Source organism: Ruegeria sp. CE9 (assembly GCF_056537425.1).
This window is the reverse complement of the sequence record NZ_JBQFRO010000001.1, coordinates 337,588-395,258: the sequence shown is the minus strand read 5'-3', so window position 1 is coordinate 395,258 and position 57,671 is coordinate 337,588. Positions and strand designations below refer to the sequence as shown.

The 57,671-nt window shown below is 56.0% G+C and carries 53 protein-coding genes and 1 tRNA gene (2 of these 54 only partly in view); 20 read left to right on the top strand and 34 right to left on the bottom strand.

Features of this window, described 5'->3' with window-relative positions:
• Positions 1-684: the 3' portion of a DUF3179 domain-containing (seleno)protein gene (locus ACR0B3_RS01955; protein ID WP_480807626.1), read on the top strand. The gene continues 561 nt to the left of window position 1, outside the view; 684 of the gene's 1,245 nt are visible here — the last part of the coding sequence; the start codon falls outside the window, past its left edge; it ends in the stop codon at positions 682-684.
• Positions 685-759: 75 nt separating this feature from the next.
• On the top strand, positions 760-1,512 hold the full coding sequence (locus ACR0B3_RS01950; RefSeq protein WP_480807625.1) for an outer membrane protein: 753 nt from the start codon (positions 760-762) through the stop codon (positions 1,510-1,512).
• Between the two features lie 7 nt (positions 1,513-1,519).
• Here ACR0B3_RS01950 and ACR0B3_RS01945 read toward each other — a convergent pair whose 3' ends face one another.
• From ACR0B3_RS01945 to ACR0B3_RS01885, 13 genes are all read right to left on the bottom strand, one after another.
• A complete protein-coding gene (locus ACR0B3_RS01945) occupies positions 1,520-2,227 on the bottom strand; it encodes an ABC transporter ATP-binding protein (RefSeq protein ID WP_170684191.1) in 708 nt (235 codons plus the stop codon).
• Positions 2,227-2,958 (bottom strand): ABC transporter ATP-binding protein, encoded by a 732-nt coding sequence (locus ACR0B3_RS01940; protein ID WP_480807624.1) that lies wholly within the window; start codon positions 2,956-2,958, stop codon positions 2,227-2,229. The genes ACR0B3_RS01945 and ACR0B3_RS01940 overlap by 1 nt, the downstream gene beginning before the upstream one ends.
• Positions 2,955-3,902 carry a branched-chain amino acid ABC transporter permease gene (locus ACR0B3_RS01935; RefSeq protein WP_480807623.1) on the bottom strand — a complete coding sequence of 316 codons (948 nt, stop codon included), beginning with the start codon at positions 3,900-3,902 and terminating at the stop codon, positions 2,955-2,957. The genes ACR0B3_RS01940 and ACR0B3_RS01935 overlap by 4 nt, the downstream gene beginning before the upstream one ends.
• A 2-nt stretch (positions 3,903-3,904) precedes the next feature.
• On the bottom strand, positions 3,905-4,756 hold the full coding sequence (locus ACR0B3_RS01930) for a branched-chain amino acid ABC transporter permease (RefSeq protein ID WP_480807622.1): 852 nt from the start codon (positions 4,754-4,756) through the stop codon (positions 3,905-3,907).
• A gap of 65 nt (positions 4,757-4,821) precedes the next feature.
• On the bottom strand, positions 4,822-6,102 hold the full coding sequence (locus ACR0B3_RS01925) for an ABC transporter substrate-binding protein (RefSeq protein ID WP_480807621.1): 1,281 nt from the start codon (positions 6,100-6,102) through the stop codon (positions 4,822-4,824).
• Between the two features lie 96 nt (positions 6,103-6,198).
• Positions 6,199-6,609 carry a Rid family hydrolase gene (locus tag ACR0B3_RS01920; RefSeq protein WP_480807620.1) on the bottom strand — a complete coding sequence of 137 codons (411 nt, stop codon included), beginning with the start codon at positions 6,607-6,609 and terminating at the stop codon, positions 6,199-6,201.
• Entirely contained in the window at positions 6,606-7,787 is a 1,182-nt protein-coding gene (locus tag ACR0B3_RS01915) for a malate dehydrogenase (RefSeq protein WP_480807619.1), read from the bottom strand. The genes ACR0B3_RS01920 and ACR0B3_RS01915 overlap by 4 nt, the downstream gene beginning before the upstream one ends.
• Positions 7,787-8,410 carry a BMC domain-containing protein gene (locus ACR0B3_RS01910; RefSeq protein WP_170719397.1) on the bottom strand — a complete coding sequence of 208 codons (624 nt, stop codon included), beginning with the start codon at positions 8,408-8,410 and terminating at the stop codon, positions 7,787-7,789. The genes ACR0B3_RS01915 and ACR0B3_RS01910 overlap by 1 nt, the downstream gene beginning before the upstream one ends.
• Positions 8,407-9,786: an aldehyde dehydrogenase family protein gene (locus ACR0B3_RS01905; protein ID WP_170719399.1), complete on the bottom strand. Its 1,380-nt coding sequence runs from the start codon at positions 9,784-9,786 to the stop codon at positions 8,407-8,409. Before ACR0B3_RS01905 ends, ACR0B3_RS01910 begins: the two co-directional genes overlap by 4 nt.
• The gene (locus tag ACR0B3_RS01900) at positions 9,786-10,970 is read right to left on the bottom strand and encodes a hypothetical protein (RefSeq protein ID WP_480807618.1); all 1,185 of its coding nucleotides are present in this window, start codon (positions 10,968-10,970) and stop codon (positions 9,786-9,788) included. Before ACR0B3_RS01900 ends, ACR0B3_RS01905 begins: the two co-directional genes overlap by 1 nt.
• 24 nt (positions 10,971-10,994) lie before the next feature.
• Complete coding sequence (locus ACR0B3_RS01895; RefSeq protein ID WP_480807617.1) at positions 10,995-11,303, bottom strand: BMC domain-containing protein; 309 nt, start codon at positions 11,301-11,303, stop codon at positions 10,995-10,997.
• A gap of 44 nt (positions 11,304-11,347) precedes the next feature.
• Positions 11,348-11,614: a EutN/CcmL family microcompartment protein gene (locus tag ACR0B3_RS01890; RefSeq protein ID WP_480807616.1), complete on the bottom strand. Its 267-nt coding sequence runs from the start codon at positions 11,612-11,614 to the stop codon at positions 11,348-11,350.
• Positions 11,614-12,906: a glutamine synthetase family protein gene (locus tag ACR0B3_RS01885; protein WP_480807615.1), complete on the bottom strand. Its 1,293-nt coding sequence runs from the start codon at positions 12,904-12,906 to the stop codon at positions 11,614-11,616. Before ACR0B3_RS01885 ends, ACR0B3_RS01890 begins: the two co-directional genes overlap by 1 nt.
• A 91-nt stretch (positions 12,907-12,997) precedes the next feature.
• Between ACR0B3_RS01885 and ACR0B3_RS01880 the strand changes: the two genes are divergently transcribed.
• Positions 12,998-14,137 carry an FAD-dependent oxidoreductase gene (locus ACR0B3_RS01880; protein WP_480807614.1) on the top strand — a complete coding sequence of 380 codons (1,140 nt, stop codon included), beginning with the start codon at positions 12,998-13,000 and terminating at the stop codon, positions 14,135-14,137.
• Here the strand turns inward: ACR0B3_RS01880 and ACR0B3_RS01875 are convergent.
• The 5 genes from ACR0B3_RS01875 to ACR0B3_RS01855 form a co-directional block, all read right to left on the bottom strand.
• A complete protein-coding gene (locus tag ACR0B3_RS01875) occupies positions 14,134-14,484 on the bottom strand; it encodes a hypothetical protein (RefSeq protein ID WP_480807613.1) in 351 nt (116 codons plus the stop codon). The genes ACR0B3_RS01880 and ACR0B3_RS01875 overlap by 4 nt on opposite strands.
• Before the next feature lie 90 nt (positions 14,485-14,574).
• A complete protein-coding gene (locus tag ACR0B3_RS01870) occupies positions 14,575-15,273 on the bottom strand; it encodes a type 1 glutamine amidotransferase (protein WP_480807612.1) in 699 nt (232 codons plus the stop codon).
• Entirely contained in the window at positions 15,270-16,694 is a 1,425-nt protein-coding gene (locus ACR0B3_RS01865) for an FMN-binding glutamate synthase family protein (protein WP_480807611.1), read from the bottom strand. The genes ACR0B3_RS01870 and ACR0B3_RS01865 overlap by 4 nt, the downstream gene beginning before the upstream one ends.
• Positions 16,679-17,392, bottom strand: a complete 714-nt coding sequence (locus tag ACR0B3_RS01860) for a GltB/FmdC/FwdC-like GXGXG domain-containing protein (RefSeq protein WP_480807610.1) — start codon at positions 17,390-17,392, stop codon at positions 16,679-16,681. Before ACR0B3_RS01860 ends, ACR0B3_RS01865 begins: the two co-directional genes overlap by 16 nt.
• Positions 17,389-18,333, bottom strand: a complete 945-nt coding sequence (locus ACR0B3_RS01855; RefSeq protein WP_480807609.1) for a class II glutamine amidotransferase domain-containing protein — start codon at positions 18,331-18,333, stop codon at positions 17,389-17,391. The genes ACR0B3_RS01860 and ACR0B3_RS01855 overlap by 4 nt, the downstream gene beginning before the upstream one ends.
• Before the next feature lie 128 nt (positions 18,334-18,461).
• Here ACR0B3_RS01855 and ACR0B3_RS01850 point away from each other — a divergent pair, with 128 nt between their 5' ends.
• Entirely contained in the window at positions 18,462-19,133 is a 672-nt protein-coding gene (locus ACR0B3_RS01850) for a GntR family transcriptional regulator (protein WP_480807608.1), read from the top strand.
• Between the two features lie 113 nt (positions 19,134-19,246).
• Here the strand turns inward: ACR0B3_RS01850 and ACR0B3_RS01845 are convergent, their stop codons facing one another.
• Positions 19,247-20,554: an aminotransferase class I/II-fold pyridoxal phosphate-dependent enzyme gene (locus tag ACR0B3_RS01845; RefSeq protein ID WP_480807607.1), complete on the bottom strand. Its 1,308-nt coding sequence runs from the start codon at positions 20,552-20,554 to the stop codon at positions 19,247-19,249.
• A 97-nt stretch (positions 20,555-20,651) separates the two neighbouring features.
• On the opposite strand from ACR0B3_RS01845, the gene ACR0B3_RS01840 reads away from it, so the two are divergent.
• Positions 20,652-21,530, top strand: coding sequence for a LysR family transcriptional regulator (locus ACR0B3_RS01840; protein WP_480807606.1), 879 nt, complete (start codon positions 20,652-20,654; stop codon positions 21,528-21,530).
• A gap of 104 nt (positions 21,531-21,634) precedes the next feature.
• On the opposite strand, the gene ACR0B3_RS01835 is transcribed toward ACR0B3_RS01840, so the two are convergent.
• The 9 genes from ACR0B3_RS01835 to ACR0B3_RS01795 form a co-directional block, all read right to left on the bottom strand.
• Positions 21,635-21,724 (bottom strand) — tRNA-Ser (locus ACR0B3_RS01835).
• A 64-nt stretch (positions 21,725-21,788) separates the two neighbouring features.
• Positions 21,789-22,616 carry an endonuclease/exonuclease/phosphatase family protein gene (locus ACR0B3_RS01830; RefSeq protein WP_480807605.1) on the bottom strand — a complete coding sequence of 276 codons (828 nt, stop codon included), beginning with the start codon at positions 22,614-22,616 and terminating at the stop codon, positions 21,789-21,791.
• 84 nt (positions 22,617-22,700) lie between these two features.
• Positions 22,701-25,142 (bottom strand): DUF3772 domain-containing protein, encoded by a 2,442-nt coding sequence (locus ACR0B3_RS01825; protein ID WP_480807604.1) that lies wholly within the window; start codon positions 25,140-25,142, stop codon positions 22,701-22,703.
• Positions 25,142-26,176: a cysteine synthase A gene (locus ACR0B3_RS01820; RefSeq protein ID WP_480807603.1), complete on the bottom strand. Its 1,035-nt coding sequence runs from the start codon at positions 26,174-26,176 to the stop codon at positions 25,142-25,144. The genes ACR0B3_RS01825 and ACR0B3_RS01820 overlap by 1 nt, the downstream gene beginning before the upstream one ends.
• A 69-nt stretch (positions 26,177-26,245) precedes the next feature.
• On the bottom strand, positions 26,246-27,361 hold the full coding sequence (locus tag ACR0B3_RS01815) for an NUDIX domain-containing protein (protein WP_480807602.1): 1,116 nt from the start codon (positions 27,359-27,361) through the stop codon (positions 26,246-26,248).
• Positions 27,362-27,391: 30 nt separating this feature from the next.
• Entirely contained in the window at positions 27,392-27,832 is a 441-nt protein-coding gene (locus ACR0B3_RS01810; protein WP_170719472.1) for a TrgA family protein, read from the bottom strand.
• Positions 27,833-27,848: 16 nt separating this feature from the next.
• On the bottom strand, positions 27,849-29,057 hold the full coding sequence (locus tag ACR0B3_RS01805) for a class I SAM-dependent methyltransferase (protein WP_480807601.1): 1,209 nt from the start codon (positions 29,055-29,057) through the stop codon (positions 27,849-27,851).
• A 69-nt stretch (positions 29,058-29,126) separates the two neighbouring features.
• A complete protein-coding gene (locus ACR0B3_RS01800; protein ID WP_480807600.1) occupies positions 29,127-30,551 on the bottom strand; it encodes a cryptochrome/photolyase family protein in 1,425 nt (474 codons plus the stop codon).
• 46 nt (positions 30,552-30,597) lie between these two features.
• The gene (locus ACR0B3_RS01795) at positions 30,598-31,824 is read right to left on the bottom strand and encodes an aminotransferase class V-fold PLP-dependent enzyme (protein ID WP_480807599.1); all 1,227 of its coding nucleotides are present in this window, start codon (positions 31,822-31,824) and stop codon (positions 30,598-30,600) included.
• A gap of 266 nt (positions 31,825-32,090) precedes the next feature.
• Here ACR0B3_RS01795 and ACR0B3_RS01790 point away from each other — a divergent pair, with 266 nt between their 5' ends.
• Complete coding sequence (locus ACR0B3_RS01790; protein ID WP_480807598.1) at positions 32,091-32,471, top strand: VOC family protein; 381 nt, start codon at positions 32,091-32,093, stop codon at positions 32,469-32,471.
• A gap of 48 nt (positions 32,472-32,519) precedes the next feature.
• On the opposite strand, the gene pyrH is transcribed toward ACR0B3_RS01790, so the two are convergent.
• Positions 32,520-33,272 carry a UMP kinase gene (pyrH, locus tag ACR0B3_RS01785; protein WP_170719483.1) on the bottom strand — a complete coding sequence of 251 codons (753 nt, stop codon included), beginning with the start codon at positions 33,270-33,272 and terminating at the stop codon, positions 32,520-32,522.
• A gap of 97 nt (positions 33,273-33,369) precedes the next feature.
• Here pyrH and miaA point away from each other — a divergent pair, with 97 nt between their 5' ends.
• The 5 genes from miaA to ACR0B3_RS01760 all read left to right on the top strand — a co-directional run bounded on the left by miaA (position 33,370) and on the right by ACR0B3_RS01760 (position 41,126).
• Positions 33,370-34,263, top strand: a complete 894-nt coding sequence (gene miaA, locus ACR0B3_RS01780) for a tRNA (adenosine(37)-N6)-dimethylallyltransferase MiaA (protein ID WP_480807597.1) — start codon at positions 33,370-33,372, stop codon at positions 34,261-34,263.
• A 352-nt stretch (positions 34,264-34,615) separates the two neighbouring features.
• Complete coding sequence (locus ACR0B3_RS01775; RefSeq protein WP_480807596.1) at positions 34,616-36,286, top strand: ABC transporter substrate-binding protein; 1,671 nt, start codon at positions 34,616-34,618, stop codon at positions 36,284-36,286.
• Positions 36,287-36,421: 135 nt separating this feature from the next.
• On the top strand, positions 36,422-37,468 hold the full coding sequence (locus ACR0B3_RS01770; RefSeq protein WP_170682887.1) for an ABC transporter permease: 1,047 nt from the start codon (positions 36,422-36,424) through the stop codon (positions 37,466-37,468).
• A 13-nt stretch (positions 37,469-37,481) separates the two neighbouring features.
• Entirely contained in the window at positions 37,482-38,945 is a 1,464-nt protein-coding gene (locus tag ACR0B3_RS01765) for an ABC transporter permease (RefSeq protein ID WP_170682888.1), read from the top strand.
• Positions 38,946-39,038: 93 nt separating this feature from the next.
• The gene (locus ACR0B3_RS01760; protein WP_170719490.1) at positions 39,039-41,126 is read left to right on the top strand and encodes an ABC transporter ATP-binding protein; all 2,088 of its coding nucleotides are present in this window, start codon (positions 39,039-39,041) and stop codon (positions 41,124-41,126) included.
• 106 nt (positions 41,127-41,232) lie between these two features.
• Here ACR0B3_RS01760 and ACR0B3_RS01755 read toward each other — a convergent pair whose 3' ends face one another.
• The 3 genes from ACR0B3_RS01755 to ACR0B3_RS01745 form a co-directional block, all read right to left on the bottom strand.
• On the bottom strand, positions 41,233-42,219 hold the full coding sequence (locus ACR0B3_RS01755; protein ID WP_480807595.1) for an MBL fold metallo-hydrolase: 987 nt from the start codon (positions 42,217-42,219) through the stop codon (positions 41,233-41,235).
• 128 nt (positions 42,220-42,347) lie between these two features.
• Positions 42,348-43,310, bottom strand: coding sequence for a LuxR C-terminal-related transcriptional regulator (locus ACR0B3_RS01750; protein ID WP_480808011.1), 963 nt, complete (start codon positions 43,308-43,310; stop codon positions 42,348-42,350).
• Positions 43,311-43,398: 88 nt separating this feature from the next.
• Positions 43,399-43,977, bottom strand: coding sequence for a lytic transglycosylase domain-containing protein (locus ACR0B3_RS01745; protein WP_480807594.1), 579 nt, complete (start codon positions 43,975-43,977; stop codon positions 43,399-43,401).
• Positions 43,978-44,184: 207 nt separating this feature from the next.
• On the opposite strand from ACR0B3_RS01745, the gene ssb reads away from it, so the two are divergent.
• The gene (ssb, locus tag ACR0B3_RS01740) at positions 44,185-44,670 is read left to right on the top strand and encodes a single-stranded DNA-binding protein (RefSeq protein ID WP_170719499.1); all 486 of its coding nucleotides are present in this window, start codon (positions 44,185-44,187) and stop codon (positions 44,668-44,670) included.
• Positions 44,671-44,688: 18 nt separating this feature from the next.
• Positions 44,689-45,759, top strand: a complete 1,071-nt coding sequence (locus ACR0B3_RS01735) for a site-2 protease family protein (RefSeq protein WP_480807593.1) — start codon at positions 44,689-44,691, stop codon at positions 45,757-45,759.
• A 6-nt stretch (positions 45,760-45,765) separates the two neighbouring features.
• On the opposite strand, the gene aroB is transcribed toward ACR0B3_RS01735, so the two are convergent.
• On the bottom strand, positions 45,766-46,875 hold the full coding sequence (gene aroB / locus ACR0B3_RS01730) for a 3-dehydroquinate synthase (protein ID WP_480807592.1): 1,110 nt from the start codon (positions 46,873-46,875) through the stop codon (positions 45,766-45,768).
• Complete coding sequence (locus tag ACR0B3_RS01725) at positions 46,875-47,462, bottom strand: shikimate kinase (RefSeq protein WP_480807591.1); 588 nt, start codon at positions 47,460-47,462, stop codon at positions 46,875-46,877. Before ACR0B3_RS01725 ends, aroB begins: the two co-directional genes overlap by 1 nt.
• A gap of 218 nt (positions 47,463-47,680) precedes the next feature.
• On the opposite strand from ACR0B3_RS01725, the gene ACR0B3_RS01720 reads away from it, so the two are divergent.
• The 7 genes from ACR0B3_RS01720 to ACR0B3_RS01690 all read left to right on the top strand — a co-directional run.
• Positions 47,681-49,207 carry a hypothetical protein gene (locus tag ACR0B3_RS01720; RefSeq protein ID WP_480807590.1) on the top strand — a complete coding sequence of 509 codons (1,527 nt, stop codon included), beginning with the start codon at positions 47,681-47,683 and terminating at the stop codon, positions 49,205-49,207.
• Between the two features lie 2 nt (positions 49,208-49,209).
• Complete coding sequence (locus tag ACR0B3_RS01715) at positions 49,210-50,166, top strand: site-specific tyrosine recombinase XerD (protein WP_480807589.1); 957 nt, start codon at positions 49,210-49,212, stop codon at positions 50,164-50,166.
• Positions 50,167-50,229: 63 nt separating this feature from the next.
• Positions 50,230-51,537: an HlyC/CorC family transporter gene (locus tag ACR0B3_RS01710; RefSeq protein ID WP_480807588.1), complete on the top strand. Its 1,308-nt coding sequence runs from the start codon at positions 50,230-50,232 to the stop codon at positions 51,535-51,537.
• 87 nt (positions 51,538-51,624) lie between these two features.
• Positions 51,625-52,380 carry an HpcH/HpaI aldolase family protein gene (locus tag ACR0B3_RS01705; RefSeq protein ID WP_480807587.1) on the top strand — a complete coding sequence of 252 codons (756 nt, stop codon included), beginning with the start codon at positions 51,625-51,627 and terminating at the stop codon, positions 52,378-52,380.
• 82 nt (positions 52,381-52,462) lie between these two features.
• The gene (locus ACR0B3_RS01700; RefSeq protein ID WP_480807586.1) at positions 52,463-54,880 is read left to right on the top strand and encodes a GcvT family protein; all 2,418 of its coding nucleotides are present in this window, start codon (positions 52,463-52,465) and stop codon (positions 54,878-54,880) included.
• A gap of 31 nt (positions 54,881-54,911) precedes the next feature.
• The gene (locus tag ACR0B3_RS01695) at positions 54,912-55,508 is read left to right on the top strand and encodes a nucleotidyltransferase family protein (RefSeq protein ID WP_480807585.1); all 597 of its coding nucleotides are present in this window, start codon (positions 54,912-54,914) and stop codon (positions 55,506-55,508) included.
• Between the two features lie 765 nt (positions 55,509-56,273).
• Positions 56,274-57,671, top strand: partial view of a Do family serine endopeptidase gene (locus ACR0B3_RS01690; protein ID WP_480807584.1) — the 5' portion only. The gene runs 39 nt beyond the window's last position; only the first 1,398 of its 1,437 coding nucleotides appear in the window; the start codon lies at positions 56,274-56,276; its stop codon lies beyond the right edge, outside the window.

The following is a 57,671-nucleotide window of genomic DNA, read 5'->3' as shown; positions in this document are numbered from 1 at the left end:
CACGGAAACAATCTGATCCTGCGCGACAACGACACGGGCGAGCCTATCCAGCACATATATGGCTTTCGCGAGGCGGATCAGAACCCAAACACAGATGGCCTCGCCTGCCCGCTACGACCCGAGGCGCAGATGAAACCCTGGCCCACCTACAGGATGACCTTCCGAGGATTTCAGAAGGCCTTTCCAGATGGCGAAGTCTTTCTGAACAAACCCTCGCAAAACCCGTTGCTGCGGCTTCTGGACATGATGACCGAGATTACCTTTGGCTGGGGCATCGGCCGTCAGCATCAGGAAGAGGCTCCGGTGATGGATAACATGGACCGATCAGACGATCGGTTGCCCAATAAAGCCTATGTCTGGGGGATCACCATCGGACAGGATGCCACCTGCTGGACTGATGATTTCATCGTCGACAATGATTGGATCGTAAATGCGCGGGTCGGCGGTCGGGATGTCGTTGTCAGCATCAACCCAAAGTATGAAAGCTTGGGCGTTTGGTACAATGACAGCGGCCAACCCGTGACCAAATGCAACTTTTGGGGAAAATCCGATCAAGGTCAGCTACAACGGGTCGAGACCTTACGCGCCGGCGTGTTCTGGCATGTCTGGTCCGAGTTTTTTCCCAGCACAGATATCAACCGCGTCGGCGATGGCGTAGGTAAATCCGAAGACGCGGCGGCATGAAATTCACAAACGCCAGATTGGATGGGAGCGACCCCATGACCGGATTTCGAAGAAGTTTTTGACAGGAGGACAATGATGGGAATAACAGCGAAGTGGAAAGAACTGGCCATCGGAGTCTCTTTGGCAAGTTCAATGGCATCCGTCGTGGCGGCCCAGCAGTCCGATTGGTCATACGAGGCCTCGATCTATCTGTTTATGCCAGAAACAGAGACTTCGATCAGCACACCCCGAGGAACCTTGGATGGCACGTTGAGTTTTTCCGATGCACTGGAAAATCTCGATTTCGCGTTCATGGCAGCATTTGCAGCGACAAACGGGCGTTGGTCACTGCTTGCGGACTACAACTATACCAACCTCTCTTTCAGTAGCGATACGCCCGGCCCGGCAAGCTCGGGCCTCGATACATCCTTTACGACACAATTCCTCAGCGGCTATGTCGGTTATCGGGTCTATAACGATCAATCCGCCAATATCGATCTTGTCGGCGGGTTCAGGTGGTTCAGCACGGAAACCGATTTTGAACTGCAACCCGGCGCCGCACCTGGTCGTCGGACGACCGTTGATTCAAGCTGGACGGATCCCGTGATCGGGGCCCGCGCACGCGTCACGTTCTCGGACAAATGGTCAGGCACCGGATTTGTTGACTATGGTGGTTTCCGCAGTGGCAGTGAGACGTGGCAGGTCTTGCTAACCGCAGACTACGCGATCAATGATCGCTGGCTGATCCGCGGCGGATACCGCTATATCTCATTCGATCATGACATCGACGGGAATGATTTCAAATTCGATCAATCTGGTCCTCTGATCGGCGCAACCTACCGCTTTTGAACGTCACTTAGTGACCGCCAAAATAGGCTTCGAGCAATCGTTTATCATTCCGCAACTCGTCTGCGGTGCCTGACGTCTGCATCCGTCCGGATTCGAGCACATAAATACGGCTCGCCAACGACAGAGCGAAGTTGGCGTTCTGCTCGGTAATCACCACCGTCAGCCCGTATTCTTTGTTGAGCTTGCGTACCACCTCGGCGATTTCGTGGCAGATTTTCGGGGCCAGGCCAATTGTCGGCTCGTCGACCAGCAACAGCTCGGGGCTGGTCATCAGCGCGCGCCCGAACGAGACCATCTGACGTTCCCCGCCCGACTGGGTCGAGGTCTCTTGCCCTTCCCTCTCTTCCAGACGCGGGAACAGGCTGTGCACCATCGCCAGATTGCTCTGGATATCATCGCGGGCCGTGAAGGCACCGACCATAAGGTTGTCACGCACAGACATATAGGGAAACAGGTTGAAGCGCTCGGGCGCGTAACCCACTCCATGCCGCACAATTTCCGAAGGCGTTCGACCGGCCAGACTGTGCCCCCTCAGCCGAATGTCTCCTTCGGTTTTGACAAGCCCCATGATGCTGTCCAGCAAGGTCGATTTTCCGGCACCATTAGGCCCAACCACGGCGACGATCTCACCGGGTTGGACAGTGATTGAGATATCGGTCAGCGCTTGCGCTTTGCCATAGAAGGCCGACAGATTTTCGATTTCCAGATACGACATTACGCGGCCCCCAGATACGAGGCCTGAACAGCCTTGTCGTTCATCACCTCGGCAAACGATCCCTCGGCAATCATGGTGCCGCGTTCTATGGCGATGGCGCGGTCGATCAAAGGCTCAAGCGCGGGCAGATCATGGCTGACGATCAGGAAAGTCATTCCATCCTTGCGCATCGACTGAATGAGCTCCGAAATCTGTGCAATCTCCCCAGTGGTGAGACCCGCGAACACCTCGTCCAGCAACATCACTTTGGGTGCGGTTGCCATCGTGCGGGCCATCTCAAGCTTGCGCAAATCACCCATGGCCAATTCTGTTGGCGCGCGCTCCAAATCCGCTTCGGTAAAGCCGACGCTAAGCGCTAGCTCCCGCTCACGTTCTTTGTTTGGGGGCGAGACAATCATTTGCCAGATATTGTCAGGCATCAGCCCAACTCGGATGTTTTCAGCAACGCTCATATCACCAAACGGGCGCGGGATTTGATAGGTCCGGCTAACCCCGGCACGAATGCGCTGCGGGGTCGAAAGGTTCGAAATTTCCTGCCCGAACAGCTCGATCGTGCCGCTGTTCTGTCGCAGCTCACCCATGATCTGGCTGAATACCGTCGTTTTGCCCGCTCCATTGGGACCGATCAATCCCAAAGACTCGCCCTCTTTGAGAGTGAACGACAGATCATTCGTCGCGACCAACCCACCGAAACGTTTCACAAGACCGGATACCTTTAACGCCGCGCTCATGCCATCCGCCCCCTGCCCAGGGTTTTGAAGCCACGCCGGACAAGCTCAACAAGGCCTTTCGGCTGATACATGTAAAGGAGCAGTGCAATGGCACCGTAGACGAAGTACCGCTCCGCCCCCGGAAGAACCGGCCTCAGATATTCCAGCAAGAACGTCATGAAGAAGGCGCCGATCATCGGACCGATGATGGTTGAGGTTCCACCCAGAAGTGCCGCGACAATGATGGTGAACAAGAAGTTGATATCAAACAGCGCGCGTGGAGCAAGCGATCCCAGATAGTGGACATAGAACGCCCCGCCTAGACCCGCAATCATAGCGCTTGTCAGAAAGGTAAACGCCTTAAGGCGGGTGGTGCTGAGGCCCGAGCCCCGCACGCTTTCCTCGTTCATGCCAATCGCCGACAAAGCGGTTCCAAGCCGCGTCTTCATCAATAGCCACATGCTGACGGCGATCGCCAGCATCAGCGTCGTCGATAGGTAATACCCGTTCGCCGCGCCGCGCGTCAGCGTTTGAATGCCTGACATGCCGCGCGTTCCGCCGGTCAAGTCGGGACGAATGACTTGAACCAGTTGATACAGCAGCTCCATAAAGGCCAGCGTGACCAGTGCGAAGTAACTGCCCCGAATTCGCAGGGCTGGCAGCAACACCAGCAGGCCCGCGATCATTGTGACGACAACAGCAATCGGGATTGATACCTCAACAGCGACATCGAACCGCTTGGTCAGGATTGCAGTGGTATAGGCCCCGATACCGATCAGAAACGGATGACCAAAGCTGACATACCCCGTTCGGCCAGACAGCACGTCCCAACTGATGGCAAAGATCGCCAGATAGTTGGCAAAGATCATTGTGCGCAATGTCCCGTTCGAGACGACTTGCGGCAACAGGAACATTCCCGCGATCAAACCGCCCCAAAGCGCAAAGTGAATCCAGCGTAGGCCCATGATCACAGCTCCTCTCGGCCAAACAGGCCTTGCGGTCGCGTGACCAGCACGCCGATAATCAGAAGCATTGTGAAGACCCCGCGCAACTCTGGTGCAAGTGTCGCCACGACAATGACTTCGAGGAAGCCCACAATATGCGCCACCACCAAAGTGCCCAGGATCGAGCCGATCCCACCAACGATAACCACAGCCACCGAAATGATCAGCGGGGCGACCCACATGGAAGGCGATAGCTGCGTATAGCTGGCGAAGAAAACACCACCGAGTGCGCCCAATGCGCCCGAGATACCCCAGGTGATCAGATTGATGCGATCCGGGTCGATCCCGGAAATCGCCGCGCCTTTGGCATCCATCGATACCGCCTGCATTGCGCGCCCGGTATGGGTCAGCCGGACAAAGGCATAGAGCCCCAGCAGTATGGCCCAGCTAATGAGTGTCGCGATCAGGATGTTATATGTGACCGAGGCCCCGGCGACGTTGATCACTCCGGGGACAATCGGCAAAAGGATTTTGCTGCTGTCGCCAAAGACCAAAACGATGCCTGCCTGAATGACGGCCGCAAGGATCAGCGTCGAAATCTCGACAGCCACATGATCCCCTTTGAGCGTTTTGACGATCAGGCGATATTTCAAGACGCCCATAAGCACACCCAGCGCGGCGGCCACGGCAACCCCCATGAGCTTAGGCATCCCAAGCGATTGCGAGATCCAAAAGTAAATATAGCCGCCGACCATCAGATAGGCGCCATAGGCAAGATTCAGGACACGACCGATGCTGAAGATCAGCGTGAACCCCATAGCAATGAGCGCGTAGAGACCGCTGAGCAAAAGCCCCTGAATCAGTATCTGCAACATGTGTTGATCCTTGGCTGCAGGCGCGCGCTGCCGCGCACCCGTTTCAAGCTATGGTTGGGGCTGGACTACTGCTTGACCCAGCTGGGCAGCGTGAACTCGCCCGTCGCGTATTTCTCGGGATACACAACTGCGGCAGTGCCGTCTTCGTACCACTGAACAACGACCATTGAAGGGGCTGCATCATCAAACGGCTCGGACAGATCAAAGCGTATGTTATGGGGATAGGTGCGGCCTGTCACAGGCTCGACCTCATCGTCGCCCCAGAAGGCATAGCGCAGCCAAAGCTGACCATCCATTTCAAGAACCAGATCCTGCTTCTTCATCGCATCGGCCCAGCCTTCGACATTGTCGAAGCCACCCGCCTCTTCGGCGGCGGCCATGGCCTGCTTCAGCCCGTGATAGGCGTTGAACCCATTGAAATGAGGCAGCAGTGGGCGGCTGTCATACTTGGCCTGATAGGTGTCAACAAAGGTCTGGCTTGCCGGGTCAAGTTTGAACCCTACAGACGGGATCGGTGACAGAGTCGAGATGCCGCCACCTGCTCCGCCAGTGTCTTCCCAATATTCCATACCCAATGCGGCTACGTTCACCCCTGTCATCGCCATGGGCACCTGCAGTTTCACATATTGCGACGACACCACTTGTGAGTTCACAGACGAGACCTGATAGATGAAATCCGCCCCGGTATCCTGTGCCCGACTGAAGATCGGTGCGAAATCAACGGTGGCGACGTCATAGGTGATGATGTCCTTGACCTCGATCCCGGCAACGGGTGCCAGCGCCTCGGTCACCAATCCGGTGATCGCCTCACCAAACGCTGTATCCTCAGCCAGAATGACAACGGATTCCCAACCCATCTTTTCCTTCAGTACGTCGGCACCAAAATTGATATAGAGCGTGGCCAGAGCCTCGTCCGACGCGATGTTCATGAAGTACGGCGCCATGCTTTCGGGGTCCTCGACCACCATGTCGATGATCCCGATATACGATGTCCACGTGTCCAGAGTCGGAATCCGGTATTCCTGCATCCGTGGCAGCCAGCCCAACGAAACATCATCGATTGAGCCTGAGATGATGAAATCTACCTCTTCGGTTTCCGCCAGATACTCATAGGCCCGCACCCCCTCGGTCGGGTCCTGCCCCGTGTCGGCCGAAACCAGCGTGATTTGTTCCCCCATCACCCCGCCATTGGCATTCAGTTCTTCAATTGCGATCTCGGCACCGCGCAACGTCGATAGACCGGTGTCCGACGAAAGTGATCCGATAAATCCGACCTTGATTTCCGCGGCAGCCGCCGAGGCCATGAGCGCGATACATGTTCCGCTGAGTAGCGTTGTTTTGATCATCACATTAGCTCCCTGTGTCTTATTTTGCCTTCCTTGTATTCTGTATACAGTACACAAGACAGAAGTTCGATCAAATCCTTTCTTGATGAGTCATGTTTAGAGTCCGCTGATTTTACCGTTTTCGTCGTGAATTACCGCGTCGACATCGATTTCCACCATCAAACCAGGCTGTGTCAGCCCCGCTTCAACGGCGGTCAGAACTGGATCGATACCATTGAAAACCGCTCCGTGTATGCGCGCGAACTCGCCCGCACGTGACAGATCGGTTAGATAAACGCGGACCCGACCGACATGACGCATCTCGGCGCCGACGGCCTTAAGCGCCTCTTCTATACGAGACAGAATGTACTTTGTCTGTGCCTCTACATCTCCGGGTGCATGAATGCGCCCGCTGGGTTCGATGGCTGTGGTCCCCGCAACCCAAACGAATGGACCGATGCGCTTTGCGCGGGAATAAGACGCAACTTCTTCGAACCGCCCGCCTGACTTCCAGACGCGGAGGGTCACAGGCCCAACCTCGACCGGATGGCATCCGCCGCTTTCTGCAAGGCTGCTTGTTCCCGATCGGTCAGCCGCAACTCCTCGACCTCGACCAATCCAGAAGATCCAAGATGGGCAGGAACACCAAGCACAACGCCATCGATACCATATTCCCCTTGCAACATGACTGAAACCGGAACAGGGCCTGTACGCGCGCCCCGTATATGGTCGATCAATTCGATAGACGCATGCGCCGGGGCAATGGTTGCCGAACCCGATTTCTTGAGGGCAACAACCTGCCCCCCGCCGGTTACGGCGTCCTTAACACAGGCATCAATCTGGTCAGGCGACAGAAATACATCCAACGCCCGGCCCTTTATTTTGGCTCGGCTCGGAATCGGCGCCATCTCATCTCCGTGACTCCCAAGCGTAAAGGCCTCAACATCAGCGGGTGAGACCCCTGCTGCCACGGCCAGAGCATTGCGAAAGCGACTGCTGTCCAGTGTTCCCGCCATGCCCAGTACCCGTTCACGCGGGAACCCGGTGGCGCGCAGCATTTCGACAGTCATTTCATCAAGCGGATTGGTTACGACAATGACGATAGCATCTGGCGCGGCAGACCGGATGGCCTCGGCTGCCTGACGGATCACGCGCGCATTCACGTCGATCAGATCCGCGCGGCTCATACCCGGACGCCGGGCACGGCCTGCGGTCACCACAACCACCTCTGCCCCAGCGACTAGATCGAGCGACTCTCCGCCCACACACCGTGCGCTTGCGCCGGTGATGCCTGACGTATGGTTTAAATCCAACGCAGTTGCGGCGGCCATTCCCGGCGCAATATCGATCAGAGCAATCTCATCCGCGATATCCTGCATTGCCGCCAGATGCGCCACATTGCCACCGACGCCACCAGCCCCGACCAAAGCAAGTTTTCCCAACCTGCGCGCCTTGCGCTTCGCACGCACCGGAGCAACCCATTTGGGCGAACGGCGATACAACACGCGCTGCATTGAAACCGCTGCGTCTGTACGCATTGGCTGCGGTTTTTCCAGCGGTCCATCGACCAATTTGATGCCAACTCGCTCAGCGGTTTCGCGCGCCAATGCCGTCACGATATCGTCCGGCAAGACCTCAAACACGATCCGACCGCGCCGGCGGGCATCTTCGACCGCATCAGAACCTATGACACGCGGTGCCGCCATCAACCGTCTTTCCCGTCCACGGCCTCAATCGCTCGGGTCGCAGCCTCAACGGCGGTTTTGACCGAGTTTTCTGACCCCGAGATAAACAGGCGTCCAAATCGCCCCACGGCGCGCACTTCGACAATGTCGATCTCTGCCGCTTTCTCGGCCTCGTTCGCGGCAATCGAGATGTAAGCGGCCGGTGCGCATTCCACGATTCCCAGCGTCTGACCCGGAACGATCAACGCGCCTTTGCGCCATTTGTTCAACAACTGCGCCTGATAGGGTTCAACACTGGTTATGATCTGTGTCGAACTGATCACCGGTTTCAACCGGTCGGACATCGTGGCACCAAGTTCAGCCAGCATCGCATCGCGCGCAGCGGAGACCTCGGCATTCGATGGCGACCGCAGAATAAAGAATCCAAATTCACGCTCGACCATCTGGGTCGTCGCCTCGACAGACGATGCCTTGAGCGCGCGGTCGATCAGCGAGAACACTCCGTTGCCCGGCGCAAATTCTCCGATCAGAACCGTATCACCGGACAAAGGGACCGATCCCTGCACGGTTGCGCCATTGTAAGCGGCAAATTTCGGTTGCAGGTTATCGATCTGCATCAGCGCCCGGATCGTAATCTCGCTCATGCGCCATACTCCTCGTAAATGTCGCGCCAGGGTCTGCTTTCGTAAGCGACCCGTTTGATGTTGATGAGATGCAGGGCCGTCACGTTGTCTGAGGTAATGGACCCCGACCATGTTCCCGTACCCAGCATGAAGGATGGCTCTAGATCAGTCGAATATCCCATACCGCCCATGATGCCTGGCGTATTCACCAGCACGCGGCCCGTTGGCACAGTCGAGAACCGGGCCACGACCTCAGGGTCGTCCGAATGGATGACCGAGGAATGGCCCCAACCTTCGAATTTGGCGATGGATTGCGCCAGCTCGATTCCATGATCGGTGGACTTCGCTTCATAAAATGCCAGAACCGGGTTCAGTTTCTCGGCTGATAACGGGCGCTGCCAACCAATTTCGGTTTCTTCTGACACGAGGCAGCGGGTGCGCGGCGGGATTGCAAATCCTGCAGCGTCGGCAAGCGCTTGCGGGCTTTGCCCAACCCTATCCGGATCCATGGCTTGCCTGCCTTTGAAGATCACTTTGGCCAGACGATCAGCCTCAGCGGGCGTACAGAAGTACGCGCCTTTCAACTTGAGCTCGTGGCGCAGATCGCGCGCTATTTCGGGGTCGGCGACAACCGCCTGCTCACTAACGCAGGCCGTACCGTAATCGAAACTTTTTGACGTCACGATCATCTCGGCCACTTCGGCCAGATCACGCGCTTTCGACTTGTGCACATAGCACGGCACATTGCCCGCCCCTACTGCGAGCGTCGGTTTGCCGCTGGAATATGCCGCTTTGACCATGGCCGGTCCACCCGTTGCCATCACAACCGAGGTACGGCGGTGTTTCATCAGCTCGGCTGTGCCCTGAATCGTCACGGAATCCAGACATTGGATCAGGCCTTTGGGGGCACCCATCTGCTCGGCCACACGCGCCATGATGCGGACGGTTTCGATGCCACACGCCACTCCGCGCGGGTGAGGCGCGCAGACGATGGCGTTACCCGCCTTCACTGCGGAAAGCACTTTGTAGATGATTGTCGACGTTGGATTGGTCACCGGGATCAGGGCAGCCACAACGCCCATGGGTTCCCCGAACGCTGCGATCTTTGTCGCGTCATCCCGCCAGAGCATGCCCAGCGTTGTTATATCTCTCAGATAATCAGCAACAGACAACGCATTGAACAGGTTCTTGACCCGCTTGTCCGGGACATTCCCATAGCCGGTTTCCTCGACCGCCATTTGCCCCAACCGTTCGGCTTCCGGCTCGATTGCGCGCGCCATGGCGTCGACAATTGCATCCACCTGCGCAGGATCAGTGCCCAGAAAGGCGCGATAGGCTTCGAAAGCGTGATCTGCGGTGCGTCTTGCGGCGGCAATCGATTTCAGGTCTGCGTCCATCACGAAGCTCCGGTGGCGATGGTGTCAAAGATACGGCGCGCGTGATCTACATCTCCCGCTGAAACCCCTATGGTTTCCAGGCGTCGACCAGCCGCTGCTACGTCAGCGCCCAAAATTCGATCTGAGATCGCGATCAGGCTGCTCGTCAGCGGGCTTGCGATACCCGCAAGCTCACCAGCCGAGACTAAAGGAACGAGCGAGCCCAGCACCCCGTCGCGCATCATACCGCGAGACGTTTGCTGATCGGGGATCGGTCGTGCGCCTGGGCCTCGCTCGGCACCGGCAAAGGTGGAAACCCACTGTTCGGTCTCGGGCAGGTTGCGTAAACCGTATGCAGCTGCAATGCGCCGCCGCTCATCCGCCAGACCATGGATCACTTCTTTCTGATCAAGTCCGATCAAAGACGCAAAAGTCTGATTGGCCTCAAGCGGCACGCCGCCCATCGGGACATCAGGACCACCAACTCCCATCGCAGCCCCCCCAAGGATCAGTGCAGGTATCTCAACCGCGGCTGATAGATCGTTGAAGCTAGACGCCAAGACCGAGTCAACGACCTGCACATTGGGAAGATACGCAGACAAGCCATCAAGAACCTCTTCGCGCCCGCGCGGCAATGTCGCTGCAGCCATTGGCGCCGCCTGCGATATTGTCAAAGCTGCCCCTTCGGAACGGAACCAATAGGGCAGCCCCTGGATTTCGACCAGAGTGACGTCAGCTGTGCAGCCACCAATCCGCAGCAGCCAGGCTGCTTCAACAGCCCCAAGGGAGCGACCAGGCGCCAGAACCAGTATCTGCCCATCGTTGAGATGATCGGCCAGCACCATGGCATAGGTGCGCTGCTTATGGATTGGTCCAGTTAGGAAAACCACCTGTGCATCGCGCACCGCTGCGTCCAACTCGGCCGTCGTATGTATCGATGGCCCATCACAATCAACCTGATAGGTCCCGACCGGACCCTCACCCTGCAGTGAGATGCCTGAGGATTGGGCCAGCAACGACAGCTCAGATCCATAGGCCGAAAACAAATTGACCTCGGCCCCTTCAGCAAGACACAGGGCTGCCAACAGTCGCGCATCTGCCCCGCCACCCAATACCGCTATTCGGTCAAGCTTGGGACGTTCAAGCGCAGCCCGGGTCGCGCCGCGTGTCGCTGCTCGCGTGAATTCCTCGAAACCGGCAGACATAGCGTCTCCTTAAAAGCTGGCGGATCAGGCTGCAGAGCCAGCGCCAAGGCTGTCAATAATCGCCTCAAGTTCGTCATGCGGGCGGGCAATCACGTGGACAGAGACAACCTCACCAACTTTGTTTGCTGCGGTCGCACCCGCATCGGTCGCCGCTTTGACCGCGCCAACCTCACCGCGCACGAGCGTGGCGACCAATCCACCGCCCACCTTTGTCTGACCAACAATCGAAACGCTGGCCGCCTTGACCATTGCATCTGCAGCTTCGATCGCGCCGACAAGCCCACGCGTTTCAATCATGCCCAGGGCCATCTGCCCCGCCACTGGTTTCGCCATTTTCTGTTCCTCCAACGAGATTTAGGTGTTTGATGTCTTATGCTTCAGGTCGTGGCTACGCGGTCCACGATCGCGATGATCGCCAGATCAATGGGTGCAGTGGACAGACCCGCTGCCATACGCGCCGCTGAGCCACTGACCAGTAAAACCGTATCCCCGACCCCGGCGCCGCAGGTATCGACAGAGACCCGGGCCGGGTCGATCACCTTGCCCTTGCTATCGACAAGATCCGTCACCAGAAGTTTCGCCCCGACCAGTTTTGGGTCTTTGGCCGTGGCTGTGACGGTCCCGGTGACTTTGCCCAGATGCATCAGAGCGTCCTCAGGTATCGGTCCAGCTCAACCGGAGTGACCTGTTGATTAAAGAACTCAAGCTCGCGCTCGGCCTGCTGCAAAGACAGCTCCCACAGCAATTCGCCTAGAACATCACGCAGCCATTCAGATCCTCGCGCCAGTTCAATGGCGGTCGGCAGATCGGTGGGGATAGGATCACCAATTCCCTCTTCATAGGCGTTGCCCATTGTCGGCTCAGAGGGCTCGAGCCCCTGCTCAATCCCGTCGAGCCCGGCCGCAATTTCCGCAGCCAGCAGAAGATAGGGGTTCGCATCCGCCCCTGCGTCGCGCTTCTCAACGCGCACGGCGCTGTCGGCCCCTTCGATGACCCGAATACCGACCGTTCGATTGTCATAACCCCAACTCGCGTTGATGGGGCAGAACGTATAGGGCTGGCGGCGCCGGTAACCATTCACCGTACCACTGCCGCAGATGGCTGTTTCGCACATGCGCTTCTGCAGACCGGCGATGAACGATTTACCGGTGTCATTAATCTTGCCACCAACGGCAAACGCGTTCTTGCCGTCTTTCCACAGCGAGTAATGCGTGTGGAATCCGTTACCCGATTGCTCAAAGAAAGGCTTGGGCATGAAGGTCGCTAGATATCCGTGGGCGATGCCCAACTGACGGATCAGCGATTTGAAAAGAACAACACGATCTGCCGCTGTAAGCGCCTCGCCATAGCGAATGTTCACCTCAACCTGACCAGCCGCGTATTCCGGGTTCGACTGTTCGATCGGAATGCCGCATTCGTTGATCTGTTGACGGATTGGGCCGACGATGTGCTCCATCCGGGCGGCTCGCCCAAGGCCATAAACCTGAATTCCGCTGTCTCGAGGCTGCCCGGTCTCCGGGTCCAATAGATAGAACTCGAGCTCAGTGCCAACATTGACCTCGAACCCCATCTCGCGGGCACGCTCAACCTGACGCACCAGCGCTTGCCTTGGATCAATCGGCACCGGTTTGTGATCCATACCTTCTGCACGGCCAAAGCATACCGCAACCCCTGGCTCCCACGGTACGGCGACGGGCTGCGTCATCGGGAAGAGGTGCATATCCGGATAGCCGTTGTCAAAATTGACATAAGGCGTGTCCCAAACATCGCAGGTCATATCGATGGCCATCAGTGCAATCGACAGCGCATTGCCGCTTTTGCAGACATGATCCCAGTGGCTGGCCGGAATGCGCTTGCCGCGCATGATGCCGTTGAGGTCACCCACACCAAGTATGACGGTATGCGTGCCCTCGGGCAGATCAAATCCCGAACTCATTGATACGCTCTCCCTGTTTTTGGCTTTATAAATTTTGTATTCTGTATACAGTATTCACAAAGCCAATCGATAAACAAGGAAAATCTGCATCATGTCCAAGAGCTCGGTCATTGTTGTCGGAGGCGGCATCGTCGGCGTCATGACGGCACTTACATTGCAACGACGTGGTGAATCGGTCACCCTTGTTGATCGCTGGGAACCCGGACATTCCCGAGCCTCTTCAACGGATTACAACCGAGTGATCCGTGCAATATCGGGGCGTGACGAGTTCTATACACGGTGGGCCCGAGAAAGCCGCCTGCGCTGGTTGGAGCTGCAGGCAGAGAGCGGACAGAATCTGATGTACGAATGCGGCGCGCTGATTCTGGCAACAGGTGGCCATTGTGATTGGGAAAACGCCACAGCCGAAACCTTCGACCGCGTTGGTGTGCCCTACTACAAGTTTGGGCGGCAGGACATCGAATCGCGATTTCCGCAGTTTCGCGTTCCCGACATCGAATACGCCCTGTTCGAACCCGAAGCCGGAATGCTGATGGCACATCGCTGCGTCCTGACCGGGCTGGAATTGTTTCGTCGCGCAGGTGGCACTGTGCAGCGCGGCCGCGTGACCACCGACGGGTCTGAACGCCCAATGCTGGATGGCAAACCACTTGAGGCTGATCTAATCATAGTCTCAACCGGCCCCTGGATGGCGGACATGTTCCCCAAAACGATCAAACCGATTTCGACCGTGGTTGGCGTAAACGTCCTTTATACCTCAACACCCGATGGGTCCGAAGATTTCGACATGAGCCGGATGCCCTGCTGGATCGACCACGGTCAGGGGTCCTTTGGTCTGCCCTCCTCTGAAGGGTCGGGCGTGAAAGCGGCGGTCGTGATCCCGGATAAGATCGATCTGGACAATGACGAGAGGCTGATCCGACAGGAAACGCTGGGACGGACACGCAGCTACATCCGCCATCGCCTTCCGGGCCTTGAAGGCGAACGTGTGGTAGATTCCAAATTCAACCAGATCATCCTGACACCCGATACACATTTCATCGTAGACTGGCACCCCGAGCATGAGAACGTTTTATTTGCCGGCGGATGTTCCGGACATCTGTTCAAACATGCGCCGATCTTTGCCGAGTTTGCTGCAGGTGTCGGAATGAAAGATTTCGGGACGGCTGATCGCTTCAAGATCACTGGTCGTAGAAAGCTGAGCCCAAAGGAAAGCCCAAGCGGACGCTAGGCCTCGGAAAGTGCCGCATACAGCCCCGCATTCGGGCACTTTTCCTGCGGCAATCGCTCACCAGACCGGATTGCATCGCGGCAGGTTTTTGCCTGACGGCAATGCCCACATTTTTCTGCAAGCTCAAGGCTAAGCTCAGGATGTGCATTGAGATCATCTTCGCTAAGACCAAACTGACTTGCCATAGAAAGGATACGCTCTCTCGCGTTGGGTGCGCCAGAGCGCAACATGGCCAGATCTGCACGGGAAAGACCGAGATCGGACAGTTCAAGTTCGCTGATATTTTCATCGCGTGGCGCATTGACGATCCGCGCTATTCGTTGAAAGAAGTTCTTGTATCCTGACATTCCGAAATCTCCCAATCTGCTGTGTATACAGTATACACAGCAAGGATTGACTGAATTTGATCAGGATCAAGAACTCCTTGCCTTACGAATTTATCGTTGCTGAATGTAGGTGCCCCGAAACAGTTCCACCGCCTGAAGCGCAGCAAGATCATTAGGGACATTTGCGGCGTAGACCGAGGTCATCCCCTCGTCTGCTTCGGAAGCCGATAGAAGAATCTCTCGCCCCCTTGTGAACAGATCGCGCAGGTGATGCGCCTGATATTCGGGATGAAACTGCACCGACCGCGCGGGAAAGTCATAATCCAGTGCGCCAACAGGACAATGGCCTGCTGACCCTGTTACCCGAGCTGAATCTGGAACGCTCGTCACCTGATCCTGATGCCAGACAAACGCGTCGACTCTGTCTTCGCTATACTTGAAAGAACGCGCGCCAACGATGTTGCCCACCTCGGCTTTCTCGGCGCACCCACCATAGACATCAGCCATGATCTGGTGCCCGAAACAGATGCCAAAGACTGGTTTGTGTATGATTCTGCAGCGTTCAAGAAATCGGCGCAGCGGATTCATCCAGTCGGTGTCGTCGTAGACCCCGAATTCAGACCCGCCGACGATGACACCGTCGAAATCGGAGGCATCAGGCAGAGGTTCCCCATCGACAACCCCTACCACCATGAACTCGGCCTCAGGCAGATGCGGAGCGATCCATTCTTCAATCTGCTGCGCGGTTCGGGGCATCCCCTCCAGTAAAGGCAGCGGATGGCTTGTCAACTCAAGAACTGCGATTTTCACCAGTCGTAAGCCCTGTCAATTCCAGCCATTTTCACCCCGGTGAAGGCTGATGCTTCGAAGCTGAGCGCGCGCAGGTCTTCGGTTTCCAAATTGCGGACCGAGGATTTACCGCAAGCTTTGGCCAATGCCGTAATCTCCATCGTCATGGCGGTCAGATAGCGCGCAATGCGTTCAGCGCCAGCGTTCGGGTTCATGCGCGCTTCCAGTGTTTCGTCCTGTGTCGCAATGCCAACCGGGCAACGCCCTGTATGGCAGTGATGGCACGCACCGGGCGAAGTTCCCAAGGCAGCGTAATCATCCAAATAGCGCGGGCTGTTGCATCCCAGCGCAACCATAGCCGCGTTCCCGATCATCACGGCATCCGCGCCAAGTGCCAGGCACTTCGCGGCATCCACGCCGGACCGGATACCGCCAGCAGCCACAAGTGAAACCTTACCGGTCATGCCGCATTCATCCAAAGCCTCGCGTGCTGCGCGAATGGCGCTCATCGTTGGGATACCTGTATGGTTCAGCAATAGCTCCGGAGACGCCCCTGTGCCACCTTCGGCACCATCAACGACCACAACATCCGCACCCGCCTTCGCCGCGACCGCAACGTCAAATCGGGGACGTGTTGCGCCCATCTTGATGAAGATCGGCACCTGATAGTTGGTGGCAATCCGCAGCTCTTCGATCTTCACCGCCAGATCATCCGCGCCCAGGAAATCGGGGTGGCGAATGGTCGACCGCTGGTCCACACCTTCAGGCAACGTCCGCATCTGGCTGACCCGCGGGCTGACTTTCATGCCCAGCAGCAACCCGCCGGTGCCCGGCTTTGCCCCTTGCCCCACGACCAGTTCCAAAGCATCCGCGCGGCGCAAGTGATCCAGATCCACACCATACCGGGCGGGCGACATCTGATAGAGCAGGCGTTGGGAGGCTTCGCGCTCCTCTTCCAGCATGCCACCCTCACCCGTGCAGGTCATGGTTCCGACTTTCGAGGCCCCATAACCCAGCGATGCTTTTGCCGATGCCGACAAGGCACCAAAGGACATCGAGGCGATATAGATCGGAATTTTCAGCTCAAGCGGGCGTTCTACAAGGCCGCGCCCTCCACCCAGAACTGTCGTCGTATCGCAATTCTCGCGATACCCCTCCAGGGGAAGACGCGTCATTGTCGCGGGAACGAATGTCAGATCATCGAACGTCGGCAACCGCTTGTTGAACGTGTTGTACCCGCGCACCTGATAACGCCCAAGCTGCGCCAGCGCGTGAACTTCCGAGATCGCCTCGGGCGTCCAGCGGGTCGAACCGCCTTCATCATAAGAGGACGGAACACCGGCTGGACGGCCTTCAATTGCACCCGCATCCCGGAACCTGATTTCCTCTTCCGAGGCAACGTCGAACGGATATTCGTAAGGTTTACTCAGATCATGAGCCATGCGTTTGCGTCCCTGCTTTCAAAATACCAAAGACGCTGGCCCGAAACCATTTTGCGCCAATTTCGCGAACTGTCGACCAGTCCAAGGGGATCGAGGATCGCATCGACCTCGGCCACTTCTTCTGCTGTTGGTTCGATCACGTCGACATCCACACCAAGGCTGTCGACGTCTCCGGCCACCCAGACCTCTCCCTCCCACAGCGCGTCGGCACAGGATTCCCCTGCCCCGCCAAGCGCAATGATGCGCCCGGAATGCGCCATAAAGCCGGACTGATAGCCGATCTTGCCTTCGACAACGATGTTGCCACCTTTCATCGCAACACCGACCCGTGGACCTGCGTCGCCTTTGACATGGATTGTGCCGCCAATCATCGCGGCACCACAGGACATTCCAGCATAGCCACCGACAGTGATATGACCATTTGCCATGCCCTCTCCCACGGCCCAGCCGCAGTTGCGTTCGATTTTGATATTCGCACCGGTATTGAGACCACCGCAATAATACCCAACCGATCCTTCAAAAGTGATATCCACATTGTCCGGAAGACCCACGCCCAGGTTATGGCGCGACAGCGTGTCGACGACGCGGATAGGTCGACCGGTTGCGCAGGCCTCCATGATATCGCGGTTCACTTCGCGGATATGGCGCTCGCCGACTTCGATGACGATCTCATCCATCTTTGCTGCCACCTCGTTCATGCCGCCAAGCTCCGGTTTCCAACGCCCCAGATACCGGTCAGGGATGGGCCGTCGTAGTTGATAACATCGCATTCCTCTGTCATCACCCGGCGAACCGCTTGTTCCTCAGTCGCAGCGGCCAGATCGCCATTGCGATTGACTACGACCAACGGCTTCATCGCAAACCGATCCTTGGCAAACCCGATCCCGTTCGGTGTTGCGATCATGTAAGTAAAGACACCATCGATTGAGGTAATAGATTTCTTCAGCGCCTGCTCCATCGTCAAACCGGCCTTCATCTGGTCGCTGACCCAGACGGCAATCAACTCGCTGTCGTTTTCGGTCAAGAACCGATAGCCCATGCGGGTCAGCCTATCGCGCCATGTGAAATAGTCGGTGATTTGCCCGTTGTGCACGATCGCCACATCCGAAAACGGGCGCGCCCAGAACGGGTGCGAGGCGTTGGGCAGGACCGAGCTTTCCGTGGCCAGCCGTGCATGGCCTAACCCATGAGTCCCGATCATGTCGCGCACACCGTGCTTTTCAGCCACCGCTTCGGCGCCACCGATATCTTTGATGATCTCAAGGCTGCGGCCACAGGATTGTATTTCGATGCGATCTGTCAGCTCATCTGCATCCGCGACCCAGGCTTGCAAATTCGATGGATCCGAAATCTCCATCCGAAAGCAGTAGTGGCGGTTCTGGTCCGTAAGGATTTCAGGATCGGAAAGGAAACCGCTTCCGTGTTCACGCAGAACGGCCTCAAACTCGGACAGATCGGAATCCTGCTGCGCCTTGTTGAAGCCCATTCCTCTCAGAACGTACCCCGTTTCCCGCGGCACGCCATAAACGGCAAACCCAGTGCTGTCGGCCCCCCGGTGTTCCTGCGCATCCATCAGGTCAACCAGGTCCGCCCCTACCTTTCCGGGCGCGGCCAGTATCCTACCAGCAATTCCACACATGAAGAGCTCCCTGTTCATTCACGTCTGTATACTGTATACAGTACACGAACAATAGCAACCCCAATCGCCTTGGCACCCGCTGCTTTTTTGAATACAGAATTCAGAAAGAACAGAAAGAGAGGCTCCGAGTGGCTCTGAAACAGATCAAAACACAACGTAGGCGTCTTGCGGACGAGGTCTATGACCAATTGGTCGAAGCCATCATGAGTCGCGAGATCACAGGTGAAGATCGGCTGGTGCAGGAAAAGCTGGCCGCCGAGTTGAATATCAGCCGCACGCCCGTGCGCGAGGCGCTGATGCGGTTGGAAACCGAAGGCGTGCTGGAAGTGGCCGCAAGCGGAGGATTTCGGCTGGCCCGCATGGATCAGGCAGAGGTCAGGCAATTGTATCAGGCCCGCGCTGCAATCGAAGGTCAGGCCGCGCGCATCCTTGCGGTTCATGCAAAACCTGAGGTGCTGGACCGTCTACGCGAGCTTATACGTCGCGAAGAGGACCTGACCCAACCTACGACGCGGGACTACTTTGTCGCTAACCGGCGCATCCACCGCGCCTTCATGGTCGAGGCTGGCAACAAGTTTCTGATCGATATGTTCGATATGATCTGGGGCAAGGCCATGGCGTTCCATTTGTTTTCAGCGATCGAAAACGTCGATATCTCCAAATCCCTTGGAAACCATCTTATGCTCGTCGATGCGATTGCGACAGGCGACGTGACCGAAGCCTTGGAAACAATCACCCGCCACATTCATGAGGGGTTTGACCTTCAAATTGAAGGTTTGAAGGAAGTCGACAGGAAATAATTCGCCCCACGCAAAAGGCTGGGTTGCAAATATACTTTGCGAAGGTTTCTATGTTTCGGCGGCGCGGCGAGAGCGGCCAATCGAGTCCAATGGCTCGAGTGGCCGCAACCAGATCATATCACAAAGTGCACTTTGTCGAATTCCGATCGCCATGCAGAGACCTCTGACAGAATGTCCTCGCCAACTAGCCCAAGCTTAATCAGGTTTGCTAAACGTTCAGCACCATCAGACGTCATGCCCCACCGCACCAGCTCGGGTGTGCCAATGCGAAGGCCGTTCATATCACCTTCTACCGGCTCTACCGGCAGCCCGATACCGCACGCAAGAAACCCACACTTGCGCAGTGCTTTGGATGCTGCCTGCCCCCCTCTATAAGAAGCCGCCAGCACTGCAAATTGATGAGAGTTGGTGAAGCCTTCCGCACCAGAAAAAACAGGAACGCCAAGCGCATCCAAAGCCTTGGAAAGTGCTTTCGACATCGCGATCATCTCTTTCGCATAAGCCGTGCCATGCTCTTTCCAGTCCAGCATTGTAACGGCAAGCGCCGCAGTCTTAGCTGCATCGAAATTTGCGGTCATACCGGGAAATGCAATTGCATCCAGCGATTTGGCGATCTCTGCATCATTCGACACAATCAAACCTCCAGCTGGACCACCGAGGCTTTTGTAAGTGCTCATCGTCATAAAATGCGCACCCTCTTTCAGTGGGTTGGACCATGCGCGCCCAGCAATGATGCCGCATTGATGTGCGGCATCGAACATCACCTTTGCACCAACATCATCCGCAATCGCACGCACTTCGGCCACCGGATGCTCAAACAGATTCAAGCTACCCCCAACCGTTATCAGCTTAGGGCGTTCAACCCTTGCAATCGCGCGCAACTGGTCGAGATCGACAGTATATCCGTCGGCATTGACCGGAGCTTCGATTGTGCGCAGCCCAAATAGGCCCGCACATCCGGTCAAATGGTGAGTCACATGGCCCCCTATCGATGCGGGTGGCGCAATAATTGTGTCGCCGGCTTTACAAGTCGCCATGAAACCATAGAGATTGGCGATTGCACCAGAGGGCACCCGGACCTCGGCAAACTGGGCATCGAAAACATCGGCACACAGCTCAGCGGCGATGACTTCGATCTCTTCAATCGCTTCCAACCCCATCTCATATTTGTCGCCGGGATAGCCCAGCGATGGCCTGGACCCGATACCAGAGGACAAAAGCGCCTCAGCCTTTGGATTCATAACATTTGTCGCGGGGTTCAGGTTAAAGCACTCTTTCTCATGAATGCGCCGGTTTTCATCGGCTAAGTTCTGAATGCGTGACAAAAGGTTGTCTGACGATTCAGAGGCGGCTTTGCACGCGATGTCCTGAACCAGGGTCTCACAGGCGGTTGGCACCCAATCTCGTTGTACAAGTGTCATCTGACATCCTCCTAGTTTGTGCCACTTTGGCTGCAGTCACGTGACATCGCAAAGCAGAATTGTTATTTCTTGGCGTAGAAAAACTAAGGCTAATAGAATGAGCGTCGCCCCGAAACGTCCGACAGGACCTCCGCTGAATGCCATGCGCGCCTTTGAGGCGGCCGCGCGCCATGTCAGCTTTGTTGCGGCAGCGGAAGAGTTGAATGTATCGCCGGGTGCGATCTCGCAGCACATAAAAGCGCTTGAGGGTTGGGCTGGCGCACCGCTGTTTCGTCGGAACGCGCAAGGCGTTGAACTCACGACCGAGGGGCAGTCACTTGTCGCGGTATTTACTTCAGCGTTTGATCAGATAGGCGACGCTGCCCGCGCCTTACACAACCTAAAACCTAACCCCGATTTTCACATCGCCGCCCTGCCCGCCGTTGCCCAACTTTGGCTCCCAAAGCGGTTGCGTCGCATTCGAGAGCGGCTGCCCGATATCAATTTTTCAGTCACCGCGATGGAAACACCACCAAGCCTCTCACGCGAGATGTTTGATCTGTCGATTTTCTTCGCAAATCATAAAACCTCATCAAACCAAGTTGTTCTGATCCGAGATGTAATCACTCCGGTATGTGCGCCCGAACTTCTGGATCGCGTTCAATCAGAGAACTGTTACGAGGGGGTTCCGATACTGCATGATCAAACGTGGAATGACGATTGGTCTATGTGGTCTCAAAAAACAGGTTTCGAGATTAAGAATGAAAAAGCTGGACCAAGATTTTCGCTCTATAGCCTTGCGGTGGAGGAGGCCAAAGCAGGTGCGGGGGTGCTTATGGGGCATCTCTGCCTGATCGAAGAGGCATTGAACTCTGGGGCACTCGTTGCGGCGCATGAGCAAAGCTGTCGGACAGACCGTTCGCTTGTGGTGCAATTGCCATTGGCCTCGCGGCAGAGACCCGAAACAGGTCAGGTTGTTTCCTTGCTCATGCAATGAATAATACACAATTACATCAGATCGATACTCACGAAATCGGCCCTCCGTCCGACATAGATCAATCGTTCGAAATTGCGGTAGAAATCCAGTTGCGCAGGTTTGAATGGCGGAGAGACAGGGATTCGAACCCTGGAGACGGTTTCCCGCCTACACACTTTCCAGGCGTGCGCCTTCGACCACTCGGCCACCTCTCCGTTAGGGGTGTCTTATGCGAATTTCCGAACCGAGCGCAAGGCCCCAATCGCAAGAAGGGATGGCTCAGAAAATCCGAAAGCTGGCCACGAATGGCAGATGATCCGACACTTCGTCCTTGAATGCCTCACGCCCCATATTCATGGTCCAGTGCATCGGAAACAAGCGCAGGCTGCCGCGGACGTAATCGGTGGAGTACGTCCGTGAAACGGCGAAACCGTCCAGCAAATTAGCGCGCCCCTTATCCAAAATATGCGAGAACCGATCCTGCAGGTCCCAGCACGATACAAAGTCCATCATGTCATCCCCACCGAGATGATGGAAATTGCTGACATCCTGACCGGGGATCATATTGAAATCGCCCATCAGCAGGATCGTGCACTGGGTCAGCCCCGGGGTTGCACGGATTTCGGCGATCTTGTCGCCGATAATTTTGCACTGGCTGTCCCGAATTTGTTGTTCGGGTCGGTCACGGCCTGACTTTAAGTGCACTGCTATCAGCTTGGCCTTGAACTTGCCGACCTCGACATCGGCAATCAGCGCCTGTCGGCCTCCGGGATCATCTCCTTCCGAGCCGTCGATGAGTTGAAGCCCCGACACCGAGACGCCCGGCTTGTGAAGGAACCCGATATGAATGTTACCATTTGGCTGCGGTAAGATCTTGACCTGATAGTCCAAACCCTTATCCGCCAATCCCGCCGCCAGTCGGTTGATATGTTCGATTGGGCTGACCTCAACCAACGTGATCAATTCTGCGTCAAGCAAAGCCAGACCTTCGATCTGATGCGCAACCCGATCGCTATTCGCCGGGATGCCAAGGCTCGTGTTCACCGGGTTAAAACCTGCCAGATTCCAAACCGCAATACGCGCAAGACTATGTGAAAAAGTGACCATCAATATTTCTCCTAAATAACTCTCAGAATACATCGAAATGTAACAACCCGATAATCATTTGAAAAAATTGATTAGGTCGAAAATTCAGCGACCGTCACCATCTGCATCCGCGTCTCCGGAACCGTCCAGATCGTCGGCCGTCAGATCTGCCGGCCTTGAGGACGGTGCAGACTGAGGGAGATCATCTTTGGGCTCGGCGGCCTCAGGCTGGCCTGACAGAACCTCTGGATTTCTCAACCACAGATCACGCTGGGCAAACGGAATCTCGATACCCTCTTCAACGAACCGACGATTGATCTCGTGGTTCATGTCGGATTTGACAGACAGAACCCAATTTACATCCCGCAAGATTGCCCGGATTTCAAAATCCAGAGAATCTGCACCAAACCCCTGGAACACGACACTCGGCGCTGGGTTGGCCAGAACCATGGGATGCCCGTTGGCGATCTCGCCCAGAATGGTCTCAACTTTGCGGGTGTCTGTGCCATAGGCCACCCCCACCGGCACGATCACCCGGCCAATCGTGTTGCCTCGGGTGTAGTTGGTCACCACCCCGCTGATCAGGTCCGAATTGGGAACGATCACATCCGTCCGATCAAACGTCTCGATCCGCGTGGACCGGACCGAGATGTCACGGACATATCCCATCATCCCATTCACATCGATCCAATCGCCCTTGGAGATCGGGCGCTCAACCAGCAGGATAATTCCTGAGACAAAGTTTGAAACGATGGTTTGAAGGCCGAAACCGATACCAACGGACAGAGCCCCTGCCACGATCGCAAGCGACGACAAGTCAAATCCGGCAACCATGATCGCGATCAGGGCCGCCAGAAATATCCCGACATAGCCAGTTCCCGAAACGATGGCATTTTGCCCACCAGGATCGATGCTGGTTTTCGGCAGCAACGAATTCCGCAGCCCGCTTTGCAGCAGGCGCGTCAACGTATAGCCGATCGCAAATACGGCGATGAAGGTCAGGAAATTGCTGGGTGAAATCGTCACGCCACCGATATCGAATCCCAGCAGAATTCGCGACCACGCTTCGCGCAGATCCGTTTCGCGTGCGCCCCAATAAAGCGCGAGAATTGGCAGCGCTACGATCGCAAGCGCGAACCCAACCAATACTGAGAACAGGGAATCGCGCGCTGCGTCCCCCTGCCCAGAAAGCCAGCCATAGATCGTGCTGACAAAACGTTGAACGATCACGAGAGCCGCGATTAGCACCAGTGTCTTGACGGCAGGGAATACGATTGCTTCAGCAGCATTAATATAGCCAAAGGCCCCTAAGACTGGAGTCGCGATCCCGAGCATGAACAGAGCGCGCCGCAGAAACTCGACCAGTTGACTGAATCCGGCAGCACGTCGGGTCGCCTCTTGCTCTGCCTGCTCTTGCTGCGGCTCTGATTGCCGGATTTGACGCACACGCAGCAGAAGCAACGCGGTCGCCACAACGATTGGAAAACTCACAACCGCACGGGTCGCGTCCGAGATATTCTCAATCTGTTCAAACAGAAGCGTAAGATCATGAAGGATCAGCATGACCGCCAATAGATCAATATAGACCCGCAACTCTTTGATTTTGCCTGCGGACAACCTTTGAAAGTTCTGGGCAGCGCCCATCAGGTAAACCTGCCGGCCAATCCAATCAAAATAGAATATGATTGCGGCCCAATACGGAACTTTTTGGAACAACAGCGTACCGCGTAAGCCAAGTACGCCTGTCATGACGATGGCACTCACCAATGCCACTACGCCCAACCACGGCAGCAATATGCGCAACAGCGAGACGACAAAGGTCCAAACGCCGCTGCCACTGCCGCCGAATGAGCGCAGAAACTCGCCCCCCTTCTCTGACCACTTGCGCCCGAAAAGCAGCAGCACTGCCGAGATGATCAACAGGACAATGATACCAAGACCACGCTCGCGCACCTGCTCACGAACCACGTCGGACCGCATATTCTCGACGGTTTCATTAATCAGGCTTTGCGTCGCTTCCTTGATATCCGACCAGGCGGGGGTCCAATAAACTGGATTGAGCGGCGATGGCCCACGTTCCAGCATCTCTTTTTTCTGTCGATCACGGATGATCCGGTCGATTTCACCGATCAGACCATTGGCACGGCTGAACGCCTCTTCCGAGATAATACGCGGGACCCGCAAACTGTTTATCTGGGTTTCGAGATGTTCGCGCAGCTTGGCGATGTCTTCAGGCTCAGATTCACCCTCGGCAGGCTTCGGCCCAAGCGCTTTGAGCTGGCTTTCCAGCGTCTGAAGCCGATCTGTATTTGCGCTCCGCGCGTTGTTAAAGTCTTCGCGGTAATTATTTATTTCTGAACGCAAATTCTCGAGCGCGGCGTTCGAGGCTCGATTGGCCCGGATAACAGATTCCGCACGGTCCGCCGTGCTGACCCAGCCCTGATAATATTCACTCTGTCTGTCGGTCAGCTGGGCAGACGCGACGCCACCCAGCCCGATGAGACAGACTAAAATCAGTACCAGAAACAGGCGGACCTGTCGCAGCATTACACGTCCTCAAACACGCCGGGAATGCTACGCGGCGCTTCGGTCATCCAGTCTGGAACAGGCAGTTCTTTCTCCCGCAGGAACTCGGGATTGAACAGCTTCGATTGGTAGCGCGTACCATAGTCGCACAAGATGGTTACGATGGTATGTCCCGGTCCCAGCTCTTTTGCCAGACGAACCGCACCGGCGATGTTGATCGCGGTCGAGCCACCCATCACCAAGCCCTCTTCGCGCAGCAGATCGAAGATATATGGCAGAGCTTCGTTGTCTGTGATCTGCCAGGAATGATCTGGGGTGAACCCTTCTAGGTTCTTCGTAATCCGAACTTGCCCGATGCCCTCCGCGATCGAGCCACCCTCCATCGCGATTTCACCAGTGGTGTAATAAGAATAGAGCCCTGCCCCCATCGGATCCGCCAAACCAATCTTGACACCTTTGGGCTGCAACGCATCGGCCACACCTGCAAGGGTACCACCGGAACCAACGGCACAGATGAAGCCATCGACTTTGCCGCCCGTTTGTTCCCAGATTTCGGGACCCGTTGTCTCCACATGCGCTTGACGGTTTGCGACGTTATCGAACTGGTTCGCCCAGACGGCTCCATTCGGCTCGGTCTGCGCCAGTTCTTCGGCCAAACGACGTGAATAATGCACAAAGTTGTTGGGATTGCGGTAAGGCGCTGCAGGCACCTGCACCAGTTGCGCCCCGGCAAGGCGGAGCATGTCTTTCTTTTCTTCCGATTGGGTTTCGGGGATCACGATCACTGTCTTGAACCCCATCGAAGCACCAACCAGCGCAAGGCCAATGCCCGTGTTCCCTGCTGTGCCCTCAACGATCGTGCCACCCGGTTTCAAGTCGCCACGCGCGATCGCATCACGGATGATATACAGCGCGGCCCGGTCTTTGACCGACTGGCCTGGATTCATGAATTCGGCCTTGCCGAGGATTTCGCAGCCCGTCTCGTCGCTGACGCGTCGCAGCCGGATCAGAGGTGTTTTCCCGACCGCGTCGGCAAGGTCTTTTGCAATGCGCATGGCGTCCTCTTGTCATATGGTATTTCAGCAGATTTACAGGTGCCCCGACATGATCACAAGTCGGGATAGTCACGTACGCAGGCGCTCACGGTTTCGCGCCAACCAATGCGCCAAGGTCAAGAGCGGTAAATCCTTGAAAACATGGGCGTCTACCATCTTCATGAATTCATCAAAAGGTAGAATTTTGCTTCGGATATCTTCGCCTTCCGACGCCAATCCACCGCTTTCAACGGTATGGGTCAGATCACCCAGCCCAACATAGAGATAGACGTATTCAGTAGAGGACCCACTCGAGGAATAGGCACCACCGGCAAATTCCAAACGGCTCAGTGATATTTGCGCCTCTTCCTTTGCCTCGCGCAGGGCCGCTTGTTCGGGTGTTTCACCGGGATCGATCATACCGGCGACGGGCTCCCACATCCATGGTTCGGGATCGTCAATCAAAAATACGGGCGCGCGGAACTGTTCCACCAACAACACCGTATCGCGCACCGGGTCGTAAGGCAGGACGATCACAGCCGTTCCCTGCATCATTCCGCTGCGATGTAGTACCGGGCTCATTGCGCCATTATTCTGACGGTGCTGGAGCTGGGCCTCATCCATTGCGAAATAGTTGATATAGGCCTGTTTGCGTTCTTTGACGATCACGTCATGCGCAATGGTACGATCGTCGCCATTTCCGCGCTGTCTTGCTGCAAGCTTTGCCCAAGCGCGCATGCGAATGGCCGGAAAACTGCGCGCTATGGCAGCGGCATCAATCCTGCCGTAATGGGCCATCACCTCTTCCGCTGCCAGTAATGAAACCTCGCCCCAGTCTTTGGACCAGTCCTCGATATCCCATGGTGTGCCAGCTTCCCAGGCGGCAAGATCGGGGAAGAACACCAACGCCTGATGTTGGGTCCCGTCGGCTGTCATGATTGTCTGTGGGCGAAGGTCATATTCAAATCCGCCTTCATAAAATGCCAAGCGGGCGCGCTCTGCTTCCCCTAACCCACGTACCAGCAAGCCTTTGGCCTCACTGCCTGGTTCCGCCATTATCATTGGAAAGGGCTGATCCAAGGCGGAGTATACCGCATGATCAGGCAACACCGCTTGAGTCACCGACAAAGCGTCAGCATTGCGCCCCATAACAAGCTCGAGCAAAGGCACATGGCGCAAAGTGCCATAGAAAAACAGGTCAGACAAAGTTAGAGATCCCGATTTGGCAGATCAGACTTAGCGCCAGCGGCGAGAGGCGATTTCGGTGAGAATTCCGCTTAGTATCGCGCCGACCCCAAGTGTTATCAAAATCTCGGGTACCACCAGTTGTTTGCCAAAGTCGATCCCAATCTCGAAAATGGCAAGCAGGGCTTCGAACGGGCCGCCAAAGCGGTGACGCATGGCCTGGCTGAACATCTCATGCGTGCCTTGGACAAAAAGTCCCCAGAACACGAGCGCCGCAACCCCGGTTAAACCGTTGTTGATGGCTGCGGTCCAGCCGCGGCCTGCACGTTTCCCCATAACAACCCAGCCACAGATCAGACCCAGACCCATGTTGATATAGGTGAAGTAGCCGTAATCCTTGCCCTCTTCCCCGTTGTCGATAATCATGCCCGAAACAAGAAATGCGATCACCAGCAGACACAACGCGGCAACGAGACGTGAGGCTGTAGGCATTCGGATTATCCGTTCTTCAACTGGGTTTAGCTACTGTGATCTGTGTCACATCACAATTACCCGTGTCAAAGGCTGCGCCGCATGCTGTTAAATAATAATTCCACATGCGGCGAAAACGCTCATCGAAACCCATGTCCGAGATCTGATCCCATTTGGCATTAAACGTCTCGTACCAACGGCGCAGCGTCAGATCATAGCTTTTGCCAAACTCTTTGGATCGCACCACTGTCAGCCCAGCCTGATCAATCTGCTCTCTCAGGATTGTCGGGGCTGGCAACATTCCACCCGGAAAGATATATTTCTGAATGAAATCAACACCGTTTTTATAAACGTCCCAGCGGTGATCTGCGACCGTGATGATCTGCAAGGTCGCATGCGCGCCTGGCTTTAATCGATCTCGGACGGTGTTGAAGTACGCAGGCCAGTATTTCTGACCGACCGCCTCGAACATTTCGATCGAGGCAATGCCGTCATATTGCCCCTGCTCGTCGCGATAATCTTGCAGTTTAAATTCCACAAGATCGGCAAGCCCTGCTTTTTCAATGCGTTCTTTCGCAAACTTTAACTGCTCTTGGCTGATGGTCAGCCCTGTTACACGCAGCCCACGTTCTTTTGCGGCATATTCGGCAAACCCACCCCATCCGCATCCGATTTCAAGGATATGATCCCCAGGCTTGGCGCCCATTTCATCAACCATACTGGCATATTTGGCAGTCTGCGCTTTTTCGAGGCTTTCTTGTCCTGTCTCAAAAATGGCGCTGGAATACGTCATCGTATCGTCGAGCCAAAGACCATAGAAATCATTGCCCAAATCATAGTGATACGAGATGTTCTTTTTCGCCTGGGTCTTGTTGTTGCGATGCAACCAGAACCGCAGCCTCTCATAGGCGCGAACAAGAAATTTCCCCGTAAAGTCGTCGTATACGGTTTCGGTTCCCAGGTGCACGAGGTCCATGAAGCTGCGCAAATCAGGCGTGCTCCAATCCCCTTCCAGATAACCATCCGAAAACCCCAGTTCGCCCTCTCGCACCAAGCGTGCAAACACATCTGGGTCGTGAATATCGACATGGGCAACGGGGCCAGGCTTGGGCGCGTCGGCTCGGAACACACGACCATCTGGCAATGCTATATCAAGCCGCCCGCTCTCCATCCGGTTCAGCATCTTGAAGACTTGTGCAAAATATCTTGGCAGATTTTCCTGCCCTTCGGTGCTCGTCAAGAACATCCGCTCTCCCCTCTGCGGTTGCGAAATAAAGCTAGGACGGGATTCGGTTTCTGGCAAGTTTTCAGTTCCTTACTGGTTTTTTCTGGCTTCATACGCACCCGATGCCCGGGCACGGCCCTCTTTCAGCCCGACCACCGGCTCAGGGTATGCGTCTTGATGGGACAGGCCCCAGGATCGTGGTACCGCATCAAAATAGGCAAGTGCCGTGGGCGACGGGTCTAGCCTACCCTCAGCGATCCAGCGATGCAGATAGTCAGAATTCGGGTCAAACCGCTCACGCTGTGTATCGGGGTTGAAGATACGGAAATATGGTGCTGCATCCGGGCCAGATCCCGCCACCCATTGCCACCCCATCGCATTGGCGGCTGGGTCCCAGTCAATCAGGCAATCTGCGAACCAGTCTGCGCCGATTTTCCAGTGCGTCATCAGATGTTTCGTCAGGTAGCTCGCAACAATCATTCTTGCCCGATTGTGCATCCGTCCGGTCACATACATTTGCCGCAAGCCTGCATCGACAAGCGGTATGCCCGTTCTGCCCTGTTGCCACGCGCGCACTTCGGGCGCATCTGCATCTGTGTTCCAGGGGAATGCATCCCATTCAGGCTTCCAGTTATCCGTCAGCAGATGCGGCCAATTGTACATCAGGTGATAAGCAAACTCGCGCCAAACAAGCTGACGCAAGTATGCTTCGCCACCACGTGTGCCGGTTAGTTCAGCGTTTTGTACACGGTGCCAGATCGTTCGGGACCCAATTTCACCAAGTGAAAGATATTCGGACAGATCAGAAGTTCCGCTCTGATCCAGTAGATCGCGCTGTGCAGAATACTGATCGATGCGCTCTAAGAACGCGTCCAACTGATCCAATGCCGCGTCTTCTCCAGGTCGGACATACGGTCGAACGACCCGCGACCCGCGACGCATGTCCCGATCCAGGTGCCAATCAGACAGTTGATCCGACTTTGGCCAAGCATCCGGTATAGCCAGTTTCGAAGGTCGTGCCTGCGGCGTCGGGATATCGCGCCCCTGTACTGACCGCCACATCGGAGTAAACACACGAAAGGGCTGACCGGTTTTGGTGGCAATTGTCCAAGGCTCAAACAGCAGATGGCCTGCATAGGACCGTGCTTCGATCCTTTGGTCGGTCAAAGTCGCCTTGATTTCTTTGTCCCGACGGATTGCCTCTGGATCGTAAGCGCGAGACCAGAAAACAGATTTTGCACCGGTTTCCTTCAGCAGATCTTGCAGTACATCCAGCGCTGTCCCTCGACGCAAGATCAGCCTGCTGCCAATCTGCGTCAGGCTTTTCTCAAATGCTTCCAGACCCAAGCCAAGCCGCCATTTCGGAGCTGCCCCCAAGCCTTGAGCCTGATCATCAAGTATGAAAACGGGCACGATGGGGCGACCCGACTGCACCGCTGCTGCAACTGCTGGATGATCCCCCAATCGCAGATCGCGCCTGAACCACAAAATGATCGGAGAGTGCTCAGATTCCATAACCGCCCTTTATTTCTTCGGATTACGAAGCGACGCGGAAACTGGATCACAAAACGCGGTCAAGCGCCTCCAAAAGCTGATCAATTTCCTGTTGCGACGTGTAGTGGGTAAAGCTGAGCCGCAGCACGCCTTGATCAACATCGACGCCCATCGCCTGCAAAGGGCGCACCGCGTAGAATTCGCCTCCGCCTGCCATAATGCCATGTTTTGCAAGCTCAGCGGCAACCGGCTCTGCCGCGCGGTTCAACGACAATGCCACTGTCGGCGCCCGCATGTCTGCTTTGGAGGGGCCAAGCAGCCGCAGCGCGTTGCGGTCTTTGACAGCATCAAGCAAGGGCTGCAGCAATTTGACCTCATGCCCGCGCATCAAATCATGCACAAAGGCACCGCGCGCGGCGTCGCCTGTTTCCGGCCCGCCATGATGGTCGCACAGAAGATCGATATAGTCGGCCATACCGGCACTCGCCGCAATCTGTGCATGATCCGGCCCTGCCGGGGTAAACCGCTTGTACAGCGTATCGGCGTTGAAATAATGCGCCTGATTTGGAAGCATCTCGCCCAAAGCGCGCCGGATGACCATGCAGCCCTGATGCGGGCCATAAGTTTTATAGGCCGAGAACAGATAGATATCCGGCCCCAAATCTCCGACGTTCGGAAGACCGTGCGGCGCGTAAGAGACGCCATCAACGCAGACAAACGCACCTGCGGCATGAGCAATCGCGGTGATTTCGGTCACCGGGTTGATTTCTCCCACCACGTTCGAGCAATGCGGGAAACAGACCAGGCGCACTTTCTCGTCCAACAAGTTCTCCAGATCCTGCGGGTCCAAGGACCCACTTTCTAGATCAATCTGCCATTCGCGGATTTCGATTCCGTCTTCGGCCAGCCGGCGCCATGGGCCGGAATTGGCCTCGTGATCCTGATTGGTAACAACGATGGCATCGCCGGGCTGCATCCACTGGCGGAAGGCTTGCGCCAGAACATAGGTGTTCTGAGTGGTCGATGGACCAAAACTCAGCTCATCCGTATCCACACCCATGATTGCGGCCAGACGCAGGCGGGCCTCGTCCATCTCTTCCCCACCTAGGCGGCTGGCCTCGTAGGGTGCATAGGGCTGGACCTTTCGCTGTGTGTAAAACCGGGTCAACCGGTCAATCACAGGCTTGCAGGTATATGATCCCCCGGCATTCTCGAAAAACGCCTGACCTTGCAAGCTGGGTTCGGCGAAGGCCGGGAACTGCGCCCGGACGAAATCAATATCGAGGGTGCCCATCGCATCTCTCCTGTTTCATGCGCCACATTTCAGGAGTTTGCCCGCGCATGATCCGGTCAACTCCGAAAACAAGGCAGGTCTTCCAGCCCAGCCGCAGGCTCAACAGCGTTAAATGTTCGGCGGCAGCCCTTGGCGTGAGTGTTTGCTACCAAAGGTCCGCGCCAGATAGCCAGAGCTTTGCTTGTGGGTCAAGCACCTGTTCTGATGACGGTTTTTGTCATCATGTGATGGGAAGGTGCCGCAATACAAAACCAAGAGGAAAGACCATGAACTACACACCCAAAGATTTTCTGGTTTGGGGCGAATTGCCCGTCAGCAATCTGGACAAGGCCATAGCATTCTATGCCGAGGTGACTGGGGCTGAGCTGCATCTGGACGAAAGCGGCCCAAACCCGATCGCCGTCTTCAAACCTGCCGAGGTTGAGACCGGTGTCGCGTTGCACTTGTATCCGGGCAAACCTGCCAAAGGTGGCGAAGGTCCCACTCTGCATTTGGCCGCGCAGGGCACACTTGAGGATACGATGAAGCGCGTTGAACAGGCTGGCGGCAAGGTTCTTTCTGACCCGATTTCCATTCCCGCAGGCCGGTTCTTTTATGGAACCGATCCTGACGGCAACTCGGTAGGCTTCTTCGAAGGCCAAAAATGAAAGAGGCCGGGCGTAAATGCCCGGCCTCATACTTAAAAAACGCGGATACTAGCCCTGCACTTTGGTGTAAGTTCCTTCACCGGCCAGAATTCCTCGGAACCCGCCCGGCTCATCCAGACCAAACACAATCAGCGGCAGATTATTGTCTCGTGCCAGTGCAATCGCTGATGCGTCCATGACTCGCAGCCTTTTGGCAAGCACATCATCGTAAGACACGGTATTGTAACGCACCGCATCCTCGTGAACTTTCGGATCTTTGTCATACACACCGTCCACGCCGTTCTTGCCCATGAAAATGGCCTGACAGGCCATTTCGTTCGCGCGCAAAGTCGCGGCTGTGTCGGTGGTGAAATAAGGGTTCCCGGTCCCGGCTGCAAAGATGCAGACCCGTTTCTTTTCGAGGTGGCGCACAGCGCGGCGGCGGATGTAAGGCTCACACACCTCATCCATGCGAATGGCCGAGATCACGCGGGTAAAGACCCCTACCCCTTCAAGCGCGGATTGCATCGCCAGTGCATTCATAACAGTCGCCAGCATGCCCATATAGTCGGCCGTCGTCCGCTCCATTCCCTGCGCAGATCCAGATAGCCCGCGGAAGATATTCCCGCCGCCAATCACCATACAAATCTCGACCCCCAGATCGTGAACCGATTTGACCTCTTGCGCGATGCGCTGAACGGTTGGTGGATGCAGCCCGAATCCCTGATCCCCCATCAGTGCCTCCCCCGAAATCTTCAACATGACGCGGTTATAGGTTGTTTTCGGGGTTTCTGTGGTCTCAATGGATGAGGAAAGGCTCATGTTGCGCTCCGGGCTGGCACGGGGTTATTTTCCGGCGCAAAATGAAGCAAAACCTCCGCAGGTTCAATGCGGATCGTCAGGAACAAGGCAAGCATCAATGGCCGACAACACCGAGAACCGGCTTTGGGCGCAATTGCCGTCAATTCCCGATGACAAACCCGTGTTGATTGCCGGGCCTACGGCCTCAGGCAAATCGGCGCTGGCACTGCTAATTGCAGAGCGTTGCGGGGGCGAGATCGTCAATGCCGATGCGAGTCAGGTATATGATTGCTGGCAGATCATCTCGGCCCGGCCCTCGCCCGAAGATGAGGCGCGCGCGCCGCACCGACTGTACGGGCACATCGCCCATGATCAGACCTATTCAACAGGTCACTGGCTGCGAGAGGTTACGCCCTTACTGTCCCAAAAGCAGCGCCCAATTATTGTCGGCGGTACCGGGCTTTATTTCACTGCCCTGACTGAAGGCATGGCCGACATACCCCCTACGCCACCGGATATTCGGGCAGAAGCCGACACAATCCCGTTGCAACAATTGATCGAGGGCTTGGACCCTCAGACCCAGCGCACGATTGACACGCAAAATCGCGCCCGAGTTCAACGCGCTTGGGAGGTCAAGGTTGCAACAGGTCGGTCCCTGCTTGAATGGCAGGCCGATACCCCTGCGCCAACACTGGACATCCGGGACACCGTTCCGATTGTATTCGACGCCGAAAAGAACTGGCTGTTGGAACGCATCAGTCGCCGGTTTGATCTGATGGTGGAACAGGGCGCAATGGATGAAGTGGCCGCGATGCGCGATCGTTACAATCCGGATTTACCGTCCTGCAAAGCTATTGGGGTTCCGGAGCTGATGGCCTGTCTGGAAGGTCGCATGACGTTGGACGAAGCCCGCGAGAAAGCAACAATTGCGACACGCCGGTTCGCCAAGCGACAACGCACCTGGTTTCGCGCCCGCATGAAATCATGGAACCACATTGATGCCGCGGGCTGAGTGCTTTAGTTTATAGGCACTCAATCACATATACAAATCAGTATTTTATTGGGCAAAGTTGGTATGCAAATGCATGCCGAAATTGATGAACCGTTTATCGATCATTCAGGTTTCAGATCGAAGCTAAACTCAGCACACTTTTCTCAATGATGTCGCTTTTGTGCCATCTATGACGATTTCCAACATTGACGCAGCGAGAAAACTGGTGCCGAATACGACCATGGGGATGTTCATAAATCTAAAATCCAAACCCTCGGCACTACCGACCGATACCAAACGGTCCCTGTAGCGCCCGTCTTGATCAATCAGAAACACGAAATCTAACAAAAATATGTGTCACAGGGAGACATCTATGGAGAACCAAACAATCAACGGAAAGCCAGTGCATTGGGCAGCAGAGATGCATGCTCAGGAATATCGCGATGGCAAACTAAGCCGCCGTGAATTCCTTACGCGCGCCACAAGCCTCGGCGTGACTGCAGCGGCGGCCTACGGCTTGATTGGCCTGCCAACGCCCGCCGTTGCCGAAGGCGAGGATGCCAAAAAAGAGGGTGGCACCCTGCGCGTTCAAATGGAAGTGCGGGCTCTGAAAGATCCACGGACTTATGACTGGTCGCAGATTGCCAACTTCAGCCGTGGCACCTTGGAATATCTGGTTGAATACAACTCGGATGGTTCCTTCCGTGGCATGCTGCTGGAAGGCTGGGAAATCAACGACGATGCTACCGTCTATACACTGAAAGTCCGTAAAGGCGCCAAGTGGAACAACGGTGATGATTTTACCGCAAACGATGTGGCGCGCAACATTGCGCGGTGGTGTGACAAGGGCTCGGAAACCAACTCGATGGCAGGTCGCTTTGCGACATTGGTTGACGACGATACCGGTCAGGCGATTGAAGGCAGTATTCAGGTCGTGGACGATCACACAGTTCAACTGAACCTGCCCGCCCCTGATATCACGCTGATCCCTGGTATGTCGGACTATCCCGCGGCAATCGTGCACGAGTCCTTCAGCGAAACCGATCTCCTGAACAACGTCGGTACCGGCCCATATCTGATGCAAGAGCTGGAAGTCGGCGTGAAAGGCGTCATGGTGCGCAACGAGGATCACACTTGGTGGGGCGAGGAAGTATTCGGGCGTCCTGCGCTCGACCGGATCGAATATATTGACTACGGAACCGATCCGTCGGCCTGGCTGGCCGCGCTGGAATCTGATGAAGTCGACATGCTCTACGAGTCGGTCGGGGAGTTCATCGACGTTATGGACAGTCTCGGTTACGTGAAGTCCGAAGTTGTCACGATGGCAACCATCGTGATCCGGCCTAACCAACTTGCTGAAGTTGACGGCGTAAAACCCTATGCCGACAAACGTGTGCGTCAGGCCCTGACAATGGCAGTCGACAATTCAGTCTGTCTTGAGCTGGGATACGGAGGCCGCGGTTCGCCAGCCGAGAACCACCATGTTGGGCCAATCCACCCGGACTACTTCGAGTTGCCGAAGCAGAAGGTCGATCCCGCAGGGGCGCTTGCTCTTATGGAAGAGGCTGGCATGGCCGATTATGAGCATGAGCTGCTTTCAATCGACGACGATTGGCGCCGGAATACCACCGATGCGGTAGCCGCTCAGCTTCGGGATGCTGGCATCAAGGTCAAGCGTACCGTTCTTCCCGGCAACACGTTCTGGAACGACTGGGCAAAATACCCGTTCAGTTCAACAAACTGGAACCCGCGTCCGCTGGGTGTTCAGATCTGGGCCTTGGCCTACAAGTCTGGAGAAGCCTGGAATGAATTCGGTTGGGAAAACCCTGAATTCGACGCCATCCTGGCCGAAGCGTTGGCCATCGCCGACGCCGATAAGCGCCGTGAAATCGTCGCCAAAGGCGAGGCCATGATCCAGGAGGAAGGTGTTACCATCCAACCCTACTGGCGGTCGCTCTACCGCCACATGAAAGATGGTCTTGTAGGAACCGACATGCACGTCGCTTTCGAGCATCACCAGTATAAGTGGGGCTGGGCCGCGTAATCACTGCTTACTCATGACAAGGGGCGCCGGTTCAGGCGCCCCTTTCCAGCCGCAGACTTGCCGACACGGGGTCGGACGTCCGAGGCCAGATAATGGTCCACTGATCTGCGGAACACCCAAACAACAGGGGCCATCATGGGACTCTTCATCCTCCGACGGTTTGGCGTAATGCTGCTGACTGCGCTTTGCCTGACTTTCGTGGTCTTCTTTTTGACCAACCTATACCCAAACCTCGAAAAACTTGCCAAAACTCAAGGGAACCAGCGGATGTCGGACGAACAGGTCCAGACTTGGCTGGAAAACCGCGGCTATTTGCAACCTACATTGATCAAATATGGTCAGTGGCTTGGGGTCGCGCCTGGATTTACCAACACATTAGATGACGGCACATTTGTCGGAAGCTGTACGCGTCCCGGCTCGACCGAGGAAACCACGCCACGCTACTGCGGTGTCCTGCAGGGCGATTGGGGTTATTCCACCGTCTTCAAGGATGAAGTGGGTACAATTGTCGCCAAACGGCTTGGCAATACTGGCTATCTGATGTTTTGGGTACTTGTGTTGATGGTGCCCTCTGCCTTGCTGGTTGGGGTACTTGCGGGGATGCGCGAAGGGTCTGCCCTGGATCGGTCGCTGTCGACATTCTCGATCATCACGACCGCAACCCCTGAATATGTTTCGGGTGTTATCTTTATTGCGATCTTCACCTCGTCGACTGTTGGCCTGAAATGGTTCAAGGGCACGGCAACACAAGCGATGGAGAACCCGACCTTCGAGAACTTCTTCCTACCTGTGTTGACCATTGCGCTTTACGGGATGGGTTATATCGCCCGAATGACCCGCGCCTCGATGACCGAGGTAATGACAGCGCAATACATCAGAACCGCGCGCCTCAAAGGTGTGTCGTTCGGCAACATCGTCATGAAACACGCTTTGCGCAATGCGCTGATCGCGCCCTTCACCGTCATCATGCTGCAGTTCCCATGGTTGCTGAATGGTGTGGTGATCGTCGAGACCCTGTTCAACTACAAGGGCTTTGGCTGGGCGTTGGTTCAGGCCGCAGGCAATAACGACATCCAGCTGCTGCTGGCGATCTCGGTCGTGTCGGTCTTTGTGGTTCTGGTGACGCAGCTGATTTCAGACATCGGCTATGTCTACCTCAACCCGCGCATTCGCATTTCATAAGAAGGGATAGACTATGGAACCTCTTAGCTGGACCGGCTCTATCGCCTTCCTTAATCCGATCCTGATGATCGCTTTGGCGGCGCTTGTGCTGTCTATATTGGTCTGGATTGTCGCGAGCATCTTCCTGCCCGAGCAGCAAATCACAGTAAACTCTGACGGGACTGTCAGTTCCGGTGGCGGGTTTCGCGGCCTGATCCAGTTGGCACTAAACTACAGTTTCCTTGCCTGTGTTGGCTTGTCTGTGGCCTATCTGCTGCTTGGCATCGTGATGGGCACGAGTGCGGGAATTATCGGGGCAATGTCCCAGCAATTCCTGCCAGTTTGGGTTGCCCTGATCATCATGTTCGCGTCTTCCATCGCCTTCAAACGGCGCCTGGGTCTGTATGGCAAGCTGTATGACAGCCCCATCGGCATGATTGGTTTCGGCCTTGTGATGTTCTGGGTGTTTACTGGCATCTTTGGCGCAATGGACATGATCGTCACCCATGATCCGCTGACACAGGTTTCGGGCATGAAAAACAAGGTGCCGGGAACTCCGCTGCCAAATGTGGAAGATGGAGAGTTCGCCTGGTATCTTCTGGGTGGGGACAACTTGGCCCGCGACGTTTTCAGTCGCATGGTCAAAGGGGCCTGGATCGTAGTGCAGATCGCACCGCTGGCGACCATGTTCGCCTTTATGGTCGGGATTACTTTGGGCCTGCCCGCAGGCTACTACGGCGGACGTCTCGACACGTTCCTGTCCTTCCTGGCAAACTTGATCCTGGCCTTCCCCGTCATCCTGCTGTTCTACCTGCTGGTGACGCCTGAGATCGTTGCAACCGGGGTGCCGAATTATATGGCGGCAGTGTTGTTCGTCTTCCCCATCCTGTTTCTGGCGGTTTTGCTGAACTCTCGGTTCTATACGCGCCCCAGTTTCCGGACACCGCTTTTAATCGCTGTGTTGGGCATTACGGTTTGGCTGTACCTGTCGCTGATTTCGACCGGAGGGTATATCATCAACACCGATGCCTACCGCATTTGGGGGCTGCCCACCTATCTGGATCTGTTCGATATTCCGGGTGGTATCCTGGTGGTCTTTGTCTCGGTGGTCTTCGTGAATTCGCCCACGGTGTTCCGCATCGTGCGCGGGCTGGCTCTGGACATCAAGACGCGAGACTATGTGGCAGCGGCGCAAACTCGTGGCGAGGGTCCCTGGTACATCATGCTGTGGGAAATCCTGCCCAACGCACGCGGCCCGCTGATCGTCGATTTCTGCCTGCGGATTGGCTATACCACCATTCTATTGGGAACCTTGGGTTTCTTCGGGCTGGGTCTGCCACCTGAAAGCCCGGACTGGGGGTCTACGATTAACGAGGGCCGCAAGCTCCTGTCGATCTATCTGCACCCTGCCCTTCCGCCTGCTTTTGCACTGCTCTCACTGGTTCTTGGTTTGAACCTGCTGGCAGACGGGCTGCGCGAAGAAAGTCTGAAGGACTGATGTGACCGAGACCGGGGGCTCTGCCCCCGGACCCCCGAGATATTTTTAGCCAGATGAAGGGGATCCCCCTGACTCTCGCGAGGAGTAAACAAGATGAGCAAAATGGCGGAATTTGACGGCCCGATCCTGGAGATCGACAAGCTGTCGATATCCTTCTTCACCCGTCTTCGCGAAATCCCAGCAGTCATGGACTTTTCGGTCAGCGTTCAGCCCGGTGAGGCTGTAGGGCTGGTTGGTGAATCCGGCTGTGGAAAATCCACTGTGGCCCTTGGGGTCATGCAGGATCTTGGCAAGAACGGCCGTATCGTCGGCGGATCGATCAAGTTCAAGGGGCGTGATCTAAGCGAGATGACGACCGAAGAACTGCGAGACATTCGCGGCAACGAAATCGCGATGATCTATCAGGAACCGATGGCGTCGCTGAACCCCGCGATGAAGATCGGTAAACAGCTGATGGAAGTGCCCATGATCCATGAGGGCGTGGGCGCCGAAGAGGCCTATGCCCGTGCATTGGAGGTGGTCACGGATGTGAGACTGCCTGACCCTGAGCGGATGTTGAATTCATTCCCGCACCAGCTGTCCGGTGGTCAGCAGCAGCGGATCGTGATCGCGATGGCGCTGATGTCAAAACCGGCGCTGCTGATCTTGGATGAACCCACGACTGCATTGGACGTGACCGTTGAGGCCGCAGTGGTTGAACTGGTCAAGGATCTGGGCAAGAAATACGGCACCTCTATGCTGTTTATCTCGCACAATCTTGGGCTGGTTCTGGAGACCTGCGACCGGCTATGCGTGATGTATTCAGGCGAAGCGGTCGAGCGCGGCTCGATCAAGGATGTGTTCGACGAAATGCAGCACCCGTATACACAGGCTCTGTTCCGCTCGATCCCGCTGCCTGGAGCTGACAAGAACTCGCGCCCGCTGGTGGCGATTCCAGGGAACTTTCCCCTGCCCCATGAACGGCCCCCGGGCTGTAACTTTGGTCCACGCTGCGACTATTTCGAAGAAGGTCGCTGTGACGCCAAGGACATTTTGATGGAGGCCGTGCCCGGCAACGACCGGCACCACACGCGCTGTTTGAAGTTCCAGGAAATCGACTGGAACGCGCCGATCACTGTGGGTGAACAAAAAGAAAAAGGCGAAATCGGCCGGACCGTTCTGAAGATGGACAACCTCAAGAAGTATTATGAGGTCGCGGCCAATGCCCTGTTCGGGGGCGGCGAAACCAAGGTCGTTAAGGCCAATGAGACGCTCAGCTTTGAGGCGCATGAATCGGAAACTCTCGCCATTGTGGGTGAATCTGGCTGCGGAAAATCGACCTTTGCCAAGGTTTTGATGGGGCTTGAGACAGCCACTGACGGGCAAATCTTGCTGGACAATCGCAACATCGAAGATGTTCCGATCGAGGAGCGGGACGCGAAGACCGTGGGCGAAGTGCAGATGGTTTTCCAGAACCCGTTCGACACGTTGAATCCGTCGATGACGGTTGGGCGACAGATCATACGCGCATTGGAAATCTTTGGCGTCGGGAACTCGGAAGCTGAACGCAAGCAGCGGATGTTGGAACTGTTGGATCTGGTGAAGCTGCCTCGGGCCTTTGCGGACCGGATGCCACGTCAGTTGTCCGGGGGTCAAAAGCAGCGCGTGGGTATCGCCCGCGCGTTTGCAGGCGACGCGCGAATTGTTGTTGCGGACGAGCCGGTTTCAGCACTCGACGTCTCGGTTCAAGCGGCGGTCACCGACCTGTTGATGGAAATCCAGCGCGAACACAAAACCACGCTGCTATTCATCAGCCACGATCTGTCGATTGTGCGCTATCTCAGCGACCGTGTGATGGTGATGTATCTGGGTCATGTGGTAGAACTGGGCACCACCGATCAGGTGTTCAGCCCACCCTATCACCCCTACACCGAGGCTCTGCTAAGTGCGGTTCCAATCGCAGATACTTCGATTGAGAAGCAGCATATCGTGCTTGAGGGTGATATCCCATCGGCGATGAATCCGCCGCCCGGTTGCCCTTTCCAGACGCGCTGTCGCTGGAAGTCTGAGGTACCCGATGGGCGGTGTGAGTCCCATGTGCCTCCGGTACAGACGCTTGCGGACGGGCATCAGGTGAAATGTCACCTTGCCGAGGATATTCTGGCCAAGATGGAGCCGGTTATCAAAATCGCGGCCGAGTAAGGCACAGCTAAGGATAAAAGGGCCGGTCCATGACCGGCCCTTTTTTGTGTCACGGGATGTTGGGGGACAGGCGACACAATTGGGTGTGAGTGGTAGTTTGTTCTATTCAGCCCGTCATAACGTTGTTTCCGAAGTGCATGAATTCGTTGGACATCCCAGCCACTTCTTCGGCGTTCAACTGAAGGCTCGCACTATCAAGCATCTTGAAGCTGGGCTGCGATTTGACCCACTCATCTGCGGATTGAAGCGTCGTTAGCGTGTAGGATGTGACCTCGTTCAGATAATGCGTCGGGATGATGATCTTGGGCTGTAGCTTCGAGACAATGTCATTGCCCTGATCATAGCTGAGGATATGCTGCGATCCGTCTATTGGCAGTGTAAGTACGTCAACTTGCCCAATGGCATCCCAGAATTCTTGCGGTGGATTGTGCCGATTGTCGCCCCAGATAAGGGTGCGAATGCCTCCGGTTTCGACAAGATACACCACCATATCCATGTGCCCGACATTGTTCGGCGGGCAGGCCTCGGCACCAAATTCGGCCAGTGCATTCGTCCACTCATACCAACCCGGTGCAACACAGGCGTGCTTGTCGGCGAAACCGGTAATCTTGAGGTCTGCGAACTCGAAATTGCCAACCATTCTATCCAGAACCATTGTCGAGCTGGGTCGTTCAATAGCGTCATGGTCGAAATGCGCGTGGGTGGACATGGTAATATCGACAGGGATTTGCGGAAACTCGTTCCGAAACCACAAGCCCCAGGCACCCGACGGATCGTCCCGCCAGGGATCGAACAATACCGTCGCCCCGTTGGGTGAAGTGATCTTGATCGCACAGTGACCGTAGTAATCAATCCCGACGGTTCCGGTGCTGGCCTGTCCTGTTGAACCCTGCAGCTCGACCACGTGGTTGTTGTTGCCCGGTTGCAGCCACGCCTGCGATTGCGCTTGGGCTGGTTTGCTGCCCAGCAATGAGGCACCTGCCCCCACACCTGCGGCACCAGCTGCCATAAAGAACGACCTACGCGAAAGGCCCTTCGCCAGCGCGTCGCGTTCCCCGTTCAGAAATACCGATTTTAGATCTTTGCGATCCATATTCATCCTCCCGATTGACAGGGCACAGCTGGTTCCGTGCCCCTCTGATCAGGTTAGCAAGGTCAACCCGAGTGGCTCAGATCAGAAAAATCAGGGGGGAATATGGGGGTAATCCCCATATTATTAGATCACGAAATCGATAAAAGATGGCTGCGTAGGTTCTGGTCCCGGCCTTCAAGGCCAAGTTTACGGCGAATATTGTTACGATGAAAATCAATTGTAGACGTCTCGCGCGACATGGCGCGGGCGATGTCTTTGGTGGTTTTACCCGACATGACCAACTGTGCGATTTCGATTTCCGTTGGCGTCATGACCGAAAACGCATCCGAAAGCTTATCAGAGATCATCGACGTAATATCTCTGAGATTGCTTTCGGCCAGATCGAGATAAACTTGCGCAGTATCACCTTCGGTCAATTGTCCACGCAGCTTGTCCAGATAGGGCATGACCATCGTGCGAACCCGTTCAACAATATCCTGATCATGGTCCTTTCGATCATCATCCAAACTGGTCAGTAACACCCGTAGGGCTGTGTTCGTTTCCTGTAATTCGCGCGTTCTTGCCTCTACGCGATTTTCCAATTGTACCAACGTTTCGTTCAGCTTATCTTCTAGGGCGCGGCGCAGGTAAACCTCTTGAATCAAAGCCAAATCTGATTCAACCATACGCGCGAACTGTGCCAAACCCTCACGAAACAAAAGGGCGCGGCGATTGCGGTGGCGATCAAGAACGCAGATGGTTCCAAACACTGCACCATCCGGCCATTTCAACGGGTACCCTATATAGAAGGACATCCCATGTTCCAAATCTTCGTTGTCGTTCCAGGCCGGGTCGCACGTTGCATCTTCGACCACAAACTCGCCATCACGCTCAAGAACGCCCTGACAATATAGCTTGGGGTTTAGGCGAAAGTTCATGCCAACGGGGTACGGGTTCTCCGGGTGGTCCGAAGTGATCAGGACTGCATGATCCGGCGCATCGGTTTTCATGATCAAGGTGGCAGGCACATCGGCAAGTTGCGAAACCAGATCCACCAGGCGCTGCCAGTTGGCCAATGTGTCAGAGGGAATTTCTGGTCGATCCTGAAGCATCACGAAAACGCACCAAAGCTGGGAACTACCTTCCCAGACTAAGTCAGTGCGCGCAGATCGATCAACAATGGGCCTCGCCGCGATGCAGCTAGCCGCCCCAGATCACTTTCACATAGTTCTGGGTTTCTTTGTAAGGTGGGATGCCGCCATGTTTTTCAACCGCCTTAGGGCCTGCATTGTACGCAGCCAAAGCAAGACGCCAGGATTTGAACTTGCGATATTGCCACGACAGATACCGCGCACCGCCTTCGAGATTCTGAATCGGGTCACGTGGATCAACACCCAGCAATCTGGCTGTCTGCGGCATCAACTGTGCCAACCCCAAAGCACCTTTGTGCGATACCGCATGCGGGTTCCAGCCACTTTCCTGCTGCACAAGACGCAGAAACAGCTCTTCCGGAATGTTGTGTTGCCGCGCAGCCTTTCGGGCGTGTTCAAGATATTGCCCCCGATAGTTACCGGTATAGCGCTTTACGAATTTGCCGCGTTCAGTCTTGGGCTTTAGCCTTTCTGAGTCGCGATATTGGCTGGCAGCGCGATTGTCCAATACCTTGGATTGTTTGAGGAATAGCGCCTTGCGATTCTTGGTAGACAGCGTTTCAGCCTGCGCCGCAAACGACGTCAGACAAAGACCCAGTACCGAGATACCAACGACCAGAAAACGCATTAATGCCAATCCTGCACCCTCAACAACCAGACAGATTATAGTTAAATCAGCCCGAAATGAAAGCTTGGTTAAGACCAGACTAAAATTTTCATGGTCACAGTTGCATGATCAATCATGTTTTAACCAAGTCGCAGCCCGTATAGGGTCAGCAGCAGAACGCAGCGCCAGATTCGGGCGCCATCCAGTCAGAGTAGAACGAGGGAATATATGGCGGGTTCAGTCAACAAGGTGATTTTGATCGGCAATCTTGGTGCCGACCCCGAAGTGCGGTCGTTCCAGAACGGCGGCAAAGTATGCAACCTTCGCATCGCAACGTCTGAAACGTGGAAAGACCGCAACACAGGCGAGCGGCGGGATCGAACCCAGTGGCACACGGTCGCCATTTTCTCGGAACCTCTGGTCCGCGTCGCTGAGCAGTATCTACGCAAAGGCAGCAAGGTCTATATCGAGGGTCAGCTGGAGACCCGCAAATGGCAGGATCAATCGGGGCAGGATCGCTATTCGACCGAGGTTGTCCTGCGGCCCTATCGCAGCGAACTGACCATGCTGGATTCCCGCGGTGAAGGCGGCGGTAGTGGCGGTGGCTATGGCGGCGGTCAGGCTGGTGGTGGCTATGGCGATCCTTACGGAGGCCAATCCAGCGCCCCTGCCCCTGCATCCGGTGGCATCGATGACGACGAGATTCCGTTCTAAACCAAACGGAGAAACAACATGGCATGGTCCTTCCCACTTGGCCGATTGCTCGGCTCGGAACTGAGGGTCCATGTCACCTTCTTCCTGCTGCTGGCCTGGGTTGGGTTTGCAGCCTATTCCAGCGGTGGGTGGGCTGCCGCGCTCAACAACATCGTATTCGTTCTGGCCTTGTTTGCCTGCGTCGTGGCGCATGAATTCGGACACGCCCTGATGGCGCGGAGATATGGCATCCGTACGCCAGACATCACCCTGTTACCCATCGGTGGGCTGGCGCGTCTTGAGCGAATGCCGGAAAAACCGATGCAAGAGGTTTGGGTCGCATTAGCCGGCCCCGCGGTGAACATAGCCATATGGGCCATCCTGGTTGTGCTGGGTGCGGGCATACAGCTTGGCTCATTGACCCAGATTGACTCGCCCGGGACCAGCCTGCTCAGCCGTTTGGCATACGTGAACCTGCTGCTCGCCGCTTTCAACATGATCCCTGCCTTTCCCATGGATGGCGGGCGCGTTTTCCGCGCATTGCTGTGCATGAAAATGGAACGCACCAAAGCCACGCGCATTGCGGCCCTCGGCGGTCAGATCGTTGCGGTTGGACTTGGCTTTCTGGGACTTACAACTGGCAATCCCATTCTGGTGCTGATCGCGGTCTTTGTCTTCATTGCGGCGAATGCTGAAAATCAAGACGTCGCGTTGCGCTCGGTCACGCGGCGCGTGATGGCGCGGGATGCGATGATCACAGAGTTCAGAGCTTTGTCGCCCGATGACACGCTGGCAACGGCCGCGCAGGCTGTCATTCACACAACGCAGCACGAATTTCCTGTATTGGCACATGATGGCAGCCTATTGGGGTTTGTCACCCGGGATCGGCTGTTCACGGCGCTTGCTGGTGATCACCCAAGATCGGAATCCGCCGTCTCGGTCATGGAGACCGATATCCCGCAGGTCGGGCTGACCAGCGGGCTGAACAAGGTTTTGGACGGGCTGCACAAGGGCGCGCCTGCGATTGCCGTGTGCACCAAGTCAGGCCAGATGGTAGGCTACATTACACGTGAGAATATTGGTGAGTTGATGGTGATCCAGGGCCGCTAATCCCAATCACACCTCCAACGCATCCTTAAGCACTGAAACCACCGTTTCGCGCGGTACATCTGATGTGACGAAAGCTTGCCCAATCCCGCGCGCCATGACAAAGCGCAGTTGGCCGTCCATGACCTTTTTGTCCTGCCCCATCAGATCAACCAGCGTTTCAGCGTTCGGCAACTCGCCGGGGATATCGGCAAGATCGGTCTTCATGCCCATCGCGCGCAAATGCGACCTGACACGGCTTGGGTCTTCTTGCGAACATAGGCCAAGACGAGATGACGTTTCAAAAGCCAGCGCGCAACCGATGGCGACACCTTCACCATGCAGCAGTCGATCTGAATACCCCGTTGCGGCCTCAAGCGCGTGACAGAAGGTATGGCCCAGATTGAGCAACGCCCGGTCACCCTGCTCGGTCTCGTCCCGCGCCACGATATCGGCCTTCATCTGAACCGAGCGTGTGACAGCCTGCACCCGCGCCGCCATGTCGCCCGATGCCAAGATCGGGCCGTTCTGTTCCAGCCATTCAAAGAATTTGGCATCTCCGAGAAGACCGTATTTGACCACTTCGCCATACCCGGCCAAGAAATCACGCGCCTGCAAAGAGCCCAGTACATCCGTGTCCGCCAATACCAGCGAAGGCTGATGAAACGCACCGATAAGGTTCTTTCCATATGGCGCATTGATCCCAGTCTTGCCGCCGACCGAACTATCGACCTGTGCCAGCAGCGACGTCGGTATCTGCACAAAGCGCACCCCGCGTCGCATCACTGCGGCGGCAAAACCCGCCAGATCGCCGATGACACCCCCGCCGAGCGCGACCACGACATCGTTACGTTCTACCTTTTCCGCCAGCAGCCATTCCACTGCGCGCTCAAAATGCGGCCAGCTTTTGGTGGCCTCACCCGCTGGCAGTGCCAGAGCATTCATCTCGATCCCGGCTGAGGCCAGGCCTTCACGCAGTGCATCCAGATGCAGGCCCGCGACAGTCTCATCCGTCAGAACCGCGACACGCTTACGCTTTATAAGCGGAGCAATCCGTTCCCCGGATTGCGCCAAAAGGCCGGGACCAATCTCAACATCATATGAACGCTCGGCCAGATCAACATGTACGGTTTGATGCATTAAATTCGTTCCAAAATATCCGGGCGTGTCGCCAGTGCGGCAATGACCCGATCCACCATGTCTTCGATTGCGGTTTCACCGTCAGAGTCGGCCACCAGATCGGCCTGTTCATAGATTGGCACGCGCACCTCGTACAAATCGCGCAAGGTCGCATACGGGTCGGCCGTACGCAGCAAAGGCCGCGTGTCTTTATGTTTGACGCGATTCCACAAGACGCTCAGATCAGCCCGCAACCATACAGACGCGCCTAGCTCCGAGATCATTTTGCGATTGCCTTGCGACATAAACGCGCCGCCCCCAGTCGACAGGATACCTTTTTCCTCGTCCAAAAGTCGCCCGATGATCTGAGTTTCCTTACTTCGAAAGAAAGCTTCTCCGTCGCGGGCAAATATCTCGGGGATGGTCATATTGGCTGCCGATTCGATTTCGGAATCGCTGTCCAGAAACGGAACACCCAGCCGTGCCGCCAGCGCTCGGCCAACCGCCGTCTTACCAGCCCCCATCATTCCGACCAATACAACCGTTTTGTGCAGTCGAAACTGCGCCGCTGTGTCGGAACGCACCGTGTTATGCTTAATTTCGCTCATTTCGTTGTGAATGACGTGATCTTAAGAAAAATGCTAGTTATAACTTAGGCAAAAGCAAAAATTGAGGCAGCGTTCACCCATGGGTCGTTTGATCAAGTTCCTGATTTACCTCATCTGCCTGTGTTTTATCGGGTTGGTCGGATATACCTATATCGGACCATTTTTTGGCGTGGACTTCTCAGCGCCGCAAAGCGAAATACGCGAACCGGTCAATCTTAATGCCGACTAGAAGCACTTTGCTGGCGCTTCTTCTGGCCGGAACCGCGCAGGCACAAACGCAAGAGCCATTGTCGATCATCGACTGGCTGACCAATCCGCCTGAGAATCTGCCGGGTACCGTTCTTCTGGAACCTCCGGTAACTCAAACGGGGCTGCAACCTGATGTGCAGGTGACCCCGCTTGAGGCATTGTCTGCGCCGTTGGGGTTGGTAGCCTCTTCGGTGACGGGGTTGCCCGTGGACCTCTGGCAAGGCAGCGATGCAGAACGGTTGGCCGAACTGATCGCGCAGGTTCGGGTCAAATCCAATCCCGCCATGCAGCGACTGCTGTTCACACTGTTGCTATCCGAGGCGCGCGCACCTGCCGGAGGGCAGGCAGAAGATATACTGCTGAAGGCGCGCCTGGATCGTCTAATGCAATTGGGTGCATCTGATCCGGTGCAATCCTTGGTCCAGTTGGCCGGTCCGACCGATTCACAAGACCGCTTCAAGCGCTGGTTTGATGCGACCTTGCTGACCGGAGACGAGGACCGCAGTTGCACGGCCCTGATCGCGCAACCGAATTTATCCCGGGACTATGCCGCTCAGATCTTCTGCAAAGCCCGTCGTGGCGACTGGGCTTCGGCAGCCCTGACGCTTGAGGCTGTGCACGCGCTGCAGGTTTTGCCCGAAGACCAACTCGCCCTGCTTGACCGATTTCTCAGCCCGGAATTGTTTGAAGGTGCAGAATATCTGCCACAGCCCGACAATCCCAATCCGCTTACCTTCCGTCTGTTCGAAGCCATCGGTGAGCGCTTGCCAACAGCCTCTCTGCCGCGGGCTTTTGCCAATGCGGATCTGCGCGACGTGGCCGGATGGAAAGCACAGGTTGAAGCTGCTGAACGACTGACGCGTATCGGCGCGCTGACACCTAATCAGTTGCTGGGTCTTTATACTGCACGTTCGCCTGCGGCCTCGGGCGCAGTATGGGATCGAGTCGCAGCTATTCAAAAATTCGAAGCCGCCTTGGACGCAGGCGACCCTGAAACAGTTTCAAAAGCGCTGAAAACCGTTTGGTCACAGATGAAAACCGTGGATTTGGAGGTTCCTTTCGCTGAACTCTTCGCCCCCCGGCTGGCGTCGATGGCTCTACCGGATCAGGCCACCGAAAATCTACGCTGGCGCATACTGCTTTTGTCCGAGCTTTATGAGGATGCGGCCCAAACCGTTCCCAGCGAATCCGAGGCCAACATGTTTCTTTCGGCCCTCGCGCAGGGCGATCCTCAACGCGCACCGTCGCCTACCCCACTGGCGGATGCGATTTCGCAGGGTTTTGCCTGGTCTGCCCCCATCCCCTCGGACATCGATGCATTGCTGAACAATGATCAATTGGGCGAAGCCATTCTGGAAACGATGCAATTGTTTGCCCATGGTGCACGCGGTAATCTAGTAGACCTGACTGCCGCGATCGCTGCATTCCGTCGCGTTGGGCTTGAGGATACCGCCCGCCGCGCAGCATTGCAGTTGATGATCCTAAACGGGTCGTGATCATGACCGCGCCTGCGACACAGGACCTTTGGATATCCACATTCCTGGAAGCGCAAGCCGCCGAGCTTGGGGCGGCAACGAACACTCTGCTCGCTTATGGCCGGGATCTAAAGGATTTCTCGGATTGGCTGACGCGCCGGAAATCGGATTTCACCGAGGCTGATCGTGACCGGATCGAAGGCTATCTGATCGATTGTGATGCGCAGGGGCTTTCACGCTCAACCCGCGCGCGGCGTTTGTCGGCGATCAAGCAGTTGTATCGGTTTGCTTTCGAAGAAGGTTGGCGGGACAGCAATCCGGCAATTCAAATCAAAGGTCCTGGGCGGGCAAAAAGACTGCCTAAAACACTGGATGTCCCCGAAGTGGACCGCCTGCTTTCTGCGGCGCGTCGAACGGGCCGATCCGACGCGGACAAAGTGCGTAACACTTGCCTGATGGAATTGCTCTACGCCACGGGAATGCGGGTGACCGAATTGGTGTCGCTGCCCGTTAGTTCGGCCCGAGGCGACCCGCGAATGCTGCTGGTCCTCGGCAAAGGCGGGAAAGAGCGCATGGTGCCCTTGTCCCCCCCTGCTCGTGAGGCGTTGGCAGAGTGGCTGGAAGCCCGCGACGTGGCTGAGGAGAACGCAATCGCCAACGGCGGCCAAGCATCGCGTTTTCTTTTCCCTTCGCGCGGGAAATCCGGGCATCTGACCAGGCATCGTTTTTTCCTGTTGGTCAAGGAACTGGCCGTTGAAGGTGGCGTTTCGCCCGAAAAGGTCACTCCGCACACATTGCGACATGCTTTTGCAACCCACTTGCTTGCGAACGGGGCTGATCTGCGTTCAATCCAAACTCTGCTGGGTCATGCGGATGTCGCTACGACCGAAATCTACACCCATGTACTGGACGAGCGCCTCTCGGAACTGGTGCTGGAACACCACCCGTTGGCAAAAGACACCCCGACAGATGATGGCTAACCCCTTGATTGGTAGGGGCCGCACCCCCATAACGGATGCAGCAACAAGAACAACCTAGGACCAATGGAACCCACCCCTTCTCTGCTTGACGGCGCATTCTGGATCACGTCAGGATCCATTCTTCTTCTCCTTGTCCTATCGGGCTTTTTCTCGGGCTCCGAAACGGCACTGACCGCATCATCACGTGGTAAGCTGCGGGCGCAAGCCGACAAAGGATCGCGCGGAGCGCAAAAGGCGCTGGATATAACCGACGACAATGAGCGCCTGATCGGCTCGGTCCTGTTGGGCAACAACCTGGTCAACATCCTTGCCGCCTCGCTGGCGACTGCCCTGTTCACACGGCTGTTCGGTGAAAGCGGCGTGGCGCTTGCCACACTGGTGATGACCTTGTTGGTACTGATCTTTGCCGAGGTTCTGCCAAAGACATACGCCATCACCAATGCAGAAAAAGCCGCCGCCTTGGTTGCGCCTGTTATTGGTGTCGCGGTCACGGTGTTCTCTCCGGTCGTGGCCGCTGTCCGGCTTTTGGTGCGCGGCGTGTTGCGTCTATTCGGCGTGCAGATCGATCCCGACAGCAACATTCTCGCGGTCCGCGAGGAAATCGCAGGCGCGCTGCAACTGGGACATTCGGAAGGCGTGGTTGAAAAAGAAGACCGCGACCGCATTCTGGGGGCGCTGGATCTTGGCGACCGCACGGTGGAAGAGATCATGCTGCATCGCTCGAACATCGAAATGATCGATGCGGATGACGAACCCGAAGCGATCCTGAAACAGTGTTTGGAAAGCCCGCATACGCGTTTGCCGGTGTTCCGGGAAGAACAGGAAAACATCGTGGGTGTCGTCCACGCGAAAGACCTGTTTCGCGCGATGTACGCGCAGGTTGGTGGCCCCGAGGGGGATACGGATCAGCTTAAGAACTTTGACATCGCGAAGGTTGCGAATGATCCTTATTTCGTTCCCGAAACCACAACTCTGGACGACCAGATGCGCGAGTTTCTTCGTATGCACAGCCACTTTGCATTGGTTGTGGACGAGTATGGATCGTTGCGCGGGTTAATCACGCTGGAAGATATCCTGGAAGAAATCGTCGGAGAGATTGCCGATGAGTTTGACATCGACGAAGAGGTGCCCGTCACCCGCACCGACGATGGCCAATTCCTTGTCGAGGGTGCGATGACCATCCGCGACGCGAACCGCGCGCTCGATTGGACTCTACCGGACGAAGAGGCCAACACGCTAGCCGGTCTGGTGATCCACGAGGCACAGATGATCCCGATTGTTGGTCAGGTTTTCTCATTTCATGGTTTCCGCTTTGAAGTCACGGCACGCGAAGGGAATCGAATAACGGCACTGAAGGTTCGCCCACTCTAGCGCTTACGAAATGTTTTCATGAGTTTCTGACGCCCTGCTAAGGTGCCCGCAATCGATAACGTCAATCAATTGCAGGACAAATGACAGATGCCCAGCCTCAAGAGAAAATTGCAGAACACTGAAGATCGGGTCAGCTCGATCGTTTGCACGATACCGTCAGCGACTGTCACGCAGGCGCTTGCGGCGTGCGGTGTTGATTCACTGATCATTGATCTTGAGCACGGAGCGGTCGACTATGCCTCAGCCCATGCGATGATCGCGGCGACCGCAGGAACGGACTGTGCGCCTTTGGTGCGCGTGGCAGAAAACCGGCCATCTGACGTAAAGCGAGCTCTGGATCTGGGCGCGGAAGGCATCGTATTTCCCCTCATTCGAACCTTGGAAGATACCCAAAAAGCTGTTGACAGCCTACGCTATCCGCCCAATGGCACGCGAGGGTTTGGGCCGTTTCTGGCGCAATCGCGCTGGGGGGAAACTCTTGCCACCTATCCCAGCGTTGTTGAGCCGGAATTGATTTGCTGTGTCTTGATCGAAACCGCCGAAGCCATTCAGAACATTGACGCAATTTGCGCTGTTCCCGGCGTCGATTTGATAATCGTCGCACAGTTCGATCTGAGTACAGAACTGGGTCTAATGGGCCAGTTCGACCATCCCGACTTTATCGCAGCCGTTCAGAAGGTCGAAAAAGCTGCATTCGGAGCCGGAATTCCCCTTGGCAATGCCGCGATGAGCGAAGCACAGGCAGCCGACCTGTTTTCACGTGGTTACCGACTGATCGGAGGCTTCGATGTGCTCTGGTTGCGAGAGAAGGCATTGCAGATCCAAAGTTGGTGCAAAGCATGAGTTACGACACCTGTTGTCGTTAACAGAACAGTAATTTCGACACCTGCTCGACAATTTTGCCAAAAAAATCTGGAGATCAATCGTGAAAACCACCACTCGTGTCGCAGTTATTGGCGGGGGCGTCGTCGGATGTTCTGTCCTCTATCATCTGACCAAATTGGGTTGGTCGGATGTGATGCTGCTGGAACGCTCTGAGCTAACGAGTGGTTCGACGTGGCACGCAGCGGGTGGGTTTCATACGCTGAACGGCGACACCAATATGGCTGCCCTGCAGGGCTATACCATCAGGCTTTATAAAGAGCTGGAAGAAATCACCGGTATGTCCTGCGGCCTGCACCATGTTGGCGGCGTGACTTTGGCCGATAATCAAGACCGGTTCGACATGCTGCTCGCCGAACGCGCCAAGCATCGGTTCATGGGCCTTGAGACCGAGATCGTAGGCCCCGAAGAGATCAAGAAAATCGCCCCGATCACCAACACAGATGGCATTCTTGGCGCGCTTTATGATCCTTTGGATGGGCACCTCGATCCATCGGGCACCACACATGCCTATGCCAAGGCTGCACGTATGGGTGGCGCCACGATCGAAACCCATTGCATGGTGCGCGAGACCAACCAGCGCCCGGACGGAACTTGGGATGTGGTGACCGACAAGGGCACGATCCACGCCGAACATATCGTCAATGCGGGCGGCTTGTGGGCGCGCGAAGTCGGCGCGATGGCGGGCATCTACTTCCCGCTGCATCCGATGGAACATCAGTATCTGGTCACCGATAACATCCCCGAGATTGAGGCCATCATCGACGCAGGCGGTGAACATCCGCACGTGATGGACCCTGCCGGAGAAAGCTATCTGCGGCAAGAAGGGCGCGGGTTGTGTATCGGATTTTACGAACAACCCTGCAAACCCTGGGCCGTTGACGGCACGCCTTGGGAATTTGGCCATGAACTGCTGCCCGATGACTTCGACAAGATCACGGACAGCATCGAATTCGCCTACAAACGCTTCCCCGTGCTCGCCGAAGCGGGCGTCAAATCCGTAATCCACGGACCGTTTACCTTTGCCCCGGACGGCAACCCTCTGGTCGGGCCTGTGCCCGGAGTCCGAAACTATTGGTCGGCCTGCGGTGTCATGGCGGGCTTTAGTCAGGGCGGCGGCGTTGGCTTAACCCTGGCTCAATGGATGATCGAAGGCGAACCCGAACGCGATGTATTTGCTATGGATGTGGCGCGGTTTGGTGACTGGATCAGCCCGGGCTATACGCGCCCCAAAGTGATCGAAAACTATCAAAAGCGTTTCAGCGTCGCTTACCCGAACGAGGAACTGCCCGCTGCGCGTCCGAACCGTACCACGCCAATGTATGACATCTTCAGTGACCTCGGTGCCGTCTGGGGACAGCAATATGGGTTGGAGGTACCAAACTATTTTGCCCAAGGCGATGAGCCCGATTTTGAGACACCATCGTTCCGCCGCTCCAACGCCTTTGAGGCCACTGGACGAGAAGTCCGCGCCGTACGCGAGGGCGTTGGGATCAACGAAGTCCACAATTTCGGCAAATACCGCATCACCGGGGCCGTTGCGCGCGCGTGGCTGGACCGTATCATGGCAGGCCGCATCCCCAAACCGGGCCGCATCTCGCTGACGCCGATGTTGTCGCCCAAGGGAAAATTGATCGGGGATTTCACAATTTCCTGCCTGCATGACGGCCTGTTTCACCTCACCGCTTCTTACGGAAGCCAGGCGTTCCATATGCGCTGGTTCCTGCAGAACCAGGAGGAAGGTGTAAAGATCGAGAATATCAGCGACCGTCTCAACGGATTCCAAATTGCAGGCCCAAAGGCTGCCGAGGTTCTTTCGGCCTGTACGCGCGACGATGCTGGCTCGCTCAAGTTTCTCGATGTCAGAGAGATGACCATTGGTATGACTGACTGTATCGTTCAGCGCGTAAGCTATACCGGCGATCTGGGCTATGAAATCTATTGTGATCCGATGGCTCAGCGGCAGCTTTGGTGGACCTTGTGGCAGGCGGGCCAGCCCCACGGAATCACTCCGTTTGGCATGCGCGCGATGATGAGCCTGCGTCTTGATAAATTCTTTGGCTCGTGGATGCGGGAGTTTTCGCCGGATTATACCGCAGCAGAGACAGGCTTGGACCGGTTTATTTCATTCGCGAAGAACACCGACTTTTTCGGTCGCGCCTCGGCCGAGGCCGAACGCGCCGCCGGGGCCAATCGCCAGTTGGTTGCGTTTGATGTTGATGCAACGGACGCTGATGTAAACGCCTACGAACCGATTTGGCTGGATGGCAAGGTCGTCGGTTTCTGCACGTCAGGTGGTTATTCCCACTATGCGCGCAAATCGATCGCCATGGGGTTCCTGCCAACCGATCAGGCAACCGAAGGGCGAGAAGTTGAGATCGAGATACTTGGTCAGATGTGCAAGGCGCGGGTGATAACGGCTCCTCTGTTTGACGCTGACGGCGCAAGAATGCGAGGGTGACTTAAACCGCCCTTAGCGACATGCTGGCGAAATGATTGAGATACCCATCATCCTGCTCGCCGCTGGGCAATCCAGCCGCATGGGCGGAATTGACAAGCTGATGCAATCGGTTGACGGCGTGCCGCTGCTGCGCCGTTCCGCCCAGAGGGCCCTTGCCGCAGGCCCTGTTATTGTCGCTCTTCCCTCCTTCCCTCATCCGCGCTTTGATGCGCTGGACGGGTTGGATGTGATGCCTGTCGAAATTCCCGATGCGCAGGAAGGTATGAATGCCAGCCTAAGGGGCGCGATGGCCGCTGTTCAATCTGACGCGCCTGCGGTCATGATCCTGTTGTCGGATCTACCGGATCTTACAACGAAAGATCTGATAGCCGTTATCCAGTCGGTTGAAACACACCCAAACAATCTGGTTTGGCGTGGATCGACCCAAGAAGGCAAACCTGGGCACCCGGTCGTTTTTGATCGATCTCTTTTTTCTGAGCTAAGTGAACTTGTCGGTGACAGCGGTGCTCAATCCGTCGTGCGACGCTGTAGGGACAATGTGTATCTTCATCCACTACCGGCTCGCAACGCCCTTCTTGATTTGGATACACCGGAAGATTGGGTCAAGTGGAGCGCCCAGCGGTCCTGAAAGCATACCTTAAAATGAACACGGCCCGGTCGTTGACGACCGGGCCGGTTGCCCAAAAACAGGACTACCACTTTCACCAATCTCTAAACCGCTACCAAACCGCCAATCAGGCTATCTGGCTTTGAGCTGCCGAACCTAAACAAGACCCCCTCGTTAACATGCCGCTCAGCGCTATGGAGACTGAGATGTGCCTTTGACACCCCCTAGTGTCTCGGGCCCCCCTCACTTGGGCAAAACCAATGTCGCTCATCAGATGCGATCAAACAACGTAAAATTGGATGGAATGGTAAATTTCCGCGAAACCGGACTGTCTTTTGCGCAACATTGCAACACCTAGAGTTCTACCAGTGGTTGCATTTAGTCGTATGCAACTGAGGACTTTCGTGTAATTTCATAGACGTAAGCCGGCCAATGTGCCTATTTCTCAAGCTTCTCTCACTGCGCTCAAAACTCAAACACAGAATACGTTGCAACTTTTAGGAGAAGCTTTTGGATGCTCGGATGAGCGCCGTTTCTTTGTTAACAAAAATGAATCAATTCAACGCTTTTTCTAAATTATTGACTTTGTCGGCAACAATCCACCGATTCGCCCCGATTCACGCAAGCTGATTCTTGCTGCTCGGTGCCTCAGAACGGCCACATCTAAACGGCAAAACATGGCGAAATTAAGGTTTCTTAATTTTTCTCTCAGGATATCCAAAGGTTGCTGGGGCATCTCCTTTTTCAATGCGCGGGATAAACCGCCAAACACAGACAGGAGTCAAAATGAGCATCCGCAAATCCTCACTGCTTTTTCCACGCACATCCAACTGGATGGGAGCTAGCGCACTGGGCGCGGCCATGCTGGCCACAACCGCCCTGCCCGCAATGGCAGACGAGGCGCTGGCCGATCTGGTCGAAACGGTTTCCCCCTCGGTCGTGACCATCATCGCGAAACAGGACGCCGCACCGACCCCCGCACAGGGACAGGAATTCAATTTCGAGGGTCACCCCTTTGGTGAATTCTTCAAGCGCTTCGGTGGTCCGGAAGGTTTCGAAATGCCACAACGCGGCCCCAGCCAAGGTCTTGGATCGGGTTTCGTGCTGGATGAGGCTGGATATATCGTCACCAATCACCACGTTGTCGACAACGCAACCGAAGTGACCGTGCGTCTGAGTGACGACCGCACATTCGAGGCGGAGATCATCGGAACCGATCCGCTGACGGATATCGCGGTTCTCAAGATCGATGCAGGTGAAGACCTGCAAGCGGTCGAGATGGGCGACAGCGACATTATTCGCGTTGGCGAGGATGTAGTCGCCATCGGCAATCCGTTCGGCCTGAATGCAACCGTGACGACTGGCATCGTTTCTGCAAAGGGTCGCAACATATCGGAAGGTCCCTACGCAGAGTTCATCCAAACCGACGCTGCCATCAACAAAGGCAACTCGGGTGGTCCGCTCTTCAACATGGACGGTGAGGTGATCGGTGTGAATTCGGCGATCTATTCGCCCAGCGGTGGCTCGGTCGGTCTGGGCTTTGCTGTCACGTCGAACATCGTCGATCACATCACAGCCGATCTGCTGGATGATGGCGAAGTCAGCCGTGGCTGGTTGGGTGTGTCGATCCAGAATGTCAGCCCTGAACTGGCGGCAGCCATGGGTATCGATGAGGCAACCGGTGCCTTGGTATCGGATGTTGTTCCGGACAGCCCCGCCGATGGTATATTGCAGCAAGGTGACGTGATACTGACGTTCAACGACGAAGCCGTTGATTCCAGTAGCGATCTGCCGATCATTGTCGGAACGACCAAAGTCGGTACTGACAGCACATTGACCGTGTTACGCAACGGCAAGGAAGAACAGATTGAACTGACGATCGGTCAACATCAATCAGCTTCAGCAGCGGTTGATAGCGTGGTTGAAGACAAGTTCGAAGGCACCTCGCTGGGTGTGACCGTGGCCCCTTTGACTGAAACCGCACGCGCCGAAAATGGCGTGGCCGAGAATGTCGATGGCGTTGTCGTCACCGATCTGAAACCCGAAAGTCCTGCGGCCAAAGCCGGGTTGCAACGCGGTGACGTGATTGTCCGCCTGGGCAATCTGGATACCGTGACGCCGGATGCGCTGAAAGAAGCACTGGAAAGCGAGAAGACGGATCCGGCTCTGGTTTTGATCAATCGC

Excerpts from the sequence above, each read along its gene's own strand:
- ACR0B3_RS01735 (WP_480807593.1), top strand. The coding sequence starts at position 44,689 with ATGGCATGGTCCTTCCCACTTGGCCGATTGCTCGGCTCGGAACTGAGG.
- ACR0B3_RS01940 (WP_480807624.1), bottom strand. The coding sequence starts at position 2,958 with ATGAGCGCGGCGTTAAAGGTATCCGGTCTTGTGAAACGTTTCGGTGGG.
- ACR0B3_RS01715 (WP_480807589.1), top strand. The coding sequence starts at position 49,210 with ATGACCGCGCCTGCGACACAGGACCTTTGGATATCCACATTCCTGGAA.
- ACR0B3_RS01695 (WP_480807585.1), top strand. The coding sequence starts at position 54,912 with ATGATTGAGATACCCATCATCCTGCTCGCCGCTGGGCAATCCAGCCGC.
- ACR0B3_RS01770 (WP_170682887.1), top strand. The coding sequence starts at position 36,422 with ATGGGACTCTTCATCCTCCGACGGTTTGGCGTAATGCTGCTGACTGCG.
- ACR0B3_RS01925 (WP_480807621.1), bottom strand. The coding sequence starts at position 6,102 with ATGATCAAAACAACGCTACTCAGCGGAACATGTATCGCGCTCATGGCC.
- ACR0B3_RS01825 (WP_480807604.1), bottom strand. The coding sequence starts at position 25,142 with ATGCTGCGACAGGTCCGCCTGTTTCTGGTACTGATTTTAGTCTGTCTC.
- ACR0B3_RS01845 (WP_480807607.1), bottom strand. The coding sequence starts at position 20,554 with ATGACACTTGTACAACGAGATTGGGTGCCAACCGCCTGTGAGACCCTG.
- ACR0B3_RS01820 (WP_480807603.1), bottom strand. The coding sequence starts at position 26,176 with ATGCGCATTGCAAAAGACCTTGCCGACGCGGTCGGGAAAACACCTCTG.
- ACR0B3_RS01745 (WP_480807594.1), bottom strand. The coding sequence starts at position 43,977 with ATGCGTTTTCTGGTCGTTGGTATCTCGGTACTGGGTCTTTGTCTGACG.
- ACR0B3_RS01760 (WP_170719490.1), top strand. The coding sequence starts at position 39,039 with ATGAGCAAAATGGCGGAATTTGACGGCCCGATCCTGGAGATCGACAAG.
- ACR0B3_RS01805 (WP_480807601.1), bottom strand. The coding sequence starts at position 29,057 with ATGTTCTTGACGAGCACCGAAGGGCAGGAAAATCTGCCAAGATATTTT.
- ACR0B3_RS01910 (WP_170719397.1), bottom strand. The coding sequence starts at position 8,410 with ATGAGCGAGATTACGATCCGGGCGCTGATGCAGATCGATAACCTGCAA.
- ACR0B3_RS01810 (WP_170719472.1), bottom strand. The coding sequence starts at position 27,832 with ATGCCTACAGCCTCACGTCTCGTTGCCGCGTTGTGTCTGCTGGTGATC.
- ACR0B3_RS01855 (WP_480807609.1), bottom strand. The coding sequence starts at position 18,333 with ATGTGTGGAATTGCTGGTAGGATACTGGCCGCGCCCGGAAAGGTAGGG.
- ACR0B3_RS01705 (WP_480807587.1), top strand. The coding sequence starts at position 51,625 with ATGCCCAGCCTCAAGAGAAAATTGCAGAACACTGAAGATCGGGTCAGC.
- ACR0B3_RS01720 (WP_480807590.1), top strand. The coding sequence starts at position 47,681 with ATGCCGACTAGAAGCACTTTGCTGGCGCTTCTTCTGGCCGGAACCGCG.
- ACR0B3_RS01950 (WP_480807625.1), top strand. The coding sequence starts at position 760 with ATGGGAATAACAGCGAAGTGGAAAGAACTGGCCATCGGAGTCTCTTTG.
- pyrH (WP_170719483.1), bottom strand. The coding sequence starts at position 33,272 with ATGAGCCTTTCCTCATCCATTGAGACCACAGAAACCCCGAAAACAACC.
- ACR0B3_RS01755 (WP_480807595.1), bottom strand. The coding sequence starts at position 42,219 with ATGGATCGCAAAGATCTAAAATCGGTATTTCTGAACGGGGAACGCGAC.
- ACR0B3_RS01750 (WP_480808011.1), bottom strand. The coding sequence starts at position 43,310 with ATGCTTCAGGATCGACCAGAAATTCCCTCTGACACATTGGCCAACTGG.
- ssb (WP_170719499.1), top strand. The coding sequence starts at position 44,185 with ATGGCGGGTTCAGTCAACAAGGTGATTTTGATCGGCAATCTTGGTGCC.
- ACR0B3_RS01795 (WP_480807599.1), bottom strand. The coding sequence starts at position 31,824 with ATGGGCACCCTCGATATTGATTTCGTCCGGGCGCAGTTCCCGGCCTTC.
- ACR0B3_RS01930 (WP_480807622.1), bottom strand. The coding sequence starts at position 4,756 with ATGTTGCAGATACTGATTCAGGGGCTTTTGCTCAGCGGTCTCTACGCG.
- ACR0B3_RS01775 (WP_480807596.1), top strand. The coding sequence starts at position 34,616 with ATGGAGAACCAAACAATCAACGGAAAGCCAGTGCATTGGGCAGCAGAG.
- ACR0B3_RS01710 (WP_480807588.1), top strand. The coding sequence starts at position 50,230 with ATGGAACCCACCCCTTCTCTGCTTGACGGCGCATTCTGGATCACGTCA.
- ACR0B3_RS01900 (WP_480807618.1), bottom strand. The coding sequence starts at position 10,970 with ATGTCTGCCGGTTTCGAGGAATTCACGCGAGCAGCGACACGCGGCGCG.
- aroB (WP_480807592.1), bottom strand. The coding sequence starts at position 46,875 with ATGCATCAAACCGTACATGTTGATCTGGCCGAGCGTTCATATGATGTT.
- ACR0B3_RS01830 (WP_480807605.1), bottom strand. The coding sequence starts at position 22,616 with ATGGTCACTTTTTCACATAGTCTTGCGCGTATTGCGGTTTGGAATCTG.
- ACR0B3_RS01840 (WP_480807606.1), top strand. The coding sequence starts at position 20,652 with ATGAGCGTCGCCCCGAAACGTCCGACAGGACCTCCGCTGAATGCCATG.
- ACR0B3_RS01895 (WP_480807617.1), bottom strand. The coding sequence starts at position 11,303 with ATGGCGAAACCAGTGGCGGGGCAGATGGCCCTGGGCATGATTGAAACG.
- ACR0B3_RS01935 (WP_480807623.1), bottom strand. The coding sequence starts at position 3,902 with ATGGGCCTACGCTGGATTCACTTTGCGCTTTGGGGCGGTTTGATCGCG.
- ACR0B3_RS01885 (WP_480807615.1), bottom strand. The coding sequence starts at position 12,906 with ATGAGTTCGGGATTTGATCTGCCCGAGGGCACGCATACCGTCATACTT.
- miaA (WP_480807597.1), top strand. The coding sequence starts at position 33,370 with ATGGCCGACAACACCGAGAACCGGCTTTGGGCGCAATTGCCGTCAATT.
- ACR0B3_RS01725 (WP_480807591.1), bottom strand. The coding sequence starts at position 47,462 with ATGAGCGAAATTAAGCATAACACGGTGCGTTCCGACACAGCGGCGCAG.
- ACR0B3_RS01875 (WP_480807613.1), bottom strand. The coding sequence starts at position 14,484 with ATGTCAGGATACAAGAACTTCTTTCAACGAATAGCGCGGATCGTCAAT.
- ACR0B3_RS01790 (WP_480807598.1), top strand. The coding sequence starts at position 32,091 with ATGAACTACACACCCAAAGATTTTCTGGTTTGGGGCGAATTGCCCGTC.
- ACR0B3_RS01860 (WP_480807610.1), bottom strand. The coding sequence starts at position 17,392 with ATGAACGAGGTGGCAGCAAAGATGGATGAGATCGTCATCGAAGTCGGC.
- ACR0B3_RS01915 (WP_480807619.1), bottom strand. The coding sequence starts at position 7,787 with ATGGCGGCACCGCGTGTCATAGGTTCTGATGCGGTCGAAGATGCCCGC.
- ACR0B3_RS01945 (WP_170684191.1), bottom strand. The coding sequence starts at position 2,227 with ATGTCGTATCTGGAAATCGAAAATCTGTCGGCCTTCTATGGCAAAGCG.
- ACR0B3_RS01880 (WP_480807614.1), top strand. The coding sequence starts at position 12,998 with ATGTCCAAGAGCTCGGTCATTGTTGTCGGAGGCGGCATCGTCGGCGTC.
- ACR0B3_RS01865 (WP_480807611.1), bottom strand. The coding sequence starts at position 16,694 with ATGGCTCATGATCTGAGTAAACCTTACGAATATCCGTTCGACGTTGCC.
- ACR0B3_RS01765 (WP_170682888.1), top strand. The coding sequence starts at position 37,482 with ATGGAACCTCTTAGCTGGACCGGCTCTATCGCCTTCCTTAATCCGATC.
- ACR0B3_RS01890 (WP_480807616.1), bottom strand. The coding sequence starts at position 11,614 with ATGCATCTGGGCAAAGTCACCGGGACCGTCACAGCCACGGCCAAAGAC.
- ACR0B3_RS01800 (WP_480807600.1), bottom strand. The coding sequence starts at position 30,551 with ATGGAATCTGAGCACTCTCCGATCATTTTGTGGTTCAGGCGCGATCTG.
- ACR0B3_RS01905 (WP_170719399.1), bottom strand. The coding sequence starts at position 9,786 with ATGGACGCAGACCTGAAATCGATTGCCGCCGCAAGACGCACCGCAGAT.